This is a genomic window from Myxococcus sp. RHSTA-1-4 (assembly GCF_020037125.1).
Taxonomy (GTDB): domain Bacteria; phylum Myxococcota; class Myxococcia; order Myxococcales; family Myxococcaceae; genus Myxococcus.
The window spans coordinates 57,672-115,342 of sequence record NZ_JAIQDG010000007.1 but is presented as its reverse complement, the minus strand read 5'-3'; the positions used below and the strand labels follow the sequence as shown (position 1 = coordinate 115,342).

36 protein-coding genes and 2 pseudogenes (2 of these 38 cut by a window edge) are annotated in these 57,671 nt (G+C 71.2%); 20 read left to right on the top strand and 18 right to left on the bottom strand.

Translation table 11 applies throughout. The annotated features are described in order from the left end of the window. Positions 1-342, bottom strand: the beginning of a protein-coding gene (locus tag K8638_RS12570) for a hypothetical protein (RefSeq protein ID WP_223754726.1). 375 nt of this gene lie to the left of the window's left edge; the window shows 342 of its 717 coding nt (coding positions 1-342); its start codon is at positions 340-342; its stop codon lies beyond the left edge, outside the window. 139 nt (positions 343-481) lie between these two features. Here K8638_RS12570 and K8638_RS12565 point away from each other — a divergent pair, with 139 nt between their 5' ends. Continuing rightward, positions 482-2,704 (top strand): neutral/alkaline non-lysosomal ceramidase N-terminal domain-containing protein, encoded by a 2,223-nt coding sequence (locus K8638_RS12565; protein ID WP_223754725.1) that lies wholly within the window; start codon positions 482-484, stop codon positions 2,702-2,704. Positions 2,705-2,752: 48 nt separating this feature from the next. Here the strand turns inward: K8638_RS12565 and K8638_RS12560 are convergent, their stop codons facing one another. Further along, positions 2,753-3,712, bottom strand: a complete 960-nt coding sequence (locus K8638_RS12560; RefSeq protein ID WP_223754724.1) for a patatin-like phospholipase family protein — start codon at positions 3,710-3,712, stop codon at positions 2,753-2,755. Between the two features lie 482 nt (positions 3,713-4,194). Between K8638_RS12560 and fdh the strand changes: the two genes are divergently transcribed. Genes fdh through nrfD form a run of 3 tightly spaced genes read left to right on the top strand, consistent with a single transcriptional unit; the run spans position 4,195 to position 9,428 of the window. Further along, positions 4,195-7,470 (top strand): formate dehydrogenase, encoded by a 3,276-nt coding sequence (fdh, locus tag K8638_RS12555; RefSeq protein WP_255662639.1) that lies wholly within the window; start codon positions 4,195-4,197, stop codon positions 7,468-7,470. 3 nt (positions 7,471-7,473) lie between these two features. Further along, the gene (locus K8638_RS12550; protein WP_223754723.1) at positions 7,474-8,271 is read left to right on the top strand and encodes a 4Fe-4S dicluster domain-containing protein; all 798 of its coding nucleotides are present in this window, start codon (positions 7,474-7,476) and stop codon (positions 8,269-8,271) included. Continuing rightward, entirely contained in the window at positions 8,268-9,428 is a 1,161-nt protein-coding gene (gene nrfD / locus K8638_RS12545) for an NrfD/PsrC family molybdoenzyme membrane anchor subunit (RefSeq protein WP_223754722.1), read from the top strand. Before K8638_RS12550 ends, nrfD begins: the two co-directional genes overlap by 4 nt. A gap of 50 nt (positions 9,429-9,478) precedes the next feature. Here nrfD and K8638_RS12540 read toward each other — a convergent pair whose 3' ends face one another. Then, positions 9,479-10,759 (bottom strand): dicarboxylate/amino acid:cation symporter, encoded by a 1,281-nt coding sequence (locus K8638_RS12540; RefSeq protein WP_223754721.1) that lies wholly within the window; start codon positions 10,757-10,759, stop codon positions 9,479-9,481. A gap of 60 nt (positions 10,760-10,819) precedes the next feature. Beyond that, positions 10,820-11,797, bottom strand: coding sequence for a carbon-nitrogen hydrolase family protein (locus K8638_RS12535; protein WP_223754720.1), 978 nt, complete (start codon positions 11,795-11,797; stop codon positions 10,820-10,822). A gap of 162 nt (positions 11,798-11,959) precedes the next feature. Between K8638_RS12535 and K8638_RS12530 the strand changes: the two genes are divergently transcribed. The 5 genes from K8638_RS12530 (at position 11,960) to K8638_RS12510 (ending at position 20,102) form a co-directional block, all read left to right on the top strand. Next, positions 11,960-13,066 carry an isopenicillin N synthase family oxygenase gene (locus K8638_RS12530; protein ID WP_223754719.1) on the top strand — a complete coding sequence of 369 codons (1,107 nt, stop codon included), beginning with the start codon at positions 11,960-11,962 and terminating at the stop codon, positions 13,064-13,066. Between the two features lie 679 nt (positions 13,067-13,745). After that, positions 13,746-15,017 (top strand): MFS transporter, encoded by a 1,272-nt coding sequence (locus K8638_RS12525; RefSeq protein WP_223754718.1) that lies wholly within the window; start codon positions 13,746-13,748, stop codon positions 15,015-15,017. Between the two features lie 100 nt (positions 15,018-15,117). After that, positions 15,118-18,621, top strand: coding sequence for a pyruvate carboxylase (locus K8638_RS12520; RefSeq protein ID WP_223754861.1), 3,504 nt, complete (start codon positions 15,118-15,120; stop codon positions 18,619-18,621). Between the two features lie 221 nt (positions 18,622-18,842). Further along, the gene (locus K8638_RS12515) at positions 18,843-19,430 is read left to right on the top strand and encodes a hypothetical protein (protein ID WP_223754717.1); all 588 of its coding nucleotides are present in this window, start codon (positions 18,843-18,845) and stop codon (positions 19,428-19,430) included. Between the two features lie 48 nt (positions 19,431-19,478). Then, complete coding sequence (locus K8638_RS12510; RefSeq protein WP_223754716.1) at positions 19,479-20,102, top strand: RNA polymerase sigma factor; 624 nt, start codon at positions 19,479-19,481, stop codon at positions 20,100-20,102. 18 nt (positions 20,103-20,120) lie between these two features. Here K8638_RS12510 and K8638_RS12505 read toward each other — a convergent pair whose 3' ends face one another. Then, entirely contained in the window at positions 20,121-23,915 is a 3,795-nt protein-coding gene (locus K8638_RS12505) for a serine/threonine-protein kinase (protein WP_223754715.1), read from the bottom strand. Positions 23,916-24,065: 150 nt separating this feature from the next. Between K8638_RS12505 and K8638_RS12500 the strand changes: the two genes are divergently transcribed. Continuing rightward, positions 24,066-27,059 carry a serine/threonine-protein kinase gene (locus K8638_RS12500; protein WP_223754860.1) on the top strand — a complete coding sequence of 998 codons (2,994 nt, stop codon included), beginning with the start codon at positions 24,066-24,068 and terminating at the stop codon, positions 27,057-27,059. A gap of 23 nt (positions 27,060-27,082) precedes the next feature. Beyond that, the gene (locus tag K8638_RS12495) at positions 27,083-28,696 is read left to right on the top strand and encodes a sigma 54-interacting transcriptional regulator (RefSeq protein WP_223754714.1); all 1,614 of its coding nucleotides are present in this window, start codon (positions 27,083-27,085) and stop codon (positions 28,694-28,696) included. Between the two features lie 10 nt (positions 28,697-28,706). On the opposite strand, the gene K8638_RS12490 is transcribed toward K8638_RS12495, so the two are convergent. After that, positions 28,707-29,273 carry a MarR family winged helix-turn-helix transcriptional regulator gene (locus K8638_RS12490; RefSeq protein ID WP_223754713.1) on the bottom strand — a complete coding sequence of 189 codons (567 nt, stop codon included), beginning with the start codon at positions 29,271-29,273 and terminating at the stop codon, positions 28,707-28,709. A gap of 116 nt (positions 29,274-29,389) precedes the next feature. On the opposite strand from K8638_RS12490, the gene K8638_RS12485 reads away from it, so the two are divergent. Continuing rightward, positions 29,390-29,926 (top strand): carboxymuconolactone decarboxylase family protein, encoded by a 537-nt coding sequence (locus K8638_RS12485; RefSeq protein WP_223754712.1) that lies wholly within the window; start codon positions 29,390-29,392, stop codon positions 29,924-29,926. A 70-nt stretch (positions 29,927-29,996) separates the two neighbouring features. On the opposite strand, the gene K8638_RS12480 is transcribed toward K8638_RS12485, so the two are convergent. Then, entirely contained in the window at positions 29,997-31,175 is a 1,179-nt protein-coding gene (locus K8638_RS12480) for a bifunctional methionine sulfoxide reductase B/A protein (protein WP_225937227.1), read from the bottom strand. 210 nt (positions 31,176-31,385) lie between these two features. Between K8638_RS12480 and K8638_RS12475 the strand changes: the two genes are divergently transcribed. After that, positions 31,386-32,249, top strand: a complete 864-nt coding sequence (locus K8638_RS12475) for a hypothetical protein (protein ID WP_223754710.1) — start codon at positions 31,386-31,388, stop codon at positions 32,247-32,249. A 55-nt stretch (positions 32,250-32,304) separates the two neighbouring features. Further along, positions 32,305-35,340 carry a DEAD/DEAH box helicase gene (locus tag K8638_RS12470; RefSeq protein ID WP_223754709.1) on the top strand — a complete coding sequence of 1,012 codons (3,036 nt, stop codon included), beginning with the start codon at positions 32,305-32,307 and terminating at the stop codon, positions 35,338-35,340. 70 nt (positions 35,341-35,410) lie between these two features. Here the strand turns inward: K8638_RS12470 and K8638_RS12465 are convergent, their stop codons facing one another. From K8638_RS12465 to K8638_RS12455, 3 genes are all read right to left on the bottom strand, one after another. Continuing rightward, positions 35,411-37,567: a kelch repeat-containing protein gene (locus K8638_RS12465; RefSeq protein ID WP_223754708.1), complete on the bottom strand. Its 2,157-nt coding sequence runs from the start codon at positions 37,565-37,567 to the stop codon at positions 35,411-35,413. 271 nt (positions 37,568-37,838) lie between these two features. After that, positions 37,839-41,426, bottom strand: a complete 3,588-nt coding sequence (locus tag K8638_RS12460) for a hypothetical protein (protein WP_223754707.1) — start codon at positions 41,424-41,426, stop codon at positions 37,839-37,841. Between the two features lie 114 nt (positions 41,427-41,540). Further along, positions 41,541-42,464 carry an oxygenase MpaB family protein gene (locus tag K8638_RS12455; protein ID WP_223754706.1) on the bottom strand — a complete coding sequence of 308 codons (924 nt, stop codon included), beginning with the start codon at positions 42,462-42,464 and terminating at the stop codon, positions 41,541-41,543. Positions 42,465-42,676: 212 nt separating this feature from the next. Between K8638_RS12455 and K8638_RS12450 the strand changes: the two genes are divergently transcribed. The 3 genes from K8638_RS12450 to K8638_RS12440 all read left to right on the top strand — a co-directional run bounded on the left by K8638_RS12450 (position 42,677) and on the right by K8638_RS12440 (position 44,297). Next, the gene (locus tag K8638_RS12450; protein WP_223754705.1) at positions 42,677-43,027 is read left to right on the top strand and encodes a hypothetical protein; all 351 of its coding nucleotides are present in this window, start codon (positions 42,677-42,679) and stop codon (positions 43,025-43,027) included. 155 nt (positions 43,028-43,182) lie between these two features. After that, the gene (locus tag K8638_RS12445) at positions 43,183-43,338 is read left to right on the top strand and encodes a hypothetical protein (protein WP_223754704.1); all 156 of its coding nucleotides are present in this window, start codon (positions 43,183-43,185) and stop codon (positions 43,336-43,338) included. An 80-nt stretch (positions 43,339-43,418) separates the two neighbouring features. Further along, complete coding sequence (locus K8638_RS12440) at positions 43,419-44,297, top strand: HEAT repeat domain-containing protein (RefSeq protein ID WP_223754703.1); 879 nt, start codon at positions 43,419-43,421, stop codon at positions 44,295-44,297. A gap of 383 nt (positions 44,298-44,680) precedes the next feature. On the opposite strand, the gene K8638_RS12435 is transcribed toward K8638_RS12440, so the two are convergent. Together K8638_RS12435 and K8638_RS12430 are read right to left on the bottom strand one after the other, a co-directional pair. After that, positions 44,681-44,821, bottom strand: coding sequence for a hypothetical protein (locus K8638_RS12435; RefSeq protein WP_223754702.1), 141 nt, complete (start codon positions 44,819-44,821; stop codon positions 44,681-44,683). A gap of 371 nt (positions 44,822-45,192) precedes the next feature. After that, positions 45,193-45,730: pseudogene (locus K8638_RS12430) on the bottom strand (hypothetical protein); the annotation flags it as partial. Between K8638_RS12430 and K8638_RS12425 the strand changes: the two are divergent. Together K8638_RS12425 and K8638_RS12420 are read left to right on the top strand one after the other, a co-directional pair. Then, positions 45,731-45,892 carry a hypothetical protein gene (locus tag K8638_RS12425; RefSeq protein WP_223754864.1) on the top strand — a complete coding sequence of 54 codons (162 nt, stop codon included), beginning with the start codon at positions 45,731-45,733 and terminating at the stop codon, positions 45,890-45,892. It abuts the pseudogene before it with no gap. Between the two features lie 113 nt (positions 45,893-46,005). After that, positions 46,006-46,398: a GFA family protein gene (locus tag K8638_RS12420; RefSeq protein WP_223754701.1), complete on the top strand. Its 393-nt coding sequence runs from the start codon at positions 46,006-46,008 to the stop codon at positions 46,396-46,398. Between the two features lie 257 nt (positions 46,399-46,655). Here the strand turns inward: K8638_RS12420 and K8638_RS12415 are convergent, their stop codons facing one another. Together K8638_RS12415 and K8638_RS12410 are read right to left on the bottom strand one after the other, a co-directional pair. Continuing rightward, positions 46,656-50,987, bottom strand: coding sequence for an ELWxxDGT repeat protein (locus tag K8638_RS12415; protein WP_223754700.1), 4,332 nt, complete (start codon positions 50,985-50,987; stop codon positions 46,656-46,658). A gap of 130 nt (positions 50,988-51,117) precedes the next feature. Then, a pseudogene (locus tag K8638_RS12410) lies at positions 51,118-51,225 on the bottom strand (Uma2 family endonuclease); the annotation flags it as partial. Positions 51,226-51,317: 92 nt separating this feature from the next. Between K8638_RS12410 and K8638_RS12405 the strand changes: the two are divergent. Then, positions 51,318-51,917, top strand: a complete 600-nt coding sequence (locus K8638_RS12405; RefSeq protein WP_223754699.1) for a hypothetical protein — start codon at positions 51,318-51,320, stop codon at positions 51,915-51,917. Between the two features lie 1,013 nt (positions 51,918-52,930). Here the strand turns inward: K8638_RS12405 and fdhA are convergent. From fdhA to K8638_RS12385, 4 genes are all read right to left on the bottom strand, one after another. Further along, positions 52,931-54,130 (bottom strand): formaldehyde dehydrogenase, glutathione-independent, encoded by a 1,200-nt coding sequence (gene fdhA, locus K8638_RS12400; protein WP_223754698.1) that lies wholly within the window; start codon positions 54,128-54,130, stop codon positions 52,931-52,933. Between the two features lie 170 nt (positions 54,131-54,300). Then, on the bottom strand, positions 54,301-55,380 hold the full coding sequence (locus tag K8638_RS12395) for a porin (protein WP_223754697.1): 1,080 nt from the start codon (positions 55,378-55,380) through the stop codon (positions 54,301-54,303). A 228-nt stretch (positions 55,381-55,608) separates the two neighbouring features. After that, complete coding sequence (locus K8638_RS12390) at positions 55,609-57,204, bottom strand: acyl-CoA carboxylase subunit beta (RefSeq protein ID WP_223754696.1); 1,596 nt, start codon at positions 57,202-57,204, stop codon at positions 55,609-55,611. 136 nt (positions 57,205-57,340) lie between these two features. Next, positions 57,341-57,671, bottom strand: the final stretch of a protein-coding gene (locus tag K8638_RS12385) for a serine/threonine-protein kinase (protein ID WP_223754695.1). 1,496 nt of this gene lie beyond the right edge of the window; 331 of the gene's 1,827 nt are visible here — the last part of the coding sequence; its start codon lies off the right edge, out of view; the stop codon is at positions 57,341-57,343.

Here is a 57,671-nt window from a genome sequence, read left to right as displayed (position 1 = left end):
GAGCAGCAACGTCCCCACGAGCGGGCCCCACGGCACGGGAAGCGTCCGCCGCTCCCAGCGGCGCAGTGCCTCCAGCCGCTCCGGAGGCACCTGCATGGCATGGGGGTACCCAAGGCCCAGCAGGGCCCGCGTGGCCGCGACGCTGGATGGCTGGCCCGCCTCGTCCCGCAGTCCGTCCAGGTGCCCGTCATCCAGCAGCCGCAGGAGCCAGACCGCGGTCTCCTCGGAGGTCGCCTCCGCGGGCAGCCGCGCCATCAGCTCATTGATGGCCCCGGCCATGTCGGGCTGCTGATCGTCCGAGGCCGTCCGCGCTTCGGTGATGAGCGAGGTGATGCGGTCCACCAGCTCGGACCTGGCCGGAGGCCCATCGTTTATTTCACGGATCGCTTCCGCACCAGGCGAGGAACGCATGACGGTGGGATAACCTCTGGCGCCCATGAGCGGGCGCGCCGCCGTATCCTACAGAGGGGGAACCACCACCATGCAACGCCAGTCCTCACGCACGTGGCTGCTCACGCTGGCGCTCGCGGCGCTGGTGGTGGGCGGCTGCGCACCGAAGCGCGTGGCGCCGGAGGCCCGCGCGCTCCGGGCCCGGGGCTGCGAGGGCCGCACGGACTTCCAGCTGGGCACGGGCATCTACGACATCACCGGCCCGGCGGCGCAGGTGATGATGATGGGCTACGCCAAGCCGGGCCAGAACACCGCGGGCATCCACCAGCGGCTGCGCTCGCGCGCGTTCGTCATCGCCTCGCCCTGCAACGGCGAGCGCGTGGTGTTCGTCAACGCGGACCTGGGGATGCTCTTCCAGGCGGTGAAGCAGGAGGTCATGCGCAAGCTGCGCGAGCGCTACGGCGAGGACCTCTACACGGACGGCAACGTGGTGCTGAGCGCCACGCACACGCACGCCGGGCCGGGTGGCTACTCGCACCACGCGCTCTACAACCACACCTTCCTGGGCATCCCGTTCATCGGCTTCGCGCCGCAGAACTTCCACGCCGTCGCGGAGGGCATCTTCCAGTCCATCGTTCGTGCCCACGACAACCTCGCCCCCGGCCGCATCCTGCTGAGCACGGGCGAGCTTTCCGGAGCGAGCGGCAACCGCTCCGCCGGCGCATACGCCCTCAATCCCCAGGCGGAGCGCGCGCGGTACACGGGGGACGTGGACACCACCATGACGCTGCTGCGTCTGGACGCCGCCGCGTCCGTGGAGCCCGGGCCGATGTCACCGGTGGGGATGATCAACTGGTTCCCCGTGCACGCCACGTCGATGAGCAACCGCAACCGGCTCATCAGCGGCGACAACAAGGGCTACGCGTCCTACCTCTTCGAGAAGCACCTGGACGCGGACTACGGCTCGCCCCGGACGTTCGTGGCCGCCTTCGCCCAGAGCAACGAGGGCGACGTGACGCCGAACATCCAAGGAGGCCCGGGGGGCCGTGGCGAGGGAGACCTGGCCGCCACCGTCGAGGCGGGCCGCCGCCAGTTCGACCTGGCGCTGCGGCTCTTCGAGGACACCGCGGGCGCGAGGCCGCTCACGGGTGGCGTCGACTTCCGGCACACCTACGTGAAGATGGACGACGTGAAGGTGGCGCCCTCGTGGGCGGACGGCCAGGAGCGCAGGACGTGCAAGGCGGCGCTGGGCATCTCCATGCTCGCGGGCGCGGAGGACGGCCCTGGCGTGGGACGCGAGGGCGTCCGGTGTGGAGACCCGCTGGCCGGCTTCTTCTGCGGCCTGGACAACGACCCCTGCCAGGTGGAGAAGCCCGTGGTGCTGAAGCCCGGCGCGGAGTGCCCCATCATGAGCCCCAACGTGCTTCCGCTTCAGGTCGTACGGCTGGGCAACCTCGCACTGGTGGCAGTGCCCTTCGAGATGACCACCATGGCGGGCCGGCGGCTGCGTGAGACGGTACACGAGCGGCTGGCCCCGGCGGGCGTGGAGCACGTCGTCATCGCGGGCCTGTCCAACGCGTACTCGGGCTACCTCACCACGCGGCAGGAGTACGCGAAGCAGGACTACGAGGGAGCCTCCACCCACTTCGGCCCCTGGCAGCTCGCGGCGGTGCAGCAGGAGTCCGCGAAGCTGGCCGAGGCGCTGGCTTCGGGCGCCGAAGTACCGGAGGGGCCGACGCCGAAGCCTCCCAGAGGCCGCGTCAAGGAGATCCGGCTGTCCCATACGTATGACGAGGTGCCTGGCGGCGACCCGCGCTTCGGCGACATCACCTTCGGCTCGGTCGTCTCCGGCCGCGACGTGGACACCACGTACCCGCGCTGTGGCACGGCGCGCGTCACCTTCTGGGGCGGTCACCCGCGCAATGACCTGCACACACAGCGCTCGTACCTGGAGGTACAGCGCCGCGCCGATGACGGGACCTGGCAGCCCGTGGCGTACGACTGGGACTGGGAGACGAAGTACCGCTGGAAGAGCTACCCCTGCCCTCCTCGCGGCGCGTGCTCGCAGGTGACGGTGGAATGGGACATCCCCGAGGACACCCGCCCGGGCACCTATCGCATCCGCCATGATGGCGAGTGGCGCCCGCGCCTGGACGACGGCCCGCGTCCGTACACCGGCTGGTCGCGTGAGTTCACCGTCACGGAGTCCGTCGCCGGCCACTGTCCTCCCGGCATCTCACGCCCGAGCGCGGCGCCCGCCACCCCGCTCCCTTCGGCGGCGCGGGCCGTGAGCCCACTGCCCGCGGAAGGTTGACGGGGCCCCCTCCCTCCGAGCATCCCCGTCGCGAGGGCGCCGGGGCGCCTACGCGTGCAGGGGCGGCACCTGGTACGACGGCCCTACCTGCGGCGGCATGCGCTCGCCCGGGCCCACGCCCGTGGGCTGCATGGCGGACCGGGCCATCTCCTCGCCATGCCGCATGCGCATGCGGATGATCTCCGGCGAGAAGTCGAGCGTGTCCCCCAGCGCCATCGCCGGCTCGATGACGGTGATGCGGCAGTACCGGTAGGTCGACCCGTCCGGCCGCTGCAAGGTGATTCCCGCCTCGTACGCCTGCCGCACGATGTCGTTGATGCGGACGAAGAACTCCACGTCGTTCAGGAGGATCTCGTTGATGGTGATGTCGGTGAGGGCGCGCTTGGCCACGTCCAGGATGTTGGCGGGCGGCTTCACCGGTTCGAACTTCGGCGAGGAGCAGGCGATGACGACAATCTCCGTCGGGCCGTACTCCAGCGCGTCTCCCAGCGGGGTGACGTTGCGCAGCCCGCCGTCGACGATGGCGTCGCGTCCGATGGGCTCCCAGATGACGGGCATGGTGGCGCTCTGCCACACGGCATCCAGGAACTCCCGCTCGTCCTTGCTGCTGGGCACCAGCTCATAGTTGCCGCTCACCAGCGACACCCGGCCCACGTGAGCGGGCACCACGAACCGGCGCCCGGAGGCGTGACGCTGGATGAAGTCCCGCAGCGGTGAGTCGTCGTAGAGCCCCAGCTTGCGGAAGAGCCCCAGCCGGAGCGCGACGACGGGCCAGGGGAACTTCCGGTACACGTCCGTCTCCTTGATGTTCAGCCAGATGTCGTTCAGCTCCTTGAAGGCATGCTGCGCCAGGAGCGTGGCGTTCAGGGCACCCACGGAGACGCCGAAGATGCGCTCCCACCGGAAGCCGTGCACCTCACGGAGGATGCGCTCGGCGCCGACCTGGAAGGCCCCCTTGGCGCCTCCCCCGGAGAGCACGAGTGTTGCGGGACGGTCCGACGTGGCCATGGCACATCTCCTGGTCAGGCGACAGGCGCGGGTGCGAGCGGCATGGGCCGGGCCCCCGGGCTCAACTCGGGGAAGAGGGATAGGTGCGTGCCCGCGGTGGAGGAATCGCCCCGGGGCGCCGGTCCCTGTCCACCGCGAGCCTCCCGCGGTCCTGCAAGGTGCGATTCTGCACGAGTCAGGGCGGGCCCTGGGCACCAGTGAGGAGTCGCCCACGCCGCGACATTCACCGCCGTGCCGCGAGGGTAGCGGACCGTCCCTCCAGGTTGCTACCCGTGTGAAGGCGAAGTAGCCGCGCCTTCCGTCCCTCAGGGCCTGCCCACGGGGACGAACCGGGCCATCCACTCCGCCGCGTTCCACCCGACAACACCTCGGACAGCGCAAGCGTCCGCGAAGTGACGTCACCGCGCATGTGCCGGTCGGCCCGGAGCGGACCGATATGCATCTTGCCCCCGCCGACGTGTGAGCCACGCGGGAGGTCCGTCTTGGGAGTGCTCGACTTGCTCGACCGCTGGCCCGTGTTCCGTCAGTTGCGGAAGGGAGACGCCACCGCGCTGGGGGACACGGCGATGACCGAGCGCAGTCGCCACCTGGAGCCACGCACGGCCGGCGCAGACCGTGTGGTGAAGTCCGTCTGCCCGTACTGCGCGGTGGGGTGTGGCCAGGACGTGTACGTGAAGGACGGCCGCATCCTCGACATCGAGGGCGACCCGGACTCGCCCATCTCCCGGGGCCGCCTGTGCCCCAAGGGCTCCGCCACGTTCCAGCTCGTCACCGGAAGCCACCGCATCCACGACGTGCTCTATCGCCGCCCGGGCGGCACGGAGTGGGAGCGTCTTCCCCTGGAGCGGGCCATGGACATGGTGGCAGAGCGCGTGAAGCACACGCGCGACGCGACGTGGGAGGACACCGACGTCAATGGCCTGGACGTCCACCGCACCCTGGGCATCGCGCACCTGGGCGGCGCCACCCTGGACAACGAGGAGAACTACCTCATCAAGAAGCTCTTCACCGCGCTGGGCATCGTGCAGGTGGAGAACCAGGCCCGAATATGACACTCGTCCACGGTGCCCGGTCTGGGCATCTCGCTCGGGCGTGGCGGTGCCACGACCTTCCAGCAGGACCTGAAGAACGCCGACTGCATCGTCATCCAGGGCTCCAACATGGCCGAGTGTCACCCGGTGGGCTTCCAGTGGGTGATGGAGGCCCGGGAGCGGGGTGCCACCCTCATTCACGTGGACCCGCGCTTCACGCGCACCAGCGCCATGGCGAACCTGCACGTGCCCATCCGGGCGGGCACGGACATCGCCTTCCTGGGCGGGCTCATCCACTTCCTCCTGGAGCACGAGCGCTACTTCAAGGACTACGTCCTCCACTACACCAACGCCGCCAACATCATCCGCGAGGGCTTCCAGGACACGGAGGACCTGGACGGGTTCTTCAGCGGCTACCTGCCCGATGAGGGGAAGTACGACATCGCCACCTGGCAGTACGAAGGCGTGAGCGGCACGGTGCCCGCGGGCGGCCACAAGCAGCTCTACGCCGAGCCCGGCGCCGGCAAGGGCGGCGAGGAAGAAGGCACCACCGCCCGGTTCGAGGCGCACAAGGACCCCACGCTCCAGCACCCGCGCTGTGTCTTCCAGCTCCTGAAGCGCCACTTCCAGCGCTACACGCCGGCCATCGTCTCCCAGGTGTGCGGCGTGCCGGAGGAGCAGTTCCTGAAGGTGGCCGAGGCGCTGTGCGCCAACTCGGGCCGGGAGCGAACCACCGCGTTCTGCTACTCGGTGGGGTGGACGCAGCACAGCGTGGGCGTGCAGTACATCCGCACCGCGTCCATCCTCCAGCTCCTGCTGGGCAACATCGGCCGGCCCGGGGGCGGCATCCTCGCGCTGCGCGGCCACGCGTCCATCCAGGGCTCGTCGGACATCCCCACCCTCTACAACCTGCTGCCCGGCTACATGCCCATGCCGCACGCCCGGCAGGGGTATGACCTGGACGACTACCTGAAGGACCACGCGGCCAGCACCGGCTGGTGGAGCAACCTGCCGAAGTACGCCGTGTCGCTGCTCAAGGCCTGGTTCGGCGACGCCGCCACGAAGGAGAACCACTACCTCTTCGGCCACCTCCCCCGGCTCACGGGGAACCACTCACACATGCAGACGGTGGCGGACATGGCGGACGGCCGGGTGAAGGGCTACTTCGTCATGGGCGAGAACCCGGCCGTGGGCTCCATGAACGGGGCGCTCCAGCGCAAGGGGCTGCGTCAGCTCGACTGGCTCGTGGTGCGCGACCTCACCCTCATCGAGACGGCCGAGTTCTGGCGCCATGCGCCGGAAATCGATCGCGGCGACGTGAGGACGGAGGACATCCAGACGGAGGTCTTCTTCTTCCCCGCCGCCGCGCACACGGAGAAGGAGGGCACCTTCACCAACACCCAGCGGCTGCTCCAGTGGCGCGACAGGGCGGTGGACCCGCCCGGGGACGCGCGCAGCGAGCTGCACTTCATCTACCACCTGGGCCGCAGGCTGAAGGCACTCTACGCCAGCTCTCGCGAGAGGAAGGACCAGCCGCTGCATGACCTGACGTGGGACTACCCCACGCGCGGGAAGCACGAGGAGCCGAGCGCCGAGGCGGTGCTCCAGGAGATCAACGGCTACACCATCGCGGACCGCCACGTGGTGAGCGGCTTCTCGGACCTGAAGGACGACGGCTCCACGGCGTGCGGCTGCTGGATCTACTCCGGCTGCTACGCGGACGGTGTGAACCAGACGGCGCGTCGCAAGCCCGCGCGCGAGCAGTCCTGGGTCGCGCCCGAGTGGGGCTGGGCGTGGCCCGCCAACCGGCGCCTCCTCTACAACCGAGCCTCGGCGGACCCGGAAGGGCGCCCGTGGAGCGAGCGCAAGAAGTACGTCTGGTGGGACGCGGAGCAGCGGCGATGGACGGGTGAGGACGTGCCGGACTTCATCGCGGACCGGCCGCCGGATTACCGCCCCCCGGAGGACGCGCGGGGCGTGGACGCCCTTGGTGGCACCGACCCGTTCCTCATGCAGGTGGACGGCAAGGCGTGGCTCTTCGCACCCAGCGGAGTGGTGGATGGCCCCCTTCCCACGCACTACGAGCCCGAGGAGTCGCCGGTGAGGAACGCGCTCTACGGACAGCAATGCAACCCGGCGAGGCTGGAGTGGCGGCGCCGGGACAACCCGCTGCACCGTGCCTGGGCGGACCCGCGCTACCCGTTCGTCCTCACCACGTATCGCCTGACGGAGCACCACACGGCGGGAGGCATGAGCCGCTGGCTGTCCTGGCTGAGCGAGCTGCAGCCCGAGCAGTTCTGCGAGGTCTCCCCGGAGCTCGCCGCCGAGCGGGGGCTGACGAACGGCGGCTGGGCCACCGTGCGCACCGCGCGCGGGGACATGGAGTGCCGGGTGCTCGTCACCGAGCGCCTCCGCCCGCTGAAGTTGAATGGGAAGTGGGTGCACCAGATTGGCCTGCCGTACCACTGGGGTGTGACGGGGCGCGTGCGCGCAAGCGGGGCCAACGACCTCATCCCCTTCGTGGCGGACCCCAACGTGGAGATTCAGGAGTCCAAGGCGTTCACCGGGGACATCGTCGCGGGCCGGCAGGCCACCGGCGAGCGCGCCGCCGCGGGTGCTCCGGAGCGGGCCCTTCCTCCCGGAGTGCCGGAGCTCCGGCGCGACAGCCCGAGCGTGGGCGACGTCGCGCATGCCGTGTACCAGGAGAAGTGGGAACAGGAGCCGTAGCCGATGGGACAGAAGGGCTTCTTCACCGACACCACCCTCTGCATCGGCTGCAAGGCCTGCGAGGTGGCGTGCAAGCAGTGGAACCAGCTCCCGGACGACGGCTTCCGCTTCACCGGCATGTCCTACGACAACACCGGGGCGCTGGGCGCGTCCACGTGGCGGCACGTGGCCTTCGTGGAGCGGCCGGTGCCGCTGCAAGGGCAGGCGACGGGCGTGGGGGACTTCTCGTGGCTGATGATGTCGGACGTGTGCAAGCACTGCCAGCGGGCCGGGTGCCTGGAGGCGTGCCCCACGGGAGCCATCATCCGGACGGAGTTCGACACGGTGTACGTGCAGCCGGACGTGTGCAACGGCTGCGGCTACTGCGTGGTGGGCTGCCCCTTCGGCGTCATCTCCCGGCGCGAGGACGACGGGCGCGCGTGGAAGTGCACCCTCTGCTACGACCGGCTGGGCGAGGGCATGACGCCGGCCTGCGCCAAGGCGTGCCCCACCGAGTCCATTGCCTTCGGCGACCTGGACGAGCTGCACACGCGCGCGGAGAACCGCGTGCGGAAGCTGCATGAGCAGGGCGTGACGGACGCGTACCTGTACGGCAAGGACTCGGCGAACCAGCCGGGCACTGGCGGGCTCAATGCCTTCTTCCTGCTGGTGGACCGGCCGGAGGTCTACGGCCTGCCGCCGGACCCGGTGGTGCCCACGGTGAAGGGGGCGCGAACGTGGGGCATGGTGGCGCTTGGCGCGCTGGGCATGGCGGCGGTGGCGCTGGGCTCCGTGCTCGCCGGCAGGGAGGCGCGCTCGTGAGTCACTCCACCGGCAATGGCGTGACGCCGCTGGACCGGCTGCAGCGCAAGCAGGACGGCCGCAACGTGGACTCCACGCTGGGCGTGCTCGCGGGAGAGGGCTCGCGGCAGCGGGTGAAGGACCCGGAGAGCGCATACCCGGCACACGGCCAGCAGGTGTCCACCCTCCCCTCCCGCGCCGGGCCTGAGCGGGAGGAAGCACCGAGCTACTACGGGCTGCCAGCGGTGAAGGAGCCGGTGTGGATCTGGTCCATTCCGGCGTACCTCTACGTTGGCGGAGTGGCGGGCGCGGCAAGTGTGCTGGGACTCGCGGCGGACATGGCGGGAGGCCCGAAGCTGGCGCGGCTGGGGCGGCGCTGCCTGTGGGTGGGCACGGTGGGCGACATGCTCAGCGCGGGGCTGCTCATCCACGACCTGGGGCGGCCGGAGCGCTTCCTGAACATGCTGCGCGTGTTCCGCCCCACCTCCCCCATGAGCATCGGCTCGTGGGTGCTGGCCGCCTCGGGAGGACTGAACACGCTGGGGTTGCTGCTGGGGCACCGGCGAGGCTGGGCGGGCGCGGTGGGCCGTGGCGCCACGGCCGGCGCGGCGGTGCTGGGCATGCCGCTGGCGGGCTACACGGCGGTGCTGCTGTGCAACTCGGCCGTGCCGGTGTGGCAGGCCACGCACCGGACGCTGCCGCTGTTCTTCATGTCCTCCGCCACGGCGGCCGCGGGCAGCCTGCTCTCGCTGCTTCCGCACGGCCCTCGCGAGGAGCGCGTGCTACGGCCCTATCGCCTGACCGGCAAGGTGGCGAAGGTGCTCACCTTCGCCGCCGTCGAGCGCGACGCGGCTCGGGTATCCGAGGTGGCGAGGCCGCTGAAGGAGGGCCTCCCGGGAGCGCTGTGGAGAACGTCCCGGGTGTGCTCGGCGGCGGGGCTGCTGCTGGAGGTGCTGCCCGGCCGGGCACGATGGAAGCAGGTGGCGTCGGACGTGCTGAACACGGTGGCCTCACTGGCCTCGCGCTTCGCCCTCTTCCACGCGGGCAAGGCGTCCGCGAGGAATCCCCAGGCGACCTTCCAGGGCCAGCGTCAGGGGCTCGGGGCCGCGGAGGTGATGGGCCACACCGTGGCCTCCGACGGCAAGCCGTTGAAGTTCCCTCTGCCCGTACTGCGCTGAAGGCCGCGCCCTACTCCATGTCGTGGCCCCCGGCTTCGCCGCGCCGCGGGTCACTCCGCCTTCGCAACGTCCTTCTCCAGGCCAACGTTGGTGGAGGCCCGGTTGTAGATGGCCTCGTCCAGCAGCCCCTCCTCACGGGCCACGAGGACGGGCACCAGCATCTGCCCGGTGACGTTGGTCAGCGTGCGCATCATGTCGAGGACGCGGTCGATGGCGAGGAGGTAGCCCAGGCCCTCCAGCGGCAGGCCGGCGGAGCTGAGCACCACCGTGGCCATCACCACGGCGGTGCCGGGCACGCCCGCGGTGCCGAAGCTGCCCAGCACCGAGGCCAGCAGGATGATGAAGTACTGCGACGCCGACAGCTCCAGGCCGAAGTACTGCGCGACGAAGAGCGAGGCGATGGCCGGGTAGATGGCACCGCAGCCATCCATCTTGATGCTGGCGCCCAGCGGCACCGCGAAGGAGGCGTAGTCCTTGTTGACGCCCAGGTTGTGCGTGACGCTGCGCAGGGACACCGGCAGCGACGCGAAGCTGGACGAGCTGACGAAGGCCACCTGCATGCCGGGCGCGGCGCCGCGGAAGAAGCGCAGCGGGTTGAGCCCGTGCGCCAGCAGCAGGCCGCCGTAGACGAAGACGATGTGCAGCGCGCACGCCAGGTACAGCGCGAACACCAGGCGGCCCAGCGGCAGCAGGCGCTCGAAGCCGTAGGTGCCCACGAGCGCGGCGATGAGCCCGAAGGTGCCCAGCGGGGTCAGCTCCAGCACGAAGCGCGTGACTTGAATCATCGCGTCGCTGGCCTCGCGGACCAGCTCGCGCAGGCGGGCTGTCTTCTCGCCCAGCTTGACCAGGGCGAAGCCCAGCAGGCCGGCGAAGAAGATGACCTGGAGGATCTTCCCTCCCGCCAGCGCTGCGAAGGGGTTGGTCGGCACCACGTCGAGCAGCACCTGCATGGGCCCGGGGACGTCGCGCGGCTTGAAGGGCTCCGCGACGTGAAGCTGGCCCACGCCCAGGCCCGGCCTCAGCACGGCGGCGGTGACCAGCCCCACGCCCACCGCCAGCGCCGCGGTGATGGCGAACCAGAGGAACGTCCTGCCGCCCAGGGCGGCCACGCTCTTCTGCCCGTGGAGCGCGGCGACCGCGTTGATGACCGCGAAGAACACCAGCGGCGTGGCGATCATCTTGATGAGGTTGACGTAGAGCGTACCCAGCGGCTGGAACCACGGGCCCGCGGGCTCGCCCACGAGCCATCCGACCACGGCCCCGAGCACGAAGGCCCCGAGCACGCGCTGCCAGAACGGAATACGGAACCAGGCGGAGATGAGCGTCTTCACGAAGGGCACCTCGTCGGCGACCGGCGGACCATAACCAACGGCGCCCGCGCGCGCAGGAGTTCAGCTCCCGCTGGAGCGGCCGAGCTGCTGGAGGAAGGCCGCGGCGGGCCGCTCGCGCTCGTCGACCTCCAGGTGGAAGACATCGGGGCGGGCGTAGTGCCCGCTGGGGTCGAAGTCGAGCCGCGCCCGGATGAGCAGCCCCAGGTCCAGGTCCGCGGTGACAATCCCCTCCTCGTCCCAGAGGGGCCCCGCGAGCACCTCGCCCAGCGGGGAGACGATGACGCTCCCGCCCCGGGACATGACGTGGGGCGCGTCCGCGGGCAGCGGCTCCTCGCGGAGCACCTCTTCCGGGTACATGTCTCGCGTGACGAACTGGTTGCACCCGAGGACGAAGCACCTTCCCTCGCACGCGATGTGGCGCATGGTGGCCTGCCACGCGTCGCGGCTGTCGGCGGTGGGCGCGAGGTAGAAGTCCACGCCCTTGGCGTACATCGCCGCTCGGGCCAGCGGCATGTAGTTCTCCCAGCAGATGAGCCCGCCCATCCGCCCGTGGGGCGTGTCCACCACGGAGAGCGTGCTGCCATCCCCCTCGCCCCAGATGAGCCGCTCGGAGCCGGTGGGCTTGAGCTTCCGGTGCTTCGCCAGCAGCGCGCCGTCCGGCCCGAAATAGAGCTGCGTGCAGTAGAGCGTCCCGCGCGTGACGCGGTCCCGCTCGGTCACGCCGATGGACAGGTACACGCCATGCTCGCGGGCGATGCTCCCCAGGCGCTCGGTGGTGGGACCGGGGACCTCCACGGACTGTTCGTTGTAGCGCTGCCAGAGGCGCCGGCCGGCCTCGGTGCGGCTGCCGACGACGAAGCCGAAGCCCAGCCCCCGCGGATAGGCGGGGATGAATGCCTCCGGGAAGAGGACGAGCCGGGCCCCGTCCCTGGCGGCGCGCGCCGTCCACGACGCCACGCGCTCCAGCGACCCCTCCCGGTCGAAGAGCGCGGGGGCGGCCTGGACGGCGGCGACTCGAAGCGGCTGGGGGCTATCCATGGGGCGGGAGGATAGAGGATTCGTCCCTCCAGGGGCCGCCTGGTCTCCTGCCGGGCGGGCAGGTTCGGTGAATGAAGCCATGAGTCAACCCCGGGGGCCCGGAAGGAAGTGCCCGGAGGCCCTCCCCTTCCGGCCCGAGGAGCGATACACCTGGGGCCCATCATGGCCGAGACCTCTTCGCTCAACATCCCCACTGTCGACCTCGCCGACCTCTCGTCGGAAGACCCGGCCCGCGTCGAGCGCGCCGCGGCGGCGATTCGCGAGGCATTTGGTGTCTTCGGCCTCGTGTACCTGAAGAACCACGGCGTCGACACGCAGGCGCTCAACCGCTTCTACGACGCATTCGCCGCATTCATCGCGCAGCCGGCGGAGGCGAAGAAGCCCTACGGGCGCGCCGACATCTGGTACCAGCGCGGGTGGACGCCTCCGAACACCGAGGTCGCCGTCGCGAGCAACGGCCAGCCGGACTTCAAGGAGTGCTACTTCGTCGCGCCGTACCCGAACGACGAGCAGTCGGCACGGGAGTTCCCGGAGCTGTACCCGGAGAACGTCTGGCCCGCGAACGCGCCCCCGTACTTCCAGGACGGCATCATGCAGCTCGGCCGCTCCCTCCATGAGGCCGGCCTGAAGCTGCTGCGCGGCGCGGCGGTGGCGCTGGGGCTGCCGGAGACGGCTTTCTCGGACGTGTGCCAGCGCGCCCCCCACATCACGCGCGCGCTCCAGTACCTGCCGCTCACCGCCTCGCAGGTGAACACGGACATCGTCTGGGGCGAGGAGCACACGGACTTCAACCTGCTCACCCTGCTGCCCGGGGGACGGTTCCTCGACCCGGACTGCCGCCCGGCGTCCGCCCCCGACAACAAGAGCGGCCTGTACCTCCGCACGCGCGCGACGCCGGAGGCCCCGCAGGGGCAGATGGTGCGCGGCACGGCGCCCGCGGGCTGCATCGTGGCGCAGGTGGGCCAGCAGCTCGAAATCCTCACGGGCGGCACCTTCCTGGCCACGCCCCACGTCATCACCGCGCCCGGAGTGCCCGGCTGGCAGCGCCAGTCCGCCGCGCACTTCATGCACGTCCACACCAGCACGGTGCTCTTCCCCCTGGAGAAGTTCCGCACCCCCGACGCGGTCCGGAACTACGCGCCGCCGGTGCTCGCGGGCACGTACGACATCAAGACGCTCGTGGACATCGGCCTCGCGCCGCCGAGCGCGCTCGACAAGCTGGGCTACCGCCACTACGACCGCCTCAACCGCCAGCGCGCGGGCGCGTAGGGCCGTGTGCCGGCGCCCCCGCCGGCACATGAAACACAAACGCGGACACAAACAAAGACATACGGAAATGACAATGAATGTCAATCATTGCCATTTCTGACTGCATTTGCATTGCCTTTCGGCCGCGCCGCACGCCCCGGGAATTGACTGAAGACGTGTTCATGTAGGCATCGCCCCCCCCCCTGCCCTCGCTCCAGGAGCGGCGCGCGAGCGGCGCGGGTCCCCGGAAAATGGCTGAAGACGTGTTCATGTAGGCATCGCCCCCCTCGGCCACCCTCGAAAACTGGAGGGATGTCAGGGCATGTAGGCACGAACCACCCGACACCTTCACCAGATGGGGACTTCCGGCGCGCCCTGACACCGGAAAAAACTGGCTGAAGACGTGTTCATGTAGGCATTGCCCGGCGAGCTGCGCGGCACCATCGGCCGCTCGCGACTCCAGCTCGCGCGATGGAGCCGGTGCTGGCGCGCCGCTGAGCGTGCTCCCGGGCGCAGCGAACCGGCGGCCGGAGACCTCCCGGCGGCTCCGGATTCACCGCGCGCAAACCTGAATGGTGATTCATAACTCATGCGCCGGATCAAGGCGTGGAGCGTCAAACCCATGGGGTTTCCTTCCACCCCGTCCCAGAGCGCGCATGGCCCTTGCTCCAGGGGCGGCAAAGGCGCCTAATCCGGCCCCATGAAATTCCTGCGAGATCTCCGCTCGGTCCTGAACCTGACCGTCCTGGTCGCCGGACTCGGCTACTTCGTCGACCTCTTCGACATCACGCTGTTCGGCGTGGTGCGCGTCGCGTCGCTCAAGGACATCGGCATCACCGACCCGGCGCAGATCCTCCAGAAGGGCGTGTTCATCTACAACGCCCAGATGGTGGGGATGATGGTCGGCGGGCTCCTGTGGGGCGTGCTCGCCGACAAGCGCGGGCGCCTGTCGGTGATGTTCGGCTCCATCCTCCTCTACTCGTTCGCCAACCTGGCCAACGCCTTCGCCTGGGACGTGACGACCTACGCGCTCTGCCGGTTCCTGGGCGGTGTCGGCCTCGCGGGCGAGCTGGGCGCGGCCATCACCCTGGTCGCCGAGTCCCTCCCGAAGGAGAAGCGCGGTCTGGGCACCACCATCGTCGCGACGCTCGGCATGCTCGGCATCGTCGCGGCGGCCTTCGTCGGTCAGCACCTGACCTGGAAGACGGCCTACATCACCGGCGGAGTCATGGGCATCGCGCTCCTGTTCGCGCGCTTCAAGGTCTCCGAGTCCGAGCTGTTCACCAAGAAGACCGACCCGTCCCGCGCCAACCCCTTCCTCCTCCTGCAAGGGGGCCGCTTCCTCAAGTACGTCTGCTGCATCCTCATCGGCGTGCCCATCTACTTCACCACGGGCGTCCTCTTCACCTTCTCGCCCGAGCTGACCGCCGGCCTGGGCGTCACCGGCACGGTGACGGCGGGCAACGCCATCCTCTACGGCTCCATCGGCCTGACGCTGGGCGACCTGCTGGCGGGCCTCGTCAGCCAGGCGCTCAAGAGCCGCAAGCGCGCGGTGGGGCTGAACCTCACCGTCGGCCTCGGGCTGATGCTCGTCTACGTCCTCGTGCCGGGGCTCACGAGCACCGCCGTCTACGTCCTGTGCTTCTTCCTGGGCATCTCCGTGGGCTACTGGGCCGTGCTCATCACGATGGCGGCAGAGCAGTTCGGCACCAACATCCGCGGCACGGTGGCGACGACGGTGCCCAACTTCGTGCGTGGTTCGGCCGCCATCGCGGCCAGCGGCGTGGCCTGGCTGAAGGGCTCGCAGGGCTTGAGCATGGGGACCGCGGCCTTCCTGGTGGGCAGCCTCTGCTTCGGACTGGCCCTCCTCGCGCTCCTGAAGCTCGAGGAGACCTTCCACCGCGACCTGGACTACGAGGAGACCGCCGCCAGCCCCCAGGCGGCCCAGTCGCCCTCGCACTCCAGCACCTGAGGCCCGCGCCTCGGGCCATGGGCCAGGGTCGCGCCCGAAAACCGACTTTCAGCCCCGACGGGGTTGCACCAGGATTAGGTGAATGACTAACAACGCGCCCATGGCCTCCCCTGCCCTCCGTCCCATCCAGAAGGTGCTGTGCGCCAACCGCGGTGAGATTGCCATCCGCGTCTTCCGAGCCTGCAACGAGCTCGGCATCCGGACCGTCGCCATCTACAGCGACGAGGACCGGACCCACGAGCACCGCCACAAGGCGGACGAGGCGTACCTCGTGGGCCGCGGCAAGCGCCCGGTGGAAGCCTACCTGGGCATCGACGAAATCCTCGACGTGGCCGAGCGGGCCGGCGTGGACGCCATCCACCCGGGCTACGGCTTCCTGTCGGAGAACGCCGACTTCGCCGAGGCGTGTGAGCGGCGCGGCATCCGCTTCATCGGCCCGCGCTCGCCGGTGGTGCGGACCATGGGCGACAAGGTGGCCGCGAAGGAGCTGGCCCGGAAGGTGGGCGTGCCGGTGGTGCCCGGCGTCACCCTGGAGGGCGATGACGCGAAGGTGCTGGAGCAGGCGCGCGCCTTCTTCGCCCAGCACGGCGGCCCCATCCTGGTGAAGGCGGCGCACGGCGGCGGCGGCCGCGGCATGCGCGTGGTGCGCGAGGCGGCGGAGCTGGAGTCCGCGCTCGCCTCCGCGCGCTCGGAGGCGAAGAGCGCCTTCGGCTCCTCGGCGGTGTTCCTGGAGAAGTTCCTGGAGAAGGTGCGCCACATCGAGGTGCAGCTCCTGGGGGACCTGCACGGCAACCTCGTGCACCTGCACGAGCGCGACTGCTCGGTGCAGCGCCGCCACCAGAAGGTCATCGAGATTGCCCCCGCCCCCAACCTGTCCGCCCAGCTCCGGGCCGCCATCTGCGACGCGGCGGTGCGGCTGGCGCGTGAGGCGGGCTACTCCAGCGCGGGCACGGCCGAGTTCCTCGTCGCCGGCGACACCTTCTACTTCATCGAGTGCAACGCGCGGCTCCAGGTGGAGCACACCGTCACCGAGCAGGTGACGGGCGTGGACCTGGTGCAGAGCCAGATCCGCATCGCGGAGGGGTACCGGCTGGACTCGCCCCAGGTGGGCATCCCCTCGCAGGAGGCCATCGTCCCGCGTGGCTACGCGGTGCAGCTGCGCGTCACCACCGAGGATCCGGCCAACAACTTCATGCCGGACGCGGGCGTCATCACCGCCTGGCGCGCCGCCACGGGCTTCGGCATCCGGCTGGATGGCTCCAACGGCTATACGATGGCGCACATCTCGCCCTACTACGACTCCATGCTGGTGAAGGTCATCGCCTACGCGCCGACCTTCGAGGGCGCGGTGATGAAGGGCCAGCGCGCGCTGCGCGAGTTCCGCATCCGCGGCGTGAAGACGAACCTGCCCTTCCTGGAGAACGTGCTGCGGCACCCGGCCTTCCAGTCCGGCCAGACGTACACCCGCTTCATCGACGAGACGCCGGAGCTCTTCCAGCTGGAGCCCCGGAGGAACAGGGCCAGCAAGCTGCTCCAGTACCTGGGCGACGTCATCGTCAACGGCCACCCCACCATCAAGAAGCAGCAGCGGCTCAAGCCCACCCAGTTCCTGGAGCCTCGCCTGCCGGTGACGCCGCCCGGCCCCGTGCCGCGCGGCACCGCGCAGATTCTGGCGGAGAAGGGGCCCCGGGGGCTCGCCGAGTGGGTGCTCGCGCAGAAGCGCGTGCTGCTCACCGACACCACCATGCGTGACGCGCACCAGTCGCTGCTGGCCACGCGCATGCGCACGCGGGACATCCTCCGCGTGGCGCCGGCCACCGCGCACCTGGCGTCCGACCTCTTCAGCCTGGAGGCCTGGGGCGGCGCCACGTTCGACACCGCGTACCGCTTCCTCAACGAGGACCCGTGGGCCCGCCTGCGCGCGCTGAAGGCCGCCGCGCCCAACCTGCTGCTGCAGATGCTCCTGCGCGGCGCCAACGCCGTGGGCTACACCAGCTACCCGGACAACGTGGTGGAGGCCTTCATCGACGAGGCGGCCGAGGCGGGCGTGGACGTCTTCCGCATCTTCGACAGCCTCAACGACCTGGGCAGCATGGAGGTGTCCATCCGCCGCGTGCTCCAGACGGGCAAGGTGGCGGAGGTGGCCATCTGCTACACGGGCGACGTTCACAACCCCAAGCGCAAGAAGTACACGCTGGACTACTACGCGGACCTGGCCAGGCGCATCGAGGACTCGGGCGCGCACTTCCTGTGCATCAAGGACATGGCGGGGCTGCTGCGCCCGCGCGCCGCGGCCATGCTGATGGAGCGGCTGCGCGAGGTGACGCGCCTGCCCATCCACCTCCACATGCACGACACCGCGGGCAACGGCATCGCCAGCTACCTGGAGGCGATAGAGCACGGCGTGCACATCGTCGACGTGGCGCTCGGCAGCATGGCGGGCCTCACCAGCCAGCCCAGCATGAACGCGCTGGTCAGCGCCCTGCGCGGCCACCCGCGCGAGACGGGGCTGGCCAACGCGCGCCTGCAGCCGCTGGCCAACTACTGGGAGGACGTGCGCGAGTACTACGCCCCCTTCGAGAGCGGCCTCAAGAGCACGACGAGCGAGGTCTACTACCACGAGATTCCGGGCGGCCAGTACTCCAACCTCCGGCCCCAGGTGGCGGAGATGGGGCTGCTGGGCCGGTGGAACGACGTGAAGGACGCCTTCGCGCTGGTGAACGTGCTGGTGGGCGACATCCCCAAGGTGACGCCCTCGTCGAAGATGGTGGGTGACTTCGCCATCTTCCTCCTGAAGAACGACCTCGCGGTCCGCGGCGCGGACCTGCCCGAGAGCGCGGCGCTCACCAAGGCGAAGCTCATCGCCGAGGCCCCCCGGCTGGACTTCCCGTCCAGCGTGGTGGGCTACTTCCGGGGTGAGCTGGGCCAGCCGCCCGGCGGCTTCCCGGAGGACCTGCGCGCCGCGGTGCTCAAGGGCCTGCCGCGCGTGGAGGGACGGCCCTCGGGGAGCATGCAGCCGCTGGACCTGGACGCGCTCCAGCGAGAGCTGTCCCAGAAGGCCGGCCACCCACTCACCCGCGTGGACGCCATCTCCAGCGCGCTCTACCCGCGCGTCATGGCCGGCTACCTGGAGGACCAGGCGAAGTACGAGGACGTGTCCATCCTCGACACGCCCAACTACTTCTACGGCATGGAGGTGGGCCAGGAGATCTGGGTGGAGCTGGAGCCGGGCAAGACGCTGGTCATCAGCCTGTCCGCGGTGGGCGAGCCGGACGAGGACGGCTGCCGCACCGTCTACTTCGCGCTGAACGGGCACAACCGCTCGGTGCTGGTGCGGGATCGCAGCCGGGCGGCGAAGGTGGAGGCCCGCCGTCAGGCGGACCGCGGCAACCCGAACCACGTCGCGGCGAGCATGCCGGGCACCGTCATCGCGCTGCACGTCAAGCCGGGTGCGCGCGTGGAGGCCGGCGCGCCGCTCGTCACGCTGGAGGCGATGAAGATGGAGACGGTGGTGCGCGCCCCGCGTGCGGGCACCGTGGCGGAGGTCATCCCCGCGCTCAAGGCAGCCGTGCAGGGAGGGGATCTGCTCGCGGTGCTCCAGTAGCCGGGCTGCACGGCGTCCGGAGTGGGCCGGGCGAAGGAGATGCGGGGACACACCGCGGCACCCGGACGCGAGAGGTGTGCACCGGACCGCACGACTCCGTGCAGCCTGCTTCACGCGCGCGTGACGATTCCCGGCCGAGGCGTGTCTGGCGCCGTGCTTGCACTCCACCCGGCATGCACTTCGACATCCGGACCCGACGACGCACCCTCGTGAGCACGTGGATGAAACGCGCCTCCGTGCTCCTGCTGCTCCTGGCCCTGCCCGCCTCGGCCCAGCCCTCCAACCCCGCCTTCGCCAGCGAGGCGCCTGTCGCGGCTCCGGAGCGCCCATCCCGGGCGGCACGCCTCAGCGCCGAGATGGGAGGAGGCACCCTCACCGCGCTGGGGCTGGGGCTCGCGGGGGCCCTGGCCGGAGGACTGGTGGGCCTGGCGGTGTGCGGTGCGGGAAGCTCCGGGGCCTTCGACCTCTCGGGGGCCTGTCCCGCCCTCGGCGCGGGCGTGCTGGGCGGCGCGGGCGTGCTGGTGGGCCTGCCACTGGGCGTCACGTGGGGGGGCCAGTGGGCGGGAGGCAACGGACGCTTCTCGGGGGCCTTCGCCGGACTGGGCGTGTCGCTCGCCTCGTCGGGGACCGCGTTCCTGCTGGGAGGCGACGACGTGGGGACGGCGCTGCTCATCGCCGCGCCCCTCTTCTCCGCGGTGGGCTACGAGCTGACCGACTCCGCGCCCGAGAGCCCGGCGTCCTTCACGGTGACGCCCACCGTCTCCATGGACTCGCGCGGCCCGGGGCTCGGGCTGCGGGGACGGTTCTGACCTCCGGGGCCGTGGAAGGGCGGGAGGCGCGTGTGGAAGACTCGCGCCATGTCACTTGCGCCGCGTGAAGACATCGAGAGCGAGGTCCGGCGCCTGTGCGAGCAGGGCCAGCACGCGCGCGCGGCAGAGGCCGCCATCCGTGGCTACGGCCCCGAGGTCTTCGGCGTGCTGATGGCCACGCTCCGCGACGAGCCGGCGGCCGAGGAGGTGTTCTCCCTCTGGAGCGAGCGCCTGTGGCTCGGCCTCGCGAGCTTCACGTGGGCCTGCTCCCTGCGCACGTGGGTGTATGTCCTGGCGCGCAACGCCTCCACCGACTTCCACCGGCGGGAGCGCTTCCGCGAGAAGCTGGCCCAGCCGTTCCCCGACTCCGACGCCATCTCCCGCATCGCGGAGCAGGTGCGCTCGGAGACACGGCCCTACCTGCGCACGGACGCCAAGGACCGGCTGACCGCGCTGCGCGAGCGCCTGCCTCCGGAGGACCGCGAGCTGCTCGTGCTGCGCCTGGACCGGCGGCTGGAGTGGAAGGACCTGGCGCTCGTCATGCTGGGACAGGCGGACGTGGCGGCGGACGTGCTGGCCCGCGAGTCCCAGCGGCTGCGCAAGCGCTTCCAGCTCCTCAAGGACGAGCTGGTCGAGCTGGGCCGGCGCGAGGGCCTGTTCCAGCCGGAGTGAGCGGGCCGCCTGGAGCCCTCACCGTGGCGCCTGGGACCGCGGCGTCATCAGGTCGGCCATCCGCTCCGGCGCCTGGATGCCGCGCTCCCGCATCTCCCGGTCCGCGGCCTCCACCAGCGCCTGCCCCGGCGCCCCGCCCAGAGCCTCCCCGCGACGGCGGCGGATGATGGCCGCCAGCTGCAGCATCCCCTGCTCCGCCGTCACCGCCTCCGCGTCTGCCAGCAGCCGGAGCGCGTCCTCACGCCGCCCACCGCGCGACGCGAGGGTGGCCCGGAGGACTCGCGCCAGCGCATGGGCCCAGGGAATGCTCTCACGCTCCAGGGCCCGCGCGGCCCGGAACGCCACGCGGCCCGCCGCCGCGCCATCGAGCGTGGGCGTGGCCAGCGCCGCCAGCGCATGGATGTAGCGAAGCTCGACGCGCAGCAACTGCATGCGTAGGAGGCCGGAGCGCACCACCATGGGCTGGCGCCGCCGGGCCAGCTCCCAGGCCACGGCCCCCTCCCCACGGTAGAGGGCGATGCGGAGCCGCGCCATCGCCTCCCGCTCATGCGAGAGGCGGAAGCCCCGATGCGACGACGGAGCCTCGGAGGAGCGCACCAGCGCCCAGGCTTCTTCCGGCGCGTCGGCGGCGAGCCGCACCAGGATGCCCGTTGACGTCCGGACCATGGCGTCGAAATACCGGTGCCCCCGCCCGCGCACGTCGGCCAGCAGCGCGGGCACCGTCTCCGCGAGCCGCGCCACCTCGCCCATGTGCCACAGGCAGTGCGCCCGCTGCATGCGCGCGAAGTCCAGCTCCCAGGACGCATCGGCGCAGCGCGCCTGGAGGAGCGCCTCGGCCTGACGCATGAGCGACTCCGCGCGGGCCCAGGCCCCCTGGTGCAGGGCGGCCATGCCCTGACCAATCCAGGCCCACGCGCGCGCATGAGGCTGTCGCGACTGCTCCGCCAGCTCCGAGGCCTGCCTCAGCAGGCGCTCCAGCTCCCGGTGCGACCCGTCCCCGCGCATGCCCCGCATGATGGCGTGCAGCGACAGCCCTCGCGAGGCGCGGTACGCATCTCCCGAGCGGAGGGCCAGCTCCAGGTGGCGCGAGCGGAAGTCCGCGGCGGCCACGGGGTCCACGATGCTGAGGCCCAGCGCGGCGGACCAGCAGACGTCGATGCGCAGCCGCTCCTCCACCGGGAGTTCCCCGGACACCCGGGGCTGGAACGCCGTGCCGCGCACCCGCAGGCGCAGCTCGCGCAGCACCGCGCCCACGGCCGAACCCACGGCCGTGCGGGATGGCGCCAGGCCCACGTCCTCCGATACACGGGTCAGCACGTCGAGCCCCTCGCCGGTGTACCCACCCAGCAGGAGCTGCTCCATGGCCCGGTGCCGCCACGGCAGGGCCCGCGCGGGCTCCGCGCCCTCCGCTGCCTCCAGCCATGCCAGCGCGGCTTCTCTCGGGCGGCCCGCGCTGGCCAGTGCCTCGCCCAGCCGGGCCGTGAGCGCGCGGGTCTCCTCCGGGCCTGGAGTCCCGAGCGACAGCGCCTCGCGGTAGAGCCGGGCCGCGCGCTCGAAGGCGAGCACCTCGTGCGCCCGCGTCGCCGCCTCCACCGCGTACCGGGCCGCCTTCTCCAGGCACCCGGCCTCGCGGAAGTGGAGCAGGAGCTGCTCGGCCCTCGCGTGCCCACTCGCCTCCAGCGACAGCGCGAGCCCGAGGTGCCGTTCCCGCCGTGCCTCGGCCGGAAGCCGCGCCGCCACCGCCTCGCGGACCCGGTCGTGGTACGGCAGCAGTTCCTCCAGTCCGTCCCGCCAACGCACGCGCACCAGGTTGCCCGCGCGCAGGTGCGCGAGCGCCGGCAGCTCCCGCGCGCGCTCGCTGTCGAATGCCGCGCGCGCGGCGCTCTCGCGCGGCAGGGGCTGGCCCGCCAGCGAGACGACCTCCATGAGCCGCCGGGCCGGCTCTGGCAGCCGCTCCACCCGGGCGAGGATGAGCGCGTCCAGCATGGAGAGCCCGGCCTCACCGGAGCGCTCCGGAAGCAGCCCGGCATCTTCCCGCGACAGCCGCGCCAGCTCCGTGATGAGGAACGGGTGGCCCTGCCCCTCCGCCGCCAGCGTGGGCACGAGCGTCACCGGCGCCCCCGAATCCCCGAGCAGCGTCCTCGCCAGGCGCTCCGCCTCCTCCGGGCCCAGGGCGCCCAGCGCGATGTCGCGCACCTCCAGCCCCGAGCCCGCCGCGCCCCTCAGCGCGGACAGGAGCCCCGCCAGCACCCGGCTCGTCTCCAGCTCGTCCCCCCGGTACGTGGCCACCAGGAGCAGCGGCGGCGCGTCCGGAGGCAGGAGCACCTCCAGGAGGAAGGCCGCGCTGTCCGGGTCGCCCCACTGGATGTCGTCGAGGAAGAGCACCAGCTCCCCCCGCCGCGCCAGGGCGTGGAGCAGCTCGCGCAGCGCGCGCGCACCACGCCGCCGCGCCTCCTGCGGCTCCACCGCCTCGTCGTCGCGGGAGACCTCGCGAAGCAGCGGAGGAAGCTGCCGCAACACCGGGAAGAGGCGCGCCAGCGAGGCCAGGTCCGCCGGCAGCAGCGCGTCCAGCTCCGCGCCGGGCACCGCGTGCAGGTGGCGGCAGAGCGCGTCCAGGAGGCTGTCGAGCAGCTTGTAGGGCACCGACTCCTGCTCGAAGCAGCGGCCGGTGAGCACCACCCGCCGCGAGTCCGCCTCACCGCCCGGGTCCGCCAGGAAGCGGTGCACCAGCGCGCTCTTGCCGATGCCGGACGGCCCCCGCACCAGGGCCACCACCGTCCGTCCCTCGCGCGCTGTCGCGAGCGCGTCGCCGAGCTGGCGCAGCGGCCCCTCACGGCCGATGAACGGCCCACCCCCACGCAGGGGCACCTCGTCCCGGGGACGCACCACGCGGCTTCCCGCGTGGTTCGAGAGCCGCTCCCGCACCTCCCCGCCCGTGGGCCGCTGTCCGGGCTCGGGAGCCAGCAGCGCCAGGCACAGTGCCTCCAGGTCCTCGGGCACGTCCGGCGCGAGCACGCGCGGAGGAACGGGCCTTCCATCAGCGCCGCGCGGAGTGTCCGCGGGCAGCCGGCCGGTGAGCACCTCGTAGAGCATCACCCCCACGGCGTACCAGTCCGCGGCGGGACCGATGGAGCGCGACGCGGCCTGCTCCGGCGCCATGTACCGGGGCGTCCCCGCCGCCAGCGCCTCGCGCGGGCCTCCGGTGATGTCCATCACCAGGCCGAAGTCGAGCAGCACGACGCGGTCCTCGTCCGTCACCATGACGTTCGAGGGCTTGATGTCCCGGTGCAGCTTCCCCGCGCCGTGCAGGAAGTCGAGCCCGTCCGCGAGCTGCCACAGCAGCCCGCGCAGCCGCTCCATGTCGAAGCCCGGGGTCCGCTCCCGGGGCGTCGGCACGCAACGGGTGAAGCGCTGTCCCTGGATGCGCTCCATGGTGAAGAACCACGCGTCCCCTTCCGAGAACAGCTCGTAGAGCTGCACCAGGTTCGGATGGGTGAGGCCCGCGAGCGCGCGGAACTCCTGCTTGAAGAGGAGCAGCGCGTGCGCGTCCGCGCGCCGCAGCCACTTGAGCGCCACCGCCGCGCCGCGCTTGTGGTCCAGCGCCTCGTACACCGTGCCGAAGCCTCCGGCTCCGAGCTGCTCGCGGAGCGAGAACCGCTCGGAGCGCCATGGCGCGGCAAGCACGCTCGGTCTCAGCTCGGGAGCGCGGGCCACCTCCCGCAGGAAGGCGAGCGACGGAGATGTCCCCGAAGAGGACTCCCCACTGACGGGCCCAGGGTCGGCCCCGGCCTCCGCCACCCGCTCGTCGCTCATGCCTCACACTCCCAGTCCCTGCTCGCCTGCTCGCAGCCGCAGTGTCAGGAAAAGAGACGTGCGGTGGAAGGACCCTTGAGAGTTGGCTCGTGAGCAGGCGGGCCCACACGAGGCGTGGATGGGCGTGGGCGGCGATGTACAGTCGTGAACATGAGTCCTCAGCGGCCCGGGGGGGGCCCCGGCTCCGACGGCCCCGAAGAAACGCTCACCCTGGGGGCGCCCGCCCCCGGGCCGCGTCCGGACTCCGCGCGCCCTTCCGGGAACACCCTCGCGGGCTCGAGCCGCCAGGGGGCCATCGCCTCGCCGCCTCCGGGGCGGGTGCTGGCGGAGCGCTACACCGTCCTGAACCTGCTGGGACATGGCGGGTTCGGCCTCGTCGTCTCGGCCTATGACGTCCGGCTGAACCGGCGCGTGGCCCTCAAGCTGCTGCGCCCCGTCTGGAGCCTCGACGAGGACGACGCCGGCCAGGTGCGCCTCCTGCGGGAGGCCCAGGCCATGGCCCAGCTCAACCACCCCAACGTGGTGCACGTCTACGACTCGGGGCGGCTGGAGGACGACTCGGTCTTCATCGCCATGGAGTACGTGGAGGGGCGGACGTTGCAGCAGTGGCTGAAGCAGCAGCCCCGCCCCTGGCGAGAGGTGCTGAAGGCCTTCCTGGAAGCGGGCCGGGGCCTGGCGGCGGCGCATGACGCGGGGCTGGTGCACCGCGACTTCAAGCCGGAGAACGTGCTGGTCGGCGAGGACGGGCGCGTCCGGGTGACGGACTTCGGCCTGGCGCAGGCCGCGCACGGCTCGGAGGCCGCACCGGAGGCCGCGCCGCGCCCGCTGCCCAGGACGTGGACGGAGCCGCTCACCGAGTCCGGCAAGGTGGTGGGCACGCCGCGCTACATGGCCCCCGAGCAGCTCCAGGGCCGCGCCGTCGACGCGCGCAGCGACCTGTACGCCTTCTGCGTGGCCCTGTACGAGGGCCTCTACGGTGCGCGGCCCTTCGCGGGCGACACCTTCGGCGCCATCCTCGACGCCCGCCTCGACGAGCGCATCATCCCTCCTCCCCCCGAGAGCGAGGTCCCCGCCTGGGTGGCACGGGCGACGCTGCGCGGGCTCAAGACGGACCCGCTCCAGCGCCCGGGCTCCATGCGCGAGCTGCTCCACGAGCTGGAGGACGACCCGGAGCAGCGGCGGCGGGCCCGGCTGCGCGCGGGGGTGCTCGCGGCGGGAGGGGCCCTGCTGCTGGTGACGGCCGTCTGGGGCTGGCTGCGCCAGGAGGCGCCCGCGTCTCCCTGCGTCGGCATGGAGGGGCGGCTGGCGGGAGTCTGGGACGCGCGGCTCCGGGACCGGCTGGAAGAGGTCATGGTGGGTACGGGCCTGCCCGAGGCGAAGGACACCTTCGGGCGCGTGTCCCGGCTGCTGGACACGTACGCGCAGGGGTGGGTGAAGCAGCGGGCGGAGGCGTGCGAGCAGGCCCGCCAGGAGTGGGCGGAGCAGTCCCACCGGCTGGCGGCGCTGCGGGAGTACTGCCTGGAGCGGCGGCGCGGCCAGCTCGGCGCGCTCACGGAGCTGCTCGTCAAGGCGCCGGACCCGACGCTGGTGGGCCGGGCGGTGCAGGCCGTGCAGTCGCTGCCGGCCCTGAGCGGCTGCGCGGACGCGCGCCTGCTCACCGCCGAGGTACCCCCTCCGGAGGACCCGGAGGTCCGCGCCCGCGTCGAGTCCTTCCAGCGCGAGGAGGACCGGCTGGAGGCCCTCCACCGCGCGGGACAGTACAAGGAGGGCCTGGCGTTCGCGGAGGAGCTGCGGCCCCGGGTGAAGTCGCTGGGCTACCCGCCCTTGCAGGGCAGGTTCCTCTACTGGCACGCGCTGCACCTGGACGGAGCCGGTGACTACAAGGGCGCCGAGTCCGTGCTGCGCGAGGCGCTGGTGCTGGCGGCGCAGGGCCGGGACGCGATGCTGGAGACCCAGGCGTGGAGCCTCCTCGTCACGGAGGTGGGCGTGCGGCAGGCCCGCTACGCCGAGGCCCTCTGGCTGGAGCTGCCGCTGATGGCCTCGGCGGAGCGCCTCGGTGACGACGCGCTCCTCGCCCTGGCCCTGGAGACCCTGGGCAACGTGCGCTGGCTGACCGGCGACCCCGTCCTCAGCCTCGGGTACTACGAGCGCGCGCTGGCCCTCATGGAGAAGGGCGCGGCCGAGGAGAACCTCGGCCTGGCGCAGCTGCACAACGGCCTGGGCAACGTGCTCATGGACCAGGGGCGGTACGCGAAGGCCCGCGAGCACTTCGAGCGGGCCCTGGCCATCAAGCAGCGGCTGCTCGGCGACGAGCACCCCACCATCGCCGTGACGCTCAACAACCTGGGCATCATCCACGAGGAGCTGGGCGAGTACACGGAGGCCCAGGCCCGGCACGAGCGCGCCCTCGCGCTGCGGCGCGCGCTGCTCGGGCCCGAGCACCCCATGGTGGCCTCCTCGCTCACCAACCTGGGCGACGTCCTCCTGGCCCAGGGACGCCTGGACGCGGCGCTGGAGCACCACGAGCGGGCCCTCGCGCTGAAGCAGAAGACGCTGGGCCCGGACCACCCCAGCGTCGCCACCTCGTACACCAGCCTCGGCGAGGTGCTGGCCGCCCTGGAGCAGCATGAGCGGGCGCGGGAGCACTTCGAGCGCGCGCTCGGCCTGCGTGAGAAGGTGCAGGGCTCCGACCCCATGGACACCGCGGAGGTGTCCGCGCTGCTCGGCCTGACGTGGGTGCACCTGGGCCGGTGGGACGAGGCCCTGCGCCACCTCCAGCGGGCCCGCGACACGGGGGAGAAGGTGGAGTCCTCGGACCCGAGGGTGCTGGCGCTCGCGCGCTTCGGGCTGGGTGAGCTGCACCTGGCCCGTGGCCAGCCCGCCGCGGCCGTGCCGCTCCTCGAGCGCTCGCTGGAGCACATCCCCGTGCGCGCTCGCGCCGACGCCCGATGGGCCCTGGCCCGGGCCCTGTGGGACACGGGCACCGGACGTCCGCGCGGCCGGGAGCTGGCCACGCAGGTCCAGGAGCACTACCGCCGGGTGGGCCAGGAGCGGAAGGCAACGAGGGTGTCCCAGTGGCTGCTGTCACACCCTGGCGCCATTGCGTCCGACACCGGCCAGGACGACGGTGTAGGCTCCAGGTGAAGACCGCGGCCCCGGGACTTTCGATGCAGCAAAAAATCTCCGACGACATGTCACAGACGGCGGAGCACTCGCAGGGCCGGGAGGCTCCCGCCTCGCGAGTGATGCCCGTCCTGACAGTCGTCTCCCACCCCCAGCCCCAGCGCATCGGCGAGCGGCTGGTGCTGGAGATGCTGGCCACCTCCGGAAGGACGGCGTCCCTGTCACGCAACGCCCCGGAGTTCTCCCGTCCCGGGGGACTGGTGACGCAGCCGCTGGGGGACCCGTTCGTCAGCCGCACACCCATCCAGTTCGAGCCCGGAGCCAGGGGGCACCTCCAGCTGCGGGTGCCGGAGAATGGAACCCGGGTGTGGGTGGCGGATGAGCCCGTCCAGGGCGTGCGCGAGTTCTCACCCGAGGAGCTGCAGGCGGGTGTGCCGCTGGTGCTCGCCGAGCGCGTGGTGTTGCTGCTCCACCTGACGTCGTCCTCCCGTGAGTCCCCGCCGGACGGCCTGGGCCTCGTGGGCCAGTGCGAGGGCATCCGCCAGGTGCGCGAGGACATCTCGCGCGTGACCGACCTCGACGTCCCCGTGCTCATCCGGGGCGAGACGGGCACCGGCAAGGAGCTGGTGGCGCGCGCCATCCACGACCGGGGGCCGCGCCGCGCCGGCCCCTTCGTCAGCGTCAACCTGGGCGCGCTCTCGAAGGAGCTGGTGGCCGCCGAGCTCTTCGGCGCCCAGCGCGGCGCGTACACCGGGGCCACGAAGGACCGCGAGGGCTTCTTCCGCGCCGCCCACGGCGGCACGCTCTTCCTCGACGAGGTGGGCGAGGCCCCGCCCGAGGTGCAGGCCGCGCTGCTGCGCGTGCTGGAGACGGGCGAGGTGTACCCGGTGGGAGGCCACACCCCGGTGCCCGTGGACGTGCGGCTCGTCTCCGCCACGGACTCCGACCTGGAGGAGCGCATCCAGGAGCGGCTCTTCAAGGCACCGCTGCTGCACCGGCTGGCCGGCTTCGAAATCCACATGCCCCCGCTGCGCGAGCGCCGCGAGGACATTGGCCCGCTCTTCCTCCATTTCGCCCGGCAGGAGCTCCAGGGACTGGATGGAGTGGAGCGGCTGTCGTCCTCGGACCCGCGCGCGGAGCCCTGGCTGCCCGCGTCGCTGGCGGTGCGGCTGGTGCGCTACGGCTGGCCGGGCAACGTGCGCCAGCTTCGCAACGTCGTCCGGCAGCTCGTCATCGGCAGCCGGGGCCTGCCGCACCTGCGCGTGGACGCCCGGCTGGAGCAGACGCTGGACTCCGACGCCATGCCCGTGCCCGGCGGGGCCCCTGCTCCGTCCGCCGCCGTCCCCACCCCGCCCGAGACGAAGCCCCAGCGGCGCAAGCCCTCCGAGGTGACGGAGCAGGAGCTGCTGGAGGCCCTGCGCGCCTGCTCGTGGGACCTCAAGGCCACCGCGGACTGGCTGGGCATTCCGCGCCCCTCCGTCTACGTCCTCATCGACAGGAGCTCGCTGCTGCGCACCGCGAGAGACTTGAGCCCGGAGGAAATCACCGCCTGCTTCCATGACTGCGGGGGGGACCTGGACAAGATGGTGCAGCGGCTGGAGGTCTCCAAGCGCGCGCTCCAGCGCCGCCTGCGGGAGCTGGGGCTGGGCAGCGCCTGAGACGGGGCACTCAGGCTCCGGCCGCCTCGTGCTCGCGGCACAGCAGCAGGCTGTCCTCGCGTGAGAGCGGCTCCTCCGTGAGGCCACAGCGGAAGCGTCCCGGCCCCTCGCGCCGGAAGTGTCTGCAGGTGGCGCACGCGCCGAAGCTCCGCTGGGCGTTCGCGGACTGCAGCGAGCGCAGCAGCCCGGTGAGCGCCTCCTCGAGCGCCCTGCCCCCTTCCGGCAGCCCGCCCAGCACCTGGCCGAAGAGCGCCGGCGGGAGCGCCTCGTCCAGCACCGCGCGCCCCGCGTCCGTCAGGAACAGGTGGACGACGCGGCGGTCCTCGGTGCTGGCCTCCTTGCGCAGGAGCCCCTTCTCCTCCAGCAGCAGCAGCGTCTGGGACACCGTGCCCTTGGTGAGCCCCAGGTACTCCGTCAGCGCGGCGGGCGTGTTGCTGTAGCGGTTGCACGACTGCAGGTAGCGCAACGCCTGCAGGTGCACCGGCTGGAGCCCATGCCGCAACCCCGCCGCCCGCTCCTCCGTGCGGAGCAGGTTCCCGATGCGCTCGAGCAGTGCGTAGAGACGGTCGACGGCCACGAAGCAGAAGGTATCGGGGCGATACCGACTTGACAAGAGCAGGGGGGCCGGCGCATTTAGTATCGAGTCGATACCACATCGACGTGCCACCCAACCCGCTGTCCCGGAGTCCCGTCATGACCACGCCCACCATCGCCCCCGTCACCCCCGCCAACACGCCGGCCGCGTCCGAGCCCACGCTCGCCGCCCTGAAGGCGAAGTTCGGCGGTGTTCCGAAGATGTTCGCCACCTTCGCCCACTCGCCCGCGGCGCTGAATGCGGTGGCGGGCTACTTCAACGCCATGGGCGAGGCGAAGCTGTCGCCGCGCACGCAGGAGGCCATCGCCATCGCGGTGGCGGAGCTCAACCACTGCACCTACTGCCTGTCCGCCCACACGGCGCTGGCGAAGGGGCTCGGGGTGAAGGCGGATGAGCTGAGCGGCTTCCGCGGTGGCCGCTCGCCGGACTCGCGCGAGCAGGCCATCCTGGACCTGGCCGTGGCCATCGCCCGCACGCGCGCCGCCGACGTGGGCCCGCAGCTCGCCCAGGCGCGCAAGGCCGGGCTGAGCGACGCGGAACTGGTCGAGGTGGTGGCCGCCGTCGCGCAGAACGTGCTCACCAACTACCTCAACGTCGTGGCCGGCACCGAGGTGGATTTCCCCCGCGTGGGCTGAGCGGCGCGCACGTCCACGAACGTGACATACCCCGGAGCGCCACCTCGCACGGGCGGCGCCCCGGGAGTGCTCAGTCGCGCAGATAGTGGCACGTGTACCCGCCGGGGTTCTTCACCAGGTAGTCCTGGTGGTACGCCTCGGCGGGGGTGAACTCACCGGCGGGGGCAATCTGCGTGACGACGGGACGGGGCCACTTGCCGGATGCGTTGACGCGGGCCTTCACCTCCTCCGCCACGCGGCGCTGCTCCTCGGACAGGTAGAAGATGGCCGAGCGGTACTGGGTGCCCACGTCGTTGCCCTGGCGGTTGAGCGTCGTCGGGTCATGCATGCGGAAGAACCACTTCTCCAGCAGCGTCTCGTAGCTCAGCACCTTCGGGTCGAACACGACGCGCACCGACTCCGCGTGCCCGGTGTCACCCGAGCTCACGTCTTCGTACGTGGGGCTCTTGAAGGCGCCGCCGGTGTAGCCGACGTCCGTCTGGAGGACGCCGGGAATCTTCCGGAGGATGTCCTCCATGCCCCAGAAGCAGCCGCCCGCGAGCAGCGCTGTCTCCGTGGTGGTCGCGGCCGCGGCGATGGCCTTCGCCGTGTCGGGCGTCGCCTTCTGGGAGCTCGCCGCCTCCTTCCGGCCGAAGTGCGGCAGCCACGCGCCATATCCCTGCTTCTCCAGGTCCTGAACGGGGATGAAGCGCAGCGCCGCGGAGTTGATGCAGTAGCGCAGGCCCGTGGGACGCGGCCCGTCGTCGAACACGTGGCCGAGGTGCGAGTCACCGGCCCTGGAGCGAACCTCGACGCGGACCATGCCGAGGCTCACGTCCCGCTTCTCGACGACGCGGGAGGGGTCGACCGGGCGCGTGAAGCTGGGCCAGCCGGTGCCGGAGTCGAACTTGTCGCGGGAGGAGAAGAGCGGCTCTCCGGTGACCACATCGACGTAGAGCCCCTCGCCCTTGTGGTCCCAGTACGGATTGCGGAACGGCGGCTCGGTCGCGTCCTCCTGGGTGACCTCGTAGGCCTGGGGCGAGAGGGTGCGGCGGAGCTCCGCGTCGGACGGCTTCTCATAGCGGCGGGTGTCGTTCACGGTCGGCCTCGGGGAGTCGGCCGCGCCGGGGCCCTTCCCTGGAGACGCCCCGCGTGCCTCGGTGCAGGCGGCGAGCACCGCGAGGGCGGCGAGTGCCAGCGGGAGGAGGTGTCGCGCCGCGACAGGAGCGGCGCGACGGCGTGCGGGTGGAATGGCGGCAGCAGGCGACATGGATTCAGCCTCCGGGCACGCCCCGGCGCGTGCGGGTTTCCCCCTGGTACGCGCGAGCCCCGGAGCCGGTTTCAGGCTCCGGGCATTTTGCTCCCCTGCCTGCCTCCCCGCTCCTGGCAGGACGTGCTTGCGGAATGATTGAAAAGGCATTCCGGCGTCAGGATAGAGTCCTCGCAGGGGCCAGGCCGATTCCCGTATGAGGTTGTGCCAATGATTCGCTTTCTGCTGATGGCAGTCTTCTTGCTGCCCACGGCCTCGCTCGCCACCGCGAGTCCCGAGGAGCCCCTCCCCAACGACTCCAACGGCCCCACCGTGGGCCAGGAGCCCCAGCCGGTGGAGACTCCCGAGGCGCCGGCAGCCGGCACGCCACGAGTCGATGAGCCACCCGCCGCGGCCTTGCCGCCTCCGGCCCCGGTGCGGCCGGCGCTCTCCTTCGCCGAGGCGAAGGAGCAGTACGAACTGCGGCACATCGGCTTCGACGACTACGTCGCGATGACGATGAATTCCTGGACGATGGCCACACCGAGAACGGTCGCGCGCTGGAGCATCCCCTACGAGGGCAAGTACAAGAAGCCGCTGGAGGGAGAGGCTTTCTACCAGAAGCTGGGCAGGACGGACCTGGTGGAGGCGTACCAGGGCAACATGCGCAAGAAGATCCTCATTGGCGTCGCGGGTGGGGCGATGGTGGTGGGCGGCGGCGTCCTCGCCCTCGGCGTGCTCGGTCCGCGGGACGAGGATTGCAGCATCAACAATCCCGGCTTCAGCGCCTGTGTCCGCCGCAACATCGACAATGGTGACAAGAGACTCACGATGGCCATGCTGGGCATCGGCCTCGGCGCGGCGGGCGCGGGGGTGATGGCCTATGCCGTCTGGCGCACCCCGCATCCCATCGCCGCGAGCGAGGCGCGCGAGCTGGCCGACGGCTACAACAAGCAGCTCCGGGCGGAGCTGGGACTCTCCGACGAGCCCGCCCCCGCGCCACTGCCCCGAAAGCGCCCGGGAGTCATCCAGGCGAGCCTGACGCCCACCGTGGGCCCTGGCGGAGGAGGCCTGCTGCTGAACGCTGTGTTCTAGGCGCTCACTGGGGTTTGCGCGGAGCCCGCCGAGGGGATAGGGAGGCGGGCCTCGTATGTCCGCCACCGAGGAACTGCTCGAAGCCGTCCGGGAGGAAGCGCGCCCGGACACCTGGTCCGCCGGCATGGGCCTCGCCCGTGCGGGTGCCGTCTCCGTGCAGTCCGTGGGTGAGGAAGAGGCCGTGCTGCGGGTGCGAGCCGCGGGCCGTCCCACCCCCGTGACCACCGTCCTCTACCCGGAGGACGAAATCTGGGAGTGTGACTGCCGGGGACGGGTGGACCCGTGCGAGCACGTGGTGGCGGCGGCCATCTTCTTCCACCACTCGCAGACCCAGCGCGCGCCCACGCAGCGTGCCCCCGCGCCGCGCGCCGCCGCCCCGGCCCGGCCTGCTTCGCCGCCCCAGGCGCCCGCGGCCCAGCCCGGCCCGCGCCCGGGTGCCGCGCCGAAGCCGGAGCGGATGGTGTACCGCTTCAAGCGTGTGGACGGAGGGCTGCAGCTCGAACGCCTGCTGGTGCGCCCCGACAACACCGCGCGGCTGCTGGCGCGCAGCCTCGCGTCGCTGCTGACGAACCCCGTGGAGGCGGCGCGAATCCACGTGGAGCCGTGCGACCGGGTCGCGGACAGGCTGCTCCTGAAGCCCACGAAGGGCGCGCTTCCGCCCGAGCGGCTCGAAGCGCTCCTGCGCGCGCTGGAGCCCGCGCGCACCGTCATCTTCGACGGCGCGCTGGTGTCCGTCTCCGCCGAGCCCCTCCTGCCCCGTGTCACGGTGGAGGACCGCGGCGAGCAGACGGTGCTCAAGGTGGAGAAGGACCCGAACGTCACCGAGGTGGTGACGCCCGGCTTCGCGCTGAGTGGAGGCACGCTCTGCCGGCTCGGCGAGCTGGCCCTCACCGGCCCCCGGCTGGAGCACCTGCCTCAGGAGCGCGCCTTCTCTCCCGCGCAGATGGGCGAGCTGACCGGGAAGGTGCTGCCGGACCTCGCGCGGCGCATGCCGGTGGACGTGAGGAGCCAGCGGCTGCCGCCCATCGACCGCACGCTCAAGCCGCGCATCTCCATGGAGCTGAACCAGCTCGACGCCGGCCTCTCGGTGCTGCCCACGCTGGTGTACGGCTCGCCGCCGACGGTGCGCATCGACAACGGGCGCATGGTGTACCTGAAGGGCGCGGTGCCCGTGCGCGACGAGGGCGCCGAGCAGCAGCTCATCCACCAGCTCCGCGACGAGCTGAACATGGTGCCCGGCCGGCGAGTGACGGTGCAGGGGCAGGAAGCGGTGCAGCTCGCCAGCAAGCTGCGGCGCTGGCGCGGCAGCCTCACCGGTGACGCGGCTCGCGTACTGAGCCCCAACGTGAAGCTCCGCCCCGTCCTCTCGGTGGACGCGGGAGCCACGCAGCAGGGCGCGCCGAGGGTGGAATTCTCGTTCGACTTCCAGGTGGAGGGCGCGGAGCCCGGCGCGCCGCGCACCGTGGACGCGGGCGCGGTCATCCGCGCGTGGGAGGAAGGCCTGGGACTGGTGCCGCTGGAGGGCGGCGGGTGGGCGCCCCTGCCCACGGAGTGGCTGAAGTCGCATGGCCAGCGCGTGGCGGACCTGCTGGCCGCGCGCGAGAAGGACGGGCGGCTCGCCAACCACGCCATCCCCCAGCTCACCGGCCTGTGCGAGGCGCTGGAGCACCCTCCCCCGCCCGGCCTGGAGCGGCTGGCGCCCCTCGTCCAGGGCTTCGAGAAGCTGCCGGACGCGGCGCTGCCGAAGGACCTCACCGCCACGCTGCGTCCCTACCAGCTCCAGGGCGTGAGCTGGCTCACCTTCCTGAAGCAGGCGGGCCTGGGCGGCGTGCTCGCGGACGACATGGGTCTGGGCAAGACGCTGCAGACCATCTGCACGCTGGGGCCGGGGACGCTGGTGGTGGCGCCCACGAGCGTGCTCCCCAACTGGGAGGCGGAGGTGAAGCGCTTCCGTCCCTCGCTGAAGGTGTCCGTGTACCACGGCCCCGGCCGCGCCCTGGACGAGACGGCCGACGTGACGCTCACCACCTACGCGCTGCTGCGGCTGGACGCGGAGGTGCTCGGAGCGAGGACGTGGGACACGGTGGTGTTGGACGAGGCGCAGGCCATCAAGAACCCGGACAGCCAGGTGGCGCGCGCGGCGTATGGCCTGCAGGCCGCCTTCCGGGTAGCGCTGAGCGGCACGCCCATCGAGAACCGGCTCGAGGAGCTGTGGAGCCTGATGCACTTCACCAACCGGGGGCTGCTCGGGGGGCGGAAGGAATTCGACGAGCGGTGGTCCCGGCCGGTGACGGACAACCAGAAGGGCGCGGCCGAGCGGCTGCGCGCGCGCATCCGTCCCTTCGTGCTGCGCAGGCTCAAGCGGGACGTGGCGCCCGAGCTGCCGCCGCGCACCGAATCCGTCAGGCACGTCACCCTCAACGAGCGGGAGCGCGCCGTCTACGACACGGTGTACGCGGCCACGCGCGAGGAGGTGGTGTCCCAGCTCGAGGCGGGCGGCAGCGTGCTGAAGGCGCTGGAGGCCCTGCTGCGGCTGCGCCAGGCGGCGTGCCACCCTGCCCTCGTACCGGGCCAGCAGGCGAAGACGTCCTCCAAGGTGCAGGCGCTGGTGGAGGCGCTCGGCACGGCGGTGGAGGACGGACACAAGGCGCTCGTCTTCTCGCAGTGGACGTCCATGCTGGACCTCATCGAGCCGGAGCTGAAGGAGGCGGGCGTCGGCTTCATCCGGCTGGACGGGAGCACGGCCAACCGCGGCGCCGTGGCCGCGTCGTTCCAGGACCCGAAGGGCCCACCGGTGATGCTGATTTCGCTGAAGGCGGGCGCCACGGGGCTCAACCTCACGGCGGCGGACCACGTCTTCCTGGTGGACCCGTGGTGGAACCCCTCCGTGGAAGCCCAGGCCGCGGACCGCGCGCACCGCATCGGCCAGCAGCGGCCGGTGATGGTGTACCGGCTGGTGTCCCAGGGCACGGTGGAAGAGAAGATCCTCACCTTGCAGGAGAAGAAGCGAGCCCTCTTCGAGTCCGCGCTCGGCGGCGCCGAGGGGGCCACGGCCCTCACCCGGGCGGACCTCATGCAGCTGCTGGATTGAATGAGTCCCAGGCCCCTCGCCCGGAGCGGATGCTCCCGCTCCGGGCACTCCCCGCTTCGGCCGGCGCGGGCTACTCCAGGTACAGGTCGGCCGAGTCCAGGCTGGACGAGCCGCTGAAGCCCCCCGTCACCAGCACCTGCCCCGAGCCCAGGCGGGTAGCCGCGTGGTTGTAGCGCATCGCGCTCATGGCTCCGGTGGAGGCCCAGGCGCCGGTCGCCGGGTCGTACAGCTCCGTCGTGGCGAGCATCCCGCTGGTGCCGTCGAAGCCGCCCGTCACCAGCACCTTGCCGGACGGGAGCACCACGGCGGTGTGCCCCTCACGCGGCGTGCCCATGGTGCCGGTGGAGGCCCAGGCGCCGGTCGCCGGGTCGTAGAACTCGGCGGTGGCGAGCGTGCCCGCGTTGCCGAAGCCCCCCGTCACCAGCACCTTGCCGGACGGGAGCACCGCCGCGGCGTGGAACGCGCGCGCCGCGGACAGGGTACCGGCGGGGCTCCAGGCGCCGGTCGCCGGGTCATACAGCTCCGCCGTCGCGTGGAGGTCCACGTCGCTCAGTCCTCCCGTCACCAGCACCTTGCCGCTGGACAGCACCAGGGCCACGGCGCTGGCGCGCGGCGCGGACATGGGGGCCGCGGCCGTCCACGAGTTGGTGGCCGGGTCATACAGCTCCGCCGTGGCGAGCGTGCTGGTGGAGCCGAAGCCTCCCGTCACCAGCACCCGGCCATCGGGCAACAGCGCGGCGGAGTGCCGCTCGCGGCCGGAGGCCATGGCTCCGGCCGCCGTCCACACGCGGGTGGCCGGGTCATACAGCTCCGCCGTGGCGAGCACGCCCGTGCTCCCCTGCCCTCCCACCACCAGCACCTTTCCATCCGCCAGCCGCGTCGCGGTGTGCGAGCTGCGCGCCGTGAGGAGGTTGCCCGTGGCGCCCCACCCTCCGGTGATGGGGTTGTAGAGCTGCGCGTCGCGCAGCAGCGCCGTCTCTCCCATGCCACCCGCCACCAGCACCGTGTCGCCGGCCAGCAACGTGGACGTGTGGCCCTCGCGGCGCGCCGCGAGCTTCCCCTCTGCCGCCCACTGACCGCTCACGCGCTCCGGCGAGTAGAGCTCCGACATGAGGGGGTACAGCTCGACTGTGTCGTACTCACGGCCGCCCGCGAGGACGACGCGTCCCGAGGCCAGCACGGTGGCGGTGTGGCGCATGCGCGGCGCGAAAAGAGTGCCCGCGGCGCTCCAGGTGCCGGTGGCCGGGTCATACAGCTCGGCCGAGTCCAGCGTCTCGTAATCGGCCGAGCCGCCCGTCACCAGCACCTTGCCCGAGGGCAGCAGGCTCGCCGTGTGGTACATGCGGGACGTTGCCATGGCACCGGTGGAGGACCAGGTCCGCGTCGCCGGGTCATACAGCTCCGCCGTGGCCAGGTACCCGCTACCGCCATGGCCCCCCACGACGAGCACCTTGCCCGAGGGCAGCAACGTGGCGGTGGCGAAGAAGCGGTCCGTCATCATGCTCCCCACGGAAGTCCAGGTGCCGGTGGCCGGGTCGTACAGCTCCGCCGTGTTGCTGGAGCCACCTCCGGCGACGAGCACCTTGCCGTCGAGCAGCCTCGTCGCGGTGTGGCCCATGCGCCCGCGGCTCATCTTCCCCGCCGCCGTCCAGGCGCCGGTGGCCGGGTCGTACAGCTCCGCGGTGTCATAGTCGGCCCCCCAGTCGTCGCCTCCCGCCACCAGCACCTTGCCGTTGGACAGCAGCGTGGCGGTGTGGGCCTGCCGGGGCAGGGACATGCCGCCGGTGGGGGTCCAGGTGCCGGTGGCCGGGTTGAACAGCTCCGCCGAGCTCTTCTGCCAGCCCCCCGCCACCAGCACGCGGCCATCAGGCAGCAGGGTCGACGTGTGGAAGACCCGCGTGGCGTTCATGCTGCTGGCCGGGGTCCACGTGCCATGGCCCGGGTCATACAGCTCCACCGTGGCCTGGTCGACGTAGTAGCCGGAGGTCCACCCCCCGGTGACGAGCACCCGCCCGTCCTTCAACTGGGTGGCCGCGTGGTTGTAGCGCTCGGCGTTGATATCGCCCGCCGTCGTCCACGAGGCCGCCAGGGGGGCATGCCAGGTGGCCATCCGCGCCGGCTCCACCGGAGGCGCCACCGCCTCGGGTGCCGGGCCCCCACAGCCCAGGAGGGTGGTCCACAGGCCCGCCATCAGGCAGACCCAGTTCGTCTTTGCTTGCCAACGCATGTGCTGCTCCATCGGGCTCTCACCGCCCCTTCCGGGGAGCGGTGGGGACAAGGACCGTCTCCGGCGAAGGCCGGGGCGGGATTCCGCGCGGCGGTCCAGGCCACCGGGTGTGCCGTGAATACGCAGGCACCCGTGAAGACGGGTTGTCCGGTGAGCAGGGATTCGCCCCCGCGGGCAAGCACCGGCGCGAGAACACGACGGGCCGCGGAAGACAGTGCTTCCGCGGCCCGCGTGCGGATTCAGGACACCGGCGTGCGTGGTGCCGGTGTGACTACGGCGTCACCGGAGTCGGGTCGGACAGGCGCAGGCGCAGCAGCGTCGCCTGCGTCCAGGCCGCCCCCTCGAACTCCCCGGCGGCCGCATTCCGGGCGAGGATGTTGGTGACGGTGTCGTGCAGCCGCTGCTTGCGGCGGGTGAAGGCCGAGTCGATGTCCGTGACGACGTTGTAGGCGGGCAGCGTCCCGGCGTTGGCGAAGAACCGGTAGCTGTCCTGCACGTCGTTGAGGTCGTCATCCGCGGCGAGCACGTCCACGCCGGACAGCGCGGCGTCCGTGCCGTAGAGCAGGCCGCGCAGGTCCTCGTCGTGCTCCAGCGACAGCGGCAGGGCCAGCGCGATGAAGGACTCCCACAGGAGCTTGGAGCCCGCCAGCCGCTTCGCGCGGATGCCGAGGATGTCCCCCGCCTCCTCCATCCGGGTCGCGACGGAGGCGTAGAACGCACGCTGCTCCGCCGTCAGCCGCGCCCCCACCTGGCCGCGCACCTTCGCCACCAGGGCCTCGTCCTTCACCACGTGCGTCGCGGGGGCGGCGAAGAAGGCGTACCAGTTCTTCTGGATGAAGTAGTTGGTGGCCAGCGCCGTGTCCGGGTCGTACGTGGGGTTGGAGCTGTGGACGAAGTCGGTCGTCTCGATGTTCGTGCTGAAGGTGTGCCGGAACACCATCACGTTCTTCGCGACGCCCGCCTCCACGAACTTGTAGCGGATGTCCAGATACCCTTTCAGGCGGAACGTCCCGGTGTAGCCCCAGGGATTGGGCTCCGAGGAGACCAGCTCCCAGTGGCCCCCGACGCAGTGGCTGAGCTCGCCCTGGTCGAGGTCCAGGTTGTCCGCCGCCATGAGCGGACGGAGGGCGTCGTGGTTCCACCGGGACAGGTCCAGCGCCGTGGGCGCGGGCGTGGTCTCGGTATTCGTCCACGCGCCCCCGTTGCAGGTGAGCGGCACCACCGTCTGCTTCAGGTAGTGCGCCGTCGGGAGCTGGTCCGCGCCGCCGAACACGTCCAGCGTCGAGAGGTTCCTGCCCGGCACCTCCTCCCACGCCTCCTTGGCGCGGCCGAGCTCATCCTTCAGCTCCGTCCAGTGCCGCGTGTAGCGCTCCACCAGCTTGTCGAACAGCGGCTGGTCGATGTTCCGCAGCGCCGCGTCCAGCGCCGTGCCCACCGCCATGACCCTGTCGGTCCGGCCGAGCACCTGCGTCGCGTGCGCGGGGGACTCCTCGTTGAGCTGCGCATACGCCTCCGCGCCCGCCATCCACTCGACGGGGTTGGCCAACCCGACGCCGGACAGAGGCAGCGGACGTCCGAGCAGCCGCGTGGGGACCTCCCGCATGAAGTTGATGCTGTCGGCGTAGCCGAAGGGCTCGGGCTCGTTCTGGAGGAGCATCCGGCTCATGAGGGCGTTCAGCACCCCGTCCTCGGTGAAGTAGCTGCTGTCCCAGGACGGCGGGCCCGCGCAGATGAAGCCCGTGGCGTCCGTGGTGGCCCGGCTCAGGAACGCGCTCTCGCCCAGGCCGAACTTCTCGAAGGACAGGGGCTCCTGCATGCGCGCCTCATAGCCGAGGTAATAGGTGGTGGCATCCAGGAAGGGTTTGCGGTGCAGCTCGTCCATCATCGCGTAGATGTTCCGGTCCAGGCGCATCAGGTCGGTCTGCATCGAGTAGAGCGCGCGCTGCAGCTCGTTCACGTCGTAGTGCGTCTCGCCCAGCTCCCACTTCATCGTGTCCAGCCGGATCAGCAGCTCCGCGCGCAGGGCGTCCAGCTTCTTGTCGGTGCGGTCGAAGCGGGCCTCGAGCTTCTTGGCCATGCTCGCGATGAGCTCGCGCGTCTTGGCGGCCTCCGCCTTGACGACGTCCTGGACAGGCTCCTCGGGGGTGTCACTGAAGAGGGCCGCGAGCTGACCGACGGAGCCCAGCAGGTTGCCGGTGAAGAGCGCGGCGCTGATGACGTTGAAGCCGGTGGCGCCGAGCTGGAGGATGTTGCTCACCGCCTCCGCCGTCTTGATGGCGCTCTCGTGGTATTTCTGGACGGTGCCGAGGACCGAGTCCAGGGCCTTGCCGAACCTCGCCAGGTCCTTGGCGGCGGTCTCCTCGCCAATCTTCTTGTAGGCGTCCCCCAGCAGCTCCAGCGCGCTCGACACGCTCACCTTCACGTCCGACGTGCGGCTCTTGATGGTCTCCCCCTCCGCCTTGGCCGCCTTGATGGCCAGGGCGAGTGCGTCCTTCGCCTCGGTCTCCGAGGGCGCGGTGGCCGCCATGGCCGTCAGGCCCGTGGTGGCGGGCGACGTCTTCGACAGGCTGATGGCGGTCCGGTAGGCCTGCTCCGCCGCGTCGAGCGTGTAGAGGCTGGTGGCGTAGTCCTGGGCCATGTCGAGCCCATGCTTGCTCAGCGCGCTCACCTCGGCGTCGACGGCGGAGGGCAGCACCACCAGGCTGCCGTTGGCCTGGAGGTGCGCGAGCACGAAGCCCTTGAGGGGCTCGAGGGGATACGCCGTCAGCATGTCCCGGGCGCTCGTCGTGGTGAGGATGCCCAGCGTGGTGCCGATACGGCCCCCGTCCACCACCGCGGCCAGCTCGGGCCGGCCGCGCACCCCGTCGAAGAGCTCGGCCCAGGTGCCGGAGATGAACGCCTCGGCCTCCATGTACCGGTCCGTCTGGGGGAGGATGGCGGTGAGCTGGCGCCTGGCGTCCAGGCCCGTGCGCATGCTCTGGAGGACGGACCGCGCGTAGCGCGTGAAGCCCGCGGCTCCCGGCGACGTGTGGCCCAGGTAGGGCTGCACGTCGTCGAGCACGCGCAGCATCGTGCGGACCTCGGAGCCCACGCCCGTCAGCGAGGTGTCTCCGGCCCGTGCATCCAGGACGGAGGCCACGTTGGCCAGCCCCGCGGACAGCTCCGCGGCGGTGAGGGGCACGTACACGCCCGGCGGCTGCGCCTGTGCCGCCCGCTCCTGGTTCTCCCGGTCAATCTCCAGCATTCCCCAGGCCGTGCCCGCGAGGACGTGCAGCTTCGCGTCCTTCCTCGACAGCGCGGCCGCGGCGTAGATGCGGCGCTGCACGGCCTCGGCCGGCAGCCACACGTTCTGGATGCACTGCGTGCAGGTGATGGGCACGTCGAAGTCGGGGGTGCCCACGCCTCGCGCGGTGGCCCACTGCTGCGCGGCCCGCGCCTTCACCTCGTCCAGCGTCAGGCCCGCGGCGGCGCTCACCGTCCCCAGGAAGCCCGAGCCGCACAGCGAGTCCGACACGATGGGATGCGAGGCGGACCTGCACGCCAGGTACACGGGCGGATCACTCGGCTCGGCGTTCGGGTCCACGCCGCAGGCCGCGGACTGCATCAGGGCGTGGCACTTCAAGCTGTACTGGTAGCTACCGGTGCACGTCTTGGAGCCGAGCTCGACCTCCGAGCCCGCGCACGCCCCCGTCTCGAGGCTGGCCTCCCGCGACTCCGGAGATGCCTGCTCGGGCGCTTCTTCTGTCGCGCCACAGCCCCACAATCCCAGGGCGGCCAGCAGCGCGCCCAGCGCAGCGCGCCGCGGGGCGGCACCCGCCCACGCGCGCGCCGTGGCGCCGCCTCTCGTCACACATTCCACGACAACCCTCATACCGTTGCATTCCTTGGATGTTCTGGCCCCGCTGTTCATACGAAGCGGAGCTGGAAATCCGGCGCATCCCGAGGGTTGTTTTTCCCGCCGCGCGCCTCTTCCTCAGGGGCCGTCCCGCGGCGGGGCCCGGTGGGGCGAGCCATTCGCCGCGGCGCCGTGACTCACGGGACAGGTCTTCGGGAAGGTGCCGAGCTGCTCGACGGTGTAGCCGTTCGGGTAGCTGCGAATGTAGGTGCGGTCGCGGCCGAAGAGCGGCTCGCTTCGCGGAGCCAGCACGTAGCGCACGAACTTCCCGCGGGCCTTGAGCGCCAGGCGCGACACCGCCCGGCTGAGAGCGGATGGGTGGGAATAGCGGAACGCGTCGAGCAGCGCGGGCTCCATGAGGGAGCGGGCGAACAGGTCGAGCAGGGCCTTCGGCGCGAGGTGGTTGGGCGGAAAGGTGGCGAGCAGGTCGAGCGTGGCGTCGGCGACCGCCTTGCTGCGCTCATCGAAGGCGAAGTGCGTCGACTCGTAGCCGTCCATGAGCGTGACGAACGCGTCGAAGGTCTCAGGGACGTCCTGGATGCCCATGTGACGGCCGACGGCGCGGTAGTAGTTCGTCCACGCGGTCACCTCGTGCGGGGTGAACGGCCGCCAGCCGAAGTCCGCGAGCCAGCGCACCGGCGTCACCACGAAGGTGGAGAGCACGTAGCGCATGTCGTCATTGGAGATGTCGTAGGCGCCGTGCATCTGGTTCATGCGCCGGAAGGCACTCCTGCCGGGCTGGCTGGCCATGCCGTGCTCGAGGATGGTGTCGAGGATGAGCACGGTGTCGTCGTAGCGCTTCTGCGTGCGCTGGTTGAACTCCCCCGTCTCGTGCAGGAGCACGCCGATGCTCGGCACCGCGTAGGTGCGGAACAGCGCGAAGCTGAGCGCCTGGTTGATGTCCCAGGGGAACTCCTGGGTGGTGAGGATGCGCACGATCTCCTCGTACTGCGTCTGCGCATCGAGTTGGTCGGTGCGGTCACGTAGCGCGAAGCGGTTCATCCGGCCCCTCCTTCGAGAATGACCGCGAAGCCTAACCTGTTTCGCACCGCTACGGCTCAGGCGCTCTCCGCCGGGAAGAGGTGGAGATAGGGCCTGGCCTCTTCGAGCACGCGGGCGAAGGAGGGGCGCGGCGTCACCCTGTCCCGTATGATGCGAGACGCTGGCGCCGGGACGGCTTCTGTCCAGGCACGGCGTACCCAAGGAGACCTGTCATGCACCGGAAGATGATTCGCTGGGTGGCTGCTTCGTGCTTCGCGCTGTCCCTCTCCGCCTGTGGCCCCTCGGAGCCCCAGGAAGAGGCCGCGCCGATGGTGGAAGAGGTCGAGCAGGGCATCGGCTCGACGCCGCTGTGCATCAGCACGTCCACCGTGCAGGGCTACATCGAGTCCAAGACGGTGTGGGCCTCCGCCTGTGGCACCTGCGCCACGTATGCCGGCGGCGGCTTCGGGCTGCCGGGCAGCTACTACGAGCGGTGCTGCCAGCGGGACCTCATCGAGGGCGGCACGACGTGCGGGGCCTGGAAGTACATCAAGCCGGTCTGCTCCACCTGCACGCCGGACTGATCCGGCCGCTCAGAGTCGCCGTTCAGTGTCGCCCCACCCGGCCCGGCGTGAGAGACCGGGCCGGCCTTCCCTGCCGCCTCCGAGACGCGGCCGCTGGCACCGTCGAGAGGAGCGCTGGTACGTTGCCGCCGTGACGCAGCTTGAGAGGGCCGCGCGTGGAGAAGACGAGCATGCCGGATCGGCGAGTGGTTCTGGTGACAGGGGCGAGCACGGGATTCGGCCGGCTGATTGCGGAGACGCTGGCGCGGCACGGGCACATCGCCTTTGCCGGAATGCGTGACATGGCGGGGCGCAACCGCCGTTCGGCCTGACGATGCCGGGAACGGAGGAGGACCTCGCGCGCATCGCGGCGGACCCGAGCTCGCCCCGCCGTCGCGACGCCCTCCGGGCGATGCACCGCCTGCCCACGCTCGCGCCCGGCACGCGGGCGGTCATCGAGGCCGCGCTCGACGCTTCGGACGCGAGCATCCGCGCGGTGGCGCTCCGCCTCATCGGGCAGCACGGCCTGCCGCCTCCCAGGGCGCGCGACGCGCTTCGAGATCCGTCGCCCGAGGTGCGCATCGAGGCGCTGCGCATGCTCGCGAAGCACGGGCCCGCTGGACACGACGCCGCGCGCAGCGCGTTCCATGACTCCGACGCCGAAGTGGTAGTGGAGGCGCTGCACCGGCTCACGGGTGCGCTCACCGTGGACGAGGCGCTCCCGCTCCTCTCGAAAGAGCGCGACCCGCGGGTCGTGAAGGCGGCGGTCAGCGCGATACAGAGGGTGAAGGCCGAGCCGCTCGCCGCGCCGCTGTTCGAGGTCGTCCGCCGCCTCGACACGCACAACAACTGGGGCGCGCTGTGCACGCAGATCTCCGGTGGCGTCGCACCGCGCGAGGTACGGGAGGCGGCGCTCGAGCTCCTTTTGAGCCGCATCGAAGGGCAGGCCGCGCCCACCGGCGTCTCGTGGCTCGATGTGCGGCGGCTCGAGTCGTTCGTCCGGGCAAGCAACGCCCCCGAGAGCGAGCGTGCCTCGGTCGTCGACGCGCTCGTGCGCCTCACGCGGCATCGGGACGCGTTCACGCGCTATGACGCCGCGGAAGTGATCCGCGGGCTCGCCGTGGACCACGCGACCCGGCGCTTCGTGCTGCGTGACGACGTGAAGGAGGCCCTCGTGGCGCTCGCGCCAGACACGGCCATGCCCGTCAGGAGCACGGGCACTGGCGGGCAGTCGACGGCGTGGAGCGTCGGCAGAATGGCGGAGAAGGCCCTCGACGCGCTCTTGTCATGACCTCTCCGTGCGCCTTGCGTTCGAGCGCCAGGCGCTGGCGCCGGAGATGTGGTGCATCGGCGCACAGTATGGGGTTCCCCTGTCCATTGACGATTGTCAGACCCGGCCCCGATGCTACGGCTTTCGCGCGTAAGGAGGCTTCTCGTGAAAATCCAGAGTTCCGGTAGCAAGCCCCTCGTCACCCTCCCCCCGCAGTCAGCGCCGCGGCCGAGTGCGCCGAGCGTTGCGCGGGCTTCGCAGCCGGCCAGCGGGTTCGACAGGTTCGAGGCGGCCCGCGACGTCTCCCGGCTCTCGCCGGCGGGCGGCCCCTCGGTGGCGTCGACCGCCGTGGCCGTGCGCGCGGGCTCGCCCGACGTGCGGCGCGCGCTCGACACCAGCGTGGGTCAGCTGGGCAGTGGCGGACGCACCGTCTTCGACAACGTCAACCAGTCGGAGGCGGCGGTGCGCCGCAACGCCGCGCGCAACGAGCCCTGGACGATGGAGCGCATCTCGAGCAACCCGGACGCCTTCCTGCGCAACGTCACCCAGCTCGATGGAAACGCGCGCACCCGCGGCGACCACACCGCGTGTGGCCCCACTGCCCTGATGATGGGAATGATTGCCGCGCGCCCCGAATCCATTCGGGAGTTCGCCACGAAGCTCATCGGCGCGGATGGCCAGCCCACCGCGGCCGCTCAGGCGCTGCTGAGCGCCCCGCGGGCCCCCCAGACGCTGGCGGCGCTCAACGCGATTCGCAGCGGCACCTTCTCCGCGCGAGACGTCACCACGCTCTCGGATCAGCTGCTCGGGCGCAACCCCGACACCAGCGGCCAGCAGCTGATGGCGCTGCGCGCGACCATCACCCGCCTTGGCGTCAACGTGCCGCGAATCGAGCTGCAGCAGTTCGGTGCGCCGGTAAGTGACGTTGCGCCACGTCGCCGAGCCACACCGCATCCCAGCCCACCACCGCCTCCCCATAGACGGAGAAGCCGTCTGGGAAGGGCGATTCAGCGAGCGGCGCTCCCTCGGAGCCCGCGGCATGGAAGCGCGCCAGCTCGTAGTCCGGGCCGAAGAAGCCCTGCCGGAAGCCGCCGTGCTGCCTGCGCACCTCCAGCCGCGCCAGCACGTCTATCGTGGGGGTGACAGCATCCGCGCCAAGACCCGCCACCGCGCCCCATGCGCCGCCTTCACCTGGCCGGCCGCCCCAGCCCGCCAGCACGTGCAACTCGAAGCCGCGTCGCACGAGCACCACCGCCGTCGCGTCCAGGTGCGCCAGCGTCACCGAGGGCGCGCGTCCTCCGGGCCCGGCCCCAGTCATGCACGGCAGAGAGCGCCAATGTGTAGCGCCCCTTCTGGCGAGGCGGGCCGAAGAGGACGTGCTGCACGTCCAGCTCGACTTCCGCCCCCACGAGGCGAGCCCCCAGCACATCCGACGCGAACGCCTCCAGGTAGACATGAAGGGCTCCAAGCACCATCTGGTGTACCAGCGTGCCCGAGTCCGTCACCCCGAGCGCTGGAGCCGCGACACGCGCGACTGGACGCCGGCGGGCCCCGTCCGCCTCGGCCCCTCTCCGAACCTCACCCCAGCCGTGCAGGAGCAGAAGCACATCGGCTGAACCCTCACGCGACAACGACCTTGACGCTCACCGCCTTCGGAATCAGGAAACTCCAGGCGCCCGGTCCAAGAACACGCGCTTCTTGGAGACTATCAACAGGTTATAATGGAACGATGAAAACGGGCGGATGCGCATGCGGCGCAGTGAGGTACACGGTCACCCTCGAGCTGACCCCTGTCACGTTCTGCCACTGCTCGAAGTGCCGTCGCTGGCATGGACACGTCGGGGCTTACACCGCCGTCGACCGCCCCGGTTTTCAGCTCACCGAGGAGCGCGGGCTCAGGTGGTACGCGGCGTCGCCGACCGTGCGGAGGGGCTTCTGCGGCGAGTGCGGCTCGAGCTTGCTATGGGACGAAGAGGGCGCGCCGAAGATGTCGATCTGTGCGGGTACCCTCGATGCCCCGACTGGGCTGGGGCCGAAGGCACACATCTACCTGGGGAGCAAAGGCGACTATTACGAAGTGCCTGAAGACGGCCTCCTGCGGCGAGCAGAGTTCACTCGCTGAAGCGTGGTCCGCCACGCTCCGGCGCTCCGAATTCGAGCCCCCACACGCCGGCAGCTCGCCGTCCATCACGCGCCAGTGCACTGCGCCTCGTCACCACCGTCGCACTGGGGCCTCCAGCATCTGGAGCGACCGCCGCTACCTCGACATGTCCCTCCTCAACCCCGACCCACAGCAGCCGCCGCTCCGTCACCACAGCATGCCCCGCGCCTCGGTGACGCCGGGCACGCTGGCCAGTTCCAGCGCGCGCGCGTCCCGGGTCAGGCGCGCGAGCGGCGACGGGCCGCGACCCACGCCAGCAGAGCCAACGCGCTCCAGCCGAAGCCGGTGGAAGCCGGGCCGGAAGAAGCACACCCGAGGCCCAATTCCTCGGTGGGCTCCACCGCCACGGGCGTGCGCTTCACCGTCACGTGGAAGGTGCAGCGGGAGGTATTGCCCGCCGCGTCGGTGGCGGTCACCTCCACCGGCGTCCGCCCCGGCTCGAAGAGGCTGCCCGACGCCACGCTGCTGCTGACCACGGGTGTGGAAGCGGCGTCAGTGGCGCCAGGCAGGGTGAACTCCACGCGCGCGTCCTGGAGGCGGCGCACCGTCACCTCGATGTCCGCAGGACAGGAGACCGTGGGCGCGGTGGTGTCGCGCACCGTGACGGTGAAGGTACACGTGGCCCGGTTGTCAGCCGCGTCCGTGGCCGTCAGCGTGACGGCCGTGGAGCCGAAGGAGAACGCACTGCCCGGCTCGTGGCTCGCTGAGAGGACGGGCGAGGCCGAGACAGCGTCCGTGGCCGTGGGAAGCACGAAGTCCACGTTGGCGCCCCCCGGCCCCGTCGCCTCCACGACCTGGTCCGCGCCGCAGGTGAGCCCCGGAGCCGTCGTGTCGCGAACCGTGACGGCGAAGGCGCACGTGCTCACGTTGCCCGCGGCGTCACGCCCCGTCACCGTGACGGGGGTGGTGCCCAGCGCGAACACCGCGCCCGACTCCTGGCTGTAGCTGATGGCCGGAGCGGAGACGGCATCCGTGGCGGTGGCCGCCACATACTCCGCGCGGGCGCCGGCGGGGTCGGTCGCCTCGACGACGACAGGGGCCGGGCAGGAGACCGTGGGCGCGGTGGTGTCCCGCACGGTGACGGTGAAGGAACACGAGTCCGTGCGCTCCCGCTCGTCCCGAGCCGTCGCGGTGACCCGGGTCTCTCCCAGCGAGAAGACCGCCCCGGACGGGTGGCTGTACGTCACCGACACCGCTCCGGTGCCCGTGGCGGTGGCCCGCGGATAGTCGACGGCCGCGCCCCCGGCGCCCGTGGCCTCGGCGGCGACATCCTCCGGACAGGTGATGGCCGGCGGAGCCGCCTCGCGCACCGTCACCGAGAAGGTGCACGAGGAGTCATTGCCCGCCTCGTCCATCGCGCTGACGGTGACGACGGTGATGCCCATCGCGAACGTCGTCCCCGAGGCCTGGCTGTACCCCACCGTCACCGGCGACACGGCATCCGAAGCAGTGGCCGCCGGGTACTCCACCGTCACGCCCTCGTTGCTCGTCGCCACCGCCGTCACATCGTCGGGGCAGGCGAGGTCCGGGGCCGTGGTGTCGCGCACCGTGACGATGAAGGAACAGGTGGCGGTGTTGCCCGCCTCATCCCTCGCCGTGACGACGACGCTCGTGGCCCCCAGCGGGAACGTCGCGCCGCGCGCGTGGCTGTAGCTCAGCTCCGGGCTGGCCGTGACGTCATCGCTCGCCCCCGCCGGTGGGTAATCCACCACCGCGCCCTGCGAGCTCAAGGCCTCGGCCACCACGGGCGCGGGACAGGTCACCGAGGGAGGCGTCAGGTCCACCACATCCTCCGCGCGCCACAGCTCGGCGCCATGGAGGCCGTCATCGAACTGGAAGTACAGGGAGTCTCCGACGAGGAGGAAGCCAGACGGCGAGGTGGCTCCCGTCCCGGGAAGGTCGAGGAACAGCCGCGTCCCCTCCTCGGTCCCATCGCTCAGCCAGACGTTGGCGCTGCCGGCGGAATCGAACGCGCGGAAGACCAGCCGCCCGTCGATGACCGTCAGGAAGTCCGGGGTCGAGTCGCTGGCACCGGCATGGATGTCCTTGACGAGCACCGTGCCCGCCTCGGTCCCATCCGAGCGCCACAGCTCCCAGCCATGGACGCCATCATGCGCGGTGAAGAAGAGCCTCCCCTGGAAGGCGATGAACCGACTGGTGAGGACGGACGCGCTGCCTGGAGCCATGTCCCTGACGAGCACGGTGCCCGCCTCCGTACCGTCGCTCTTCCACACCTCCGTACCGGAGCTGCCGTCGTTCGCCGTGAAGTAGAGCAGCCCTCCCGCCGCCGTGAGGTTCCCGGGGAGAGAGGTGCTGGAGCCAGGCATGATGTCCTTGACGCGCACGGTGCCCGCCTCCGTCCCATCGCTCTTCCACAGCTCGAAACCGGAGGAGGCCTCCTGGGCGACGAAGAAGAGCGCGCCGCCTACCGAGGTGAGGGAGCGGGGGTTGGAGCCGCTGGAGCCGGGCATGATGTCCTTGACGCGCACGGTGCCCGCCTCGGTGCCATCGCTCTTCCACAGCTCGTAGCCGCTGGTGCCGTCACTGGCCACGAAGTAGAGCGTGCTCCCCACGCTGACGGGCGGGGTCTCCTCCATGCCCCCCTGGTAGAGGCCGGGCATGATGTCCTTGACGCGCACGGTGCCCGCCTCGGTGCCATCGCTCTTCCACAGCTCGTAGCCGCTGGTGCCGTCACTGGCCGCGAAGTAGAGCGTGCTCCCCACCCGGGTGAGGCCGGGCCGGGAGAACGCTCCCTCGCTCCCCGGCCGGATGTCCTTGACGCGCACGGTGCCCGCCTCGGTGCCATCGCTCTTCCACAGCTCGGGGCCGCGGACGCCGTCGTTGGCGACGAAGTAGAGAACCCCGTTCATCGGCATGTGCGCGGTCGGACCGGTGCTCGAGGGGAACGGCAGGAAGTCCTTCAAGAGGCGGGTGCCCGCCGCCGTGCCATCGCTCCTCCACAAGTCCACACCGGTCGCGGTGGTGGCCGTGAAGAGCAGCGTGCCGTTCAGGTCCATCACGGGCGTCGGGGACGAGCTCCGAGGAGTCGTCTCGATGTTCCGGACCAGCGCGGTGCCCGCCTCCGTCCCGTCGCTCCGCCACAGCTCCCGGCCGTACAGGCCATCATCCGCCGAGAAGTAGAGGATGCCACCGCGGGCGACCAGCGAGCTGGGCGACGAGCCCGAGGCGCCGGGCCTGATGTCCTTGACGCGCACGGTGCCCGCCTCCGTCCCATCGCTCTTCCACAGCTCCCGGCCACCGATGCCGTCATCCGCCACGAAGAAGAGGGTATCGCCCACGGCGGTGAGCCCATCCGGCGAGGGGCTGGTGAAGCCCGGGCGGATGTCCCTGACACGCCGGGTGCCCGCCATGGTGCCGTCGCTCTTCCACAGCTCCCGGCCACTGAAGCCGTCATCCGCCACGAAGAAGAGGGTGTTGCCCACCGCGGTGAGCAAGGACGGCGAGGCACCCGTGGCACCGTACAGGATGTCCAGGACGCGCACGGTGCCCGCCTCCGTCCCGTCGGTCCTCCACAGCTCCCGGCCACTGCTGCCGTCGTCCGCCACGAAGAAGAGGGTGTTGCCCACGGGGGTGAGCAGGGACGGCGAGGCCCCCGAGGCGCCGGGCAGGATGTCCCGGACGCGCACGGTGCCCACCTCCGTGCCGTCCGTCCTCCACAGCTCGTTTCCGCCGGTGCCGTCATCCCCCACGAAGTAGACGGCGCCATTCCAGACGGTGAAGGGCACGTAGGTCCACGGGGACACGAAGTCGCCGGAGCCCGGGTTGAAGTCCTTGATGAGCACGGTGCCCGTCCCGGTGCCATCACTCCGCCACAGCTCGTATCCCATGCCGGAAGTCCAGCCCGCGAACACCAGGGTGCCACCGAGGTTCGCGAGCGAGTGGACCGCCTCCAGCGAGGCCCCCGAGGGATTGACCCTGGAGGTACCGCCCTCGGTGCCGTCGCTCCGCCAGAGCCGGGGGCTCTCATAACCAGAGCCCGCCAGGAAGTAGAGGAGGCCGTTCCTGGGGGTGAGCAATGACGGCTCCGCATGGGCGCCGGGCTCCGCGCCCAGTCCCACGTTGATGTTCTTGACGAGCATCGTGCCCAGCGGGGTGCCGTTGGTCTTCCACAGCTCCCTGCCGCTCCAGCCATCGTCTGCGACGAAGTACACGGTGTCCCCGACCGCCGTGAAAGCAGACGCGCCCGGGAAGGCCAGCGAGGAGATGGCCGCGATGCGCACGGTACCGGCCTCGGTGCCATCGCTCCGCCAGGGCTCTCCGCCCGCGAGCGCGTCGAAGGCCTGGAAGTAGAGCGTGCCGTTGGCGTTCGCCAGGAACACGGGAGTGGAGTCGGCATCGCCGGGCCACACGTCCACCGCCAACCGCGCCACCGGCGGCGTCCCGGTCCCCAGCACCCGTGCCGACCGCGTGCTCTCCGGCGGGGCGGATTCCTCCAGCACCTCGCCACAACCGCTCACCGCCGCGACGCACACCCACAAGCTGGCGAGCAGGCCCCGCCCCCCCAGCGTTCCACGTCTCTGTCCGCGCATCCTGTCCCGCCTGTCTCCGAGGCCGCCCCGGCACACGCGAACCAAGGCGTGCGCTCCAGGGCGGAGCAACGGGCGGGAGCATCCCCGGACGGCGGTGGGTAGAGCAACCCCCGGTCAGTACGCCAAGACCCTCTGGTACGAGCGGGATGCCGACGACGTCCGGAACCTCCGGCATCCGCTCGCGCCGCCAGCCCGCGAGGTCGGGGACCAGCACGTCGCCGCCCAGGTGCAGGCGGGGCCCCTGGCGTGGGTGTATTCAGGCTGACATGCGCCTGGGGGTGGTGCTGGACTCGCGGGTGGGCAAAGGCAATCGTGCGTCGAGGGAGAAAAATGAAGATTCAATCACTCATCAAGGTGGTCGCCGTGGCGTCGCTGGCGGGATGTGCCTCCACCCCCGCCACCAGTCGCAATGTCAGCCCCGACTTCAGCTTCTCGGAGCGCTCGGACCTGGGCCTGGTCGTCCTCTCCGGAAGGCTCTCCAACGACTGCAAGTACGGCGAGAATCCCAGGGCCACCCTCTTCATCTACAGCGACTTCGACAAACTCCACCCCGTCGGGAAGGTTCCCCTGGACGCCGCCTCCTCCTTCGGAGCGAGCGCCCCGGCCTCCGGCGTGCGCTTCGCCACGAGGGAGCTGCGACCGGGCTCGTATGAAATCCGGGAGGTGGCCTTCGAGCACGTCAGCCTCATCAGGACGCACCTGGACATTCCCTTCCGTGTCGAGGCGGGGAAGGCGGTCTACCTGGGTGAGATCCACGCGAGCCTGCTCAACTGCAATGGGTTCCCCGCCTACAACCTGCAAATCAGCGATGCGTGGGAGCGGGACCGCCAGTTCCTCCAGGACGAGTTGAAGAACGTGCGCCCGGAAGAGGTCGCCAAGGCCGTGGTCCAGTGCCCCGAGAAGGTCGCGTGCACGGGTCCCATGCCGTAACGGCGGCTCGTGGCGGGTGCTCGCCGGCTCAGGCCACCACGGCGTGGAGCAAGGAGTGTCACTAGCCAACCGCATGGGGCCACCCATAGCCAGGGTCATGGGGCCGGGTGGAAACGCGAGCGACCGGGCCTGTTCATGCCACTGACCCGGCCTCCGCGTCCACCCGGGAGCCTTCCGCCTTGAGGAAGGACTCCCCCCTGTTCAGGCCACCGGTGAGTGTCAACGTAGATGTCGCGTGAGAGGATTAAGCCGAGCGCTTCAGCTCCTGCAGTGCCTGGGTGGGGTGCGGGGAGGGGCCGAGGCGCACGGGTCTGGAGAGTGCGCAGTAATCTCACGAACTCACTGTCTCATCCGCGTTGACTGGTTCCGCAGCACCACCTCGGAGCCGTGGAGCTTGCCCGGTGCGCGTCGGAGCCGTAGAGCTTGCCCGGCGCGCGGTGGTGGCCAGGGGGCGTGCCGAGTACCCCCTCGGGGCCGTGGAGTTTGTCCGTGCGCGGTGGACGCAACCCATGCCGAGCGCCACCTGGGAGCCGTGGAACTTGCCCGGTATGCGGTGGCAGCCACGGCCTACGCCGAGCACCACCTCGGGCCGTAGAGCCCTCCCGGCGCGCAGTGGCAGCGAGCACCGAGAACCACCTCGGAGCCGAGGAAGCGGGCTCCAGAAGCACGGCGGCGGGTACCGGGTGACAACGCTGGAAGAAACGCCAGCGCTCACGCCAGGGCGCGCCGTTGGTCCCTCCAGGCGGCGCCGGCTGTCACGCCAGGGTGCGCCGTGCGTTCTGGCGCTTCTGCTGTTTCCCCGCTGCATTGTCTGTGTGCCGTGCTGGCAAGCGTGGGCGCTGCCCGCTGTCCTGGTGGGCTCCACGCACCGGAGCGGCGCCTGTCCGACGCAGGCGCGCTCGTCTGGATACGCCTGAAAGCGCCCGAATACGCCCCATGTCCAAACGCGCGGCACTTGGGCACCGTGGGCGCCATGATTCACGCCACACAGATCGAACCCGCCACCTCCAGGCTCACGCCGCCTTCTTCAACATCCCATGCGGGTCGAGCACGAACTTCCGTGCCACGCCCGTGTCGAACTCGTGGTACCCGCGCGCCGCGTCCTCGAGCGGGATGACGGTGGCGTTGACGATCTTCGCGATGGGCAGCCGGCCGTGGAGGATGGCCTGCATGAGCTGCCGGTTGTAGCGCAGCACCGGCGTCTGCCCCGTGAAGAACCGATGTGACTTCGCCCAGCCCAGGCCGAAGCGCATGCGCAGGTTGCCCTGCTTCGCGGCCTCGTCCTTCGCGCCCGGATCCTCCGTGACGTAGAGCCCCGGAATGCCAATGGCGCCGCCGGCCCGGGTAATCGCCATCAGCGAGTTGAGCACCGTGGCCGGCATCTCCGTCACGTGCAGGGCCCCATGGCCTCGCGCCTCGAAGCCCACCGCGTCCACGGAGGCGTCCACCTCCGGCACACCGACGACGGCCTCGATCAGCTCCTCGAGCTTGTCACTCTTCGTCAGGTCGATGGGCTCGAAGCCCACGGACTTCGCGTGCCGCAGCCGCTCCGCGTTCATGTCGCCAATCATCACCACCGCCGCCCCCAGGAGCTGCGCCGAGGCCGCGGCCGCGAGCCCCACGGGCCCCGCTCCGGCGACGTACACGGAGGACCCCACCCCGACGCCCGCGCACACCGCGCCGTGAAAGCCCGTCGGAAGGATGTCCGACAGCATGGTCAGGTCCTGGATCTTCTCCAGGGCCTTCTCCTTGTTGGGGAAGCGGATGAGGTTGAAGTCCGCGTACGGCACCAGGACGTACTGGGCCTGGCCTCCCACCCAGCCGCCCATGTCCACGTAGCCGAAGGCGCCCCCGGCACGGGCCGCGTTGACGTTGAGGCACACGCCCGTCTGCTGCTCGCGGCACGTGCGGCAGCGGCCACACGCGACGTTGAAGGGCACCGTGACGAGGTCACCGATGTCGAGGTACTCGACGTCCTTGCCCTTCTCGATGATCTCCCCGGTGATTTCATGCCCCAGCACCAGCCCCGCGGGAGCCGTGGTGCGGCCCCGCACCATGTGCTGGTCCGAGCCGCAGATGTTGGTGGAGACCACCTTGAGGATGACCCCGTGCTCGATGGGCTTCCCCCGCGGATTCACCATCTTCGGATAGTCGATGGACCGCACCTCCACCTTGCCGGGACCGAGATAGACGACGCCACGATTGCTCGCCATGGACGGACTCCTCCTGAGGCTGCCCCGCCGCTTCGCGGAAGAAGACACCCTCGGAAGAAGCTGGCGACCGCTGGCGGCTCCGGCACGGAGGGCAGCGCCCTCCCCTGCTTCAGGACGCTCCACTGTCCATGCGGCGAGGAAGGAGCCGTGGGCAGCGCGTGCCGCCCGTCTCAGAAGGACGCGTCGAGCTGGAGCCGGACGAGGTGGCGGTCCAGCCCCGCTGTTCCGAACTGGTAGGCGTAGTCGCCCTGCACCTTGAAGGCATGCCCGTTCAGGTAGGCATTCAGGCCCACGCCCACCTCCCGTCCCTGCTGGGCCACCTGGGCGGCGAGCGCGGGGTCGCTGCCCGAGCGCGCCCACTCCATGTCCACGCGCCCGGCGGCCTCCAGCCTCGAGGTGAGCATGTAGCCCGCCTGCAAGAGGTAGCCCCAGCCGGAGCGGGACCACTCACGGGCGGGCTGCCCGTTGACGACGCCCTCCAGGAAGGGACGAGACGCGTTCCGGTAGAGGACCTCCGCGAGCACGGAGAGGCCGCGGTACTTGAACACCGTGTCCGCGGCCGCGTGCACGTAGTCGAACGTGCCGAACGTGAGGGTGCTGCCCGTCAGGCTGCGCTGCCGGTTCGTCTTCTGGTTGTACGCGCCGGCCACCCCCACCATCAGCCGCGGCTTCGGCAGCCGCTGCAGGTCCCCTTCCGAGTCGTCGTCGAAGGCGCCGAAGGGCCGCACCGCGAAGCGGGCGACGTAGAGCAGGCCCGGCGTCGTGCTCCCGACCCGGTTGCGCCCCTCGCCTCCGAAGAGGCCGAGGTTGTAGCTCAGGCGCCCTCCCTTCCCGAAGAGGTCGGCCGAGGACAGCATCACCCCCACGTCCCGGTCCAACGCCAGCTCGCCGATGATGATGGGCCGGTCGACCAGCTGCAGGCTCGACTCGCGGATGGTGCGCGCGCGGTCGAAGGGCACGAAGAACTGGCCCACGCGGACGTTCAGGTCCCGCCGGGCCGTGTACTCAATCCAGGCATCGAACAGGGGGACCGGCGAGCTCGCATCCACGTCGGTGACTCCGAACCCGAGCTGCAGCGCGTACTTGAGGTCCGGGTCCAGGACATGGCCCTGGAGAACGAGGCGCACCGTGCGGACCGCCTGCTCCTGGGTCCACCGCCGCGGCGCCCCTTCCACGTCCTGGCCCGTCACCGTCTCCCGCATCTGGGCGCGTGCGCGCAGGTTGGCGGAATACGACCCGTCATCCGCCACGAGGGTGAAGCCCCTTCCGGGCGCGGCGGTGAGGGTGACCCCCTTCGATGGTGGCGGCTTCGGCGCGGGCTCGGATGGGGCGCCCGAAACCGGAGGGGCTTCGGGGGGCGCGGATTGAGCCCACGCTCCCATGGAGAGCGCCAGGGAAGAGAGGAGGACGACCTTCGTGGAGACGCGGGAGGCTGGATTGGACATCGGAATGACGGTCAAACGTGGAGGGTACGGCCCTCACCAGGTGTCGATGAACCTGCGCCGTCCCTCGCGCACCGGGCGGGGGACGGAGCGCAGGCCGCGGAGAATCCAGGAGCGCGTCTCCGCGGGGTCTATCACCGCGTCGAGCTCCAGGAGCGAGGCCATGTTGATGGCCCTTCCCCGCTGGTGTGCCTCGGCAATCATCGCCCGGGCCATCTCCTCCCGGGCCTCCGGGTCCTCGATGGCGTCGAGCTGCTTGCGCATGCCGATGCGCACCGCGCCCTCCAGGTTCATCCCCCCGAACTCGCCCGTGGGCCAGGACACGTTGAAGACCGGCGCGTGGAAGTGCCCGCCCGCCATCGCCTGCGCCCCGAGCCCGTAGCCCCGCCGCAGGACGACGCTGAAGAACGGGACGGAGAGGCTGGCGGCCCCCACGAACATCCGGGAGACGTGACGCACCAGGGCGGTCGTCTCGGCCTGCGGCCCCACCATGAACCCGGGGGTGTCGCACAGCGACACGATGGGAAGTCCGAAGGCATCACAGAGCTGGAAGAAGCGCGCGGCCTTGTCGGCGGCGTTCGCGTCGATGGCCCCGCCGAGGTGGAACGTGTCGTTCGCGATGAGCCCGAGCGGCTGTCCCTCGATTCGCGCCAGCGCCGTCACCAGGCTTCGCCCGAAGTCCCGGCGCAGCTCGAGCACGGAGCCGCCGTCCGCCAATGTCTCGAGGATGGGGCGGATCTTGTACGCACGGCGGCGGTTCTCCGGCAGGGCCGCGCGCAGCGTCTCCTGGTCCGCGCACGTCCCTGGCGCCGTCGCGCCCTGGAAGTAGGAGAGGTACTTCTTCGCGACGGCCACCGCCTCCGCCTCGTCGCGCACCCGGACGTCGATGACGCCGTTGCGCGTCTGCACGTCCGCGGGGCCAATATCCTCCGGAGCGAACGTCCCCAGACCGCCGCCCTGGATCATCGCCGGGCCGCCCATGCCGATGTTGCTGCCGTCCGTCGCGATGATGACGTCGCAGCATCCCAGCAGCGCCGCATTCCCCGCGAAGCAGCGCCCGGAGGCGATTCCGACGCGCGGGACGAGCCCCGAGAGCGAGGCGAACGACAGGAAGCTGGGCGTGTCCAGCCCCGAGACGGTGTGCGTGTCCGTGTCGTTCGGGCGCCCGCCGCCCCCCTCGGCGAAGAGCACCACCGGCACGCGCCACTGCGCGGCGAGCGCGAGCATGCGGTCCAGCTTCCGGTGGCCCACGAGCCCCTGGGTGCCGGCGAAGACCGTGTAGTCGTACGCGAGCACCAGGGCGCGCGCCCGCTCGTCGTCGAAGAGGGCGCGGTTGACGGTGCCGAGCCCGCAGACGATGCCGTCCGCGGGGCTGGCCCGGATGAGGTCCTCCATGGAGCGGGTCGAGCGCTGCGCCGCGAGCGCGAGCCCCCCGTACTCGACGAAGCTCCCGGGGTCGACGAGGTCGTCGATGTTCTCCCGAGCCGTGCGCTGGCCCGTCTTCCGCCGCCGGGCCACCGCTTCCGGGCGGCCGGCGTCCGAGGTCGCCGCGAGACGCTCCCGGAGCTCCGCGAGCTCCGAGCGGACCGCGGCGGTGGATGACGGCCGGCCGTCGTCGTTCGTGTCGCTCATGAGCGTGGGATGATGCCTCGGCGGGCCCCGCGGGCACCAGGGACGCCACGGCCCGGGGCTCCCCGCCGGCATCCCCGGACCGCCAGCCATGCGCCCGCCAGGTCATCCGCCTGCCCGGCACCAGCGAGCCGCGCGGCTACGGGGACACGTCCCCTTCCGGATCCTCGAGGTTGATCTTGAAGAGGGCGGTGCGGCCCGCCTGGATCTCCACCGTCCTCGTCACTTCCCTCCCGAGCTTCAGATTGACGGCCTTCACGGTGTGGCGGCCCTCGGCCAGCCGGATGGGTGACAGGGGCGTCTGTCCGAGCGAGCGCCCATCCACGAACACGTCGGCATAGGGCCGGATGCGGAACTCCAGGGTGCCCCTGCCCACGGCGCGGGGCGCGGGCGGAGGCGACTCACGCGGCGCCTGCTGGGGCTCCCCTGCCGGGCGCTCCGGGGGCTCCAGAGGAAGCGCCGGGTGGACG

What these genes read in the sequence shown, in the direction of transcription:
- K8638_RS12565 (WP_223754725.1), top strand. Translation starts at nt 482, where the DNA reads ATGCAACGCCAGTCCTCACGCACGTGGCTGCTCACGCTGGCGCTCGCG.
- K8638_RS12560 (WP_223754724.1), bottom strand. Translation starts at nt 3,712, where the DNA reads ATGGCCACGTCGGACCGTCCCGCAACACTCGTGCTCTCCGGGGGAGGC.
- K8638_RS12550 (WP_223754723.1), top strand. Translation starts at nt 7,474, where the DNA reads ATGGGACAGAAGGGCTTCTTCACCGACACCACCCTCTGCATCGGCTGC.
- K8638_RS12535 (WP_223754720.1), bottom strand. Translation starts at nt 11,797, where the DNA reads ATGGATAGCCCCCAGCCGCTTCGAGTCGCCGCCGTCCAGGCCGCCCCC.
- K8638_RS12530 (WP_223754719.1), top strand. Translation starts at nt 11,960, where the DNA reads ATGGCCGAGACCTCTTCGCTCAACATCCCCACTGTCGACCTCGCCGAC.
- K8638_RS12525 (WP_223754718.1), top strand. Translation starts at nt 13,746, where the DNA reads ATGAAATTCCTGCGAGATCTCCGCTCGGTCCTGAACCTGACCGTCCTG.
- K8638_RS12520 (WP_223754861.1), top strand. Translation starts at nt 15,118, where the DNA reads ATGGCCTCCCCTGCCCTCCGTCCCATCCAGAAGGTGCTGTGCGCCAAC.
- K8638_RS12515 (WP_223754717.1), top strand. Translation starts at nt 18,843, where the DNA reads ATGAAACGCGCCTCCGTGCTCCTGCTGCTCCTGGCCCTGCCCGCCTCG.
- K8638_RS12510 (WP_223754716.1), top strand. Translation starts at nt 19,479, where the DNA reads ATGTCACTTGCGCCGCGTGAAGACATCGAGAGCGAGGTCCGGCGCCTG.
- K8638_RS12505 (WP_223754715.1), bottom strand. Translation starts at nt 23,915, where the DNA reads ATGAGCGACGAGCGGGTGGCGGAGGCCGGGGCCGACCCTGGGCCCGTC.
- K8638_RS12500 (WP_223754860.1), top strand. Translation starts at nt 24,066, where the DNA reads ATGAGTCCTCAGCGGCCCGGGGGGGGCCCCGGCTCCGACGGCCCCGAA.
- K8638_RS12495 (WP_223754714.1), top strand. Translation starts at nt 27,083, where the DNA reads ATGCAGCAAAAAATCTCCGACGACATGTCACAGACGGCGGAGCACTCG.
- K8638_RS12485 (WP_223754712.1), top strand. Translation starts at nt 29,390, where the DNA reads ATGACCACGCCCACCATCGCCCCCGTCACCCCCGCCAACACGCCGGCC.
- K8638_RS12480 (WP_225937227.1), bottom strand. Translation starts at nt 31,175, where the DNA reads ATGTCGCCTGCTGCCGCCATTCCACCCGCACGCCGTCGCGCCGCTCCT.
- K8638_RS12475 (WP_223754710.1), top strand. Translation starts at nt 31,386, where the DNA reads ATGATTCGCTTTCTGCTGATGGCAGTCTTCTTGCTGCCCACGGCCTCG.
- K8638_RS12470 (WP_223754709.1), top strand. Translation starts at nt 32,305, where the DNA reads ATGTCCGCCACCGAGGAACTGCTCGAAGCCGTCCGGGAGGAAGCGCGC.
- K8638_RS12465 (WP_223754708.1), bottom strand. Translation starts at nt 37,567, where the DNA reads ATGCGTTGGCAAGCAAAGACGAACTGGGTCTGCCTGATGGCGGGCCTG.
- K8638_RS12455 (WP_223754706.1), bottom strand. Translation starts at nt 42,464, where the DNA reads ATGAACCGCTTCGCGCTACGTGACCGCACCGACCAACTCGATGCGCAG.
- K8638_RS12450 (WP_223754705.1), top strand. Translation starts at nt 42,677, where the DNA reads ATGCACCGGAAGATGATTCGCTGGGTGGCTGCTTCGTGCTTCGCGCTG.
- K8638_RS12440 (WP_223754703.1), top strand. Translation starts at nt 43,419, where the DNA reads ATGCACCGCCTGCCCACGCTCGCGCCCGGCACGCGGGCGGTCATCGAG.
- K8638_RS12425 (WP_223754864.1), top strand. Translation starts at nt 45,731, where the DNA reads ATGAAGGGCTCCAAGCACCATCTGGTGTACCAGCGTGCCCGAGTCCGT.
- K8638_RS12420 (WP_223754701.1), top strand. Translation starts at nt 46,006, where the DNA reads ATGAAAACGGGCGGATGCGCATGCGGCGCAGTGAGGTACACGGTCACC.
- K8638_RS12415 (WP_223754700.1), bottom strand. Translation starts at nt 50,987, where the DNA reads ATGCGCGGACAGAGACGTGGAACGCTGGGGGGGCGGGGCCTGCTCGCC.
- K8638_RS12405 (WP_223754699.1), top strand. Translation starts at nt 51,318, where the DNA reads ATGAAGATTCAATCACTCATCAAGGTGGTCGCCGTGGCGTCGCTGGCG.
- fdhA (WP_223754698.1), bottom strand. Translation starts at nt 54,130, where the DNA reads ATGGCGAGCAATCGTGGCGTCGTCTATCTCGGTCCCGGCAAGGTGGAG.
- K8638_RS12390 (WP_223754696.1), bottom strand. Translation starts at nt 57,204, where the DNA reads ATGAGCGACACGAACGACGACGGCCGGCCGTCATCCACCGCCGCGGTC.